This window comes from Streptomyces sp. A01 (assembly GCF_059026195.1).
The window spans coordinates 1-56219 of record NZ_JBWLKN010000018.1; the positions used below are offsets into that span (position 1 = coordinate 1).

General features: G+C 68.7%; 50 protein-coding genes and 11 pseudogenes (1 of these 61 running past the window's edge). 22 read left to right on the top strand and 39 right to left on the bottom strand.

Annotated features, from left to right (window positions below; genetic code table 11):
* Positions 1-217: 217 nt before the first annotated feature.
* Positions 218-1099 carry an IS5 family transposase gene (locus tag AC5P1B_RS23360; RefSeq protein WP_493889417.1) on the top strand — a complete coding sequence of 294 codons (882 nt, stop codon included), beginning with the start codon at positions 218-220 and terminating at the stop codon, positions 1097-1099.
* Positions 1100-1113: 14 nt separating this feature from the next.
* Here the strand turns inward: AC5P1B_RS23360 and AC5P1B_RS23365 are convergent, their stop codons facing one another.
* On the bottom strand, positions 1114-1752 hold the full coding sequence (locus AC5P1B_RS23365) for a LysE family translocator (RefSeq protein WP_493889418.1): 639 nt from the start codon (positions 1750-1752) through the stop codon (positions 1114-1116).
* A 397-nt stretch (positions 1753-2149) separates the two neighbouring features.
* On the opposite strand from AC5P1B_RS23365, the gene AC5P1B_RS23370 reads away from it, so the two are divergent.
* Positions 2150-2989, top strand: coding sequence for a hypothetical protein (locus AC5P1B_RS23370; protein WP_493889419.1), 840 nt, complete (start codon positions 2150-2152; stop codon positions 2987-2989).
* On the opposite strand, the gene AC5P1B_RS23375 is transcribed toward AC5P1B_RS23370, so the two are convergent.
* The 7 genes from AC5P1B_RS23375 to AC5P1B_RS23405 form a co-directional block, all read right to left on the bottom strand.
* Positions 2977-3786, bottom strand: a complete 810-nt coding sequence (locus tag AC5P1B_RS23375) for an aldo/keto reductase (protein WP_493889420.1) — start codon at positions 3784-3786, stop codon at positions 2977-2979. The genes AC5P1B_RS23370 and AC5P1B_RS23375 overlap by 13 nt on opposite strands.
* On the bottom strand, positions 3696-4907 hold the full coding sequence (locus AC5P1B_RS23380; protein ID WP_493889421.1) for a JmjC domain-containing protein: 1212 nt from the start codon (positions 4905-4907) through the stop codon (positions 3696-3698). The genes AC5P1B_RS23375 and AC5P1B_RS23380 overlap by 91 nt, the downstream gene beginning before the upstream one ends.
* 9 nt (positions 4908-4916) lie before the next feature.
* On the bottom strand, positions 4917-5045 hold the full coding sequence (locus AC5P1B_RS23385) for a hypothetical protein (protein WP_493889422.1): 129 nt from the start codon (positions 5043-5045) through the stop codon (positions 4917-4919).
* 177 nt (positions 5046-5222) lie between these two features.
* Entirely contained in the window at positions 5223-7364 is a 2142-nt protein-coding gene (fxlM, locus tag AC5P1B_RS23390; protein ID WP_493889423.1) for a methyltransferase, FxLD system, read from the bottom strand.
* 201 nt (positions 7365-7565) lie between these two features.
* Positions 7566-8462, bottom strand: coding sequence for an aminoglycoside phosphotransferase family protein (locus tag AC5P1B_RS23395; RefSeq protein WP_493889424.1), 897 nt, complete (start codon positions 8460-8462; stop codon positions 7566-7568).
* A 128-nt stretch (positions 8463-8590) separates the two neighbouring features.
* The gene (locus AC5P1B_RS23400) at positions 8591-9064 is read right to left on the bottom strand and encodes a LuxR C-terminal-related transcriptional regulator (protein ID WP_493889426.1); all 474 of its coding nucleotides are present in this window, start codon (positions 9062-9064) and stop codon (positions 8591-8593) included.
* Positions 9065-9169: 105 nt separating this feature from the next.
* Positions 9170-10231 (bottom strand): glutamine synthetase family protein, encoded by a 1062-nt coding sequence (locus AC5P1B_RS23405; protein ID WP_493889427.1) that lies wholly within the window; start codon positions 10229-10231, stop codon positions 9170-9172.
* On the opposite strand from AC5P1B_RS23405, the gene AC5P1B_RS23410 reads away from it, so the two are divergent.
* Positions 10221-10496: a hypothetical protein gene (locus tag AC5P1B_RS23410; RefSeq protein WP_493889429.1), complete on the top strand. Its 276-nt coding sequence runs from the start codon at positions 10221-10223 to the stop codon at positions 10494-10496. The two genes, AC5P1B_RS23405 and AC5P1B_RS23410, sit on opposite strands and share 11 nt — an antisense overlap.
* 119 nt (positions 10497-10615) lie before the next feature.
* On the opposite strand, the pseudogene AC5P1B_RS23415 reads toward AC5P1B_RS23410, so the two are convergent.
* From AC5P1B_RS23415 to pdxR, 14 genes and pseudogenes are all read right to left on the bottom strand, one after another.
* Positions 10616-12154, bottom strand: a pseudogene (locus tag AC5P1B_RS23415) (amino acid permease).
* A gap of 80 nt (positions 12155-12234) precedes the next feature.
* Positions 12235-13029 carry a hypothetical protein gene (locus AC5P1B_RS23420; RefSeq protein WP_493889430.1) on the bottom strand — a complete coding sequence of 265 codons (795 nt, stop codon included), beginning with the start codon at positions 13027-13029 and terminating at the stop codon, positions 12235-12237.
* A 9-nt stretch (positions 13030-13038) separates the two neighbouring features.
* The gene (locus AC5P1B_RS23425; RefSeq protein ID WP_493889431.1) at positions 13039-13251 is read right to left on the bottom strand and encodes a hypothetical protein; all 213 of its coding nucleotides are present in this window, start codon (positions 13249-13251) and stop codon (positions 13039-13041) included.
* A gap of 173 nt (positions 13252-13424) precedes the next feature.
* Positions 13425-13619, bottom strand: coding sequence for a hypothetical protein (locus tag AC5P1B_RS23430; RefSeq protein WP_493889432.1), 195 nt, complete (start codon positions 13617-13619; stop codon positions 13425-13427).
* A gap of 399 nt (positions 13620-14018) precedes the next feature.
* Positions 14019-14603: a hypothetical protein gene (locus tag AC5P1B_RS23435; RefSeq protein ID WP_493889433.1), complete on the bottom strand. Its 585-nt coding sequence runs from the start codon at positions 14601-14603 to the stop codon at positions 14019-14021.
* An 11-nt stretch (positions 14604-14614) separates the two neighbouring features.
* Entirely contained in the window at positions 14615-15280 is a 666-nt protein-coding gene (locus AC5P1B_RS23440) for an HAD family hydrolase (protein ID WP_493889434.1), read from the bottom strand.
* 37 nt (positions 15281-15317) lie between these two features.
* Positions 15318-15488, bottom strand: a complete 171-nt coding sequence (locus AC5P1B_RS23445) for a hypothetical protein (RefSeq protein ID WP_493889435.1) — start codon at positions 15486-15488, stop codon at positions 15318-15320.
* Positions 15489-15671: 183 nt separating this feature from the next.
* Entirely contained in the window at positions 15672-15779 is a 108-nt protein-coding gene (locus AC5P1B_RS23450) for a PCC domain-containing protein (RefSeq protein WP_493889436.1), read from the bottom strand.
* Positions 15780-15811: 32 nt separating this feature from the next.
* Positions 15812-16810, bottom strand: coding sequence for an asparaginase (locus AC5P1B_RS23455; RefSeq protein WP_493889437.1), 999 nt, complete (start codon positions 16808-16810; stop codon positions 15812-15814).
* 65 nt (positions 16811-16875) lie between these two features.
* Positions 16876-17868 carry a hypothetical protein gene (locus AC5P1B_RS23460; protein WP_493889589.1) on the bottom strand — a complete coding sequence of 331 codons (993 nt, stop codon included), beginning with the start codon at positions 17866-17868 and terminating at the stop codon, positions 16876-16878.
* 225 nt (positions 17869-18093) lie between these two features.
* A pseudogene (locus AC5P1B_RS23465) lies at positions 18094-18420 on the bottom strand (helix-turn-helix domain-containing protein); the annotation flags it as partial.
* 560 nt (positions 18421-18980) lie between these two features.
* Complete coding sequence (locus AC5P1B_RS23470; RefSeq protein WP_493889438.1) at positions 18981-19571, bottom strand: hypothetical protein; 591 nt, start codon at positions 19569-19571, stop codon at positions 18981-18983.
* Between the two features lie 207 nt (positions 19572-19778).
* Positions 19779-20426, bottom strand: coding sequence for a class I SAM-dependent methyltransferase (locus AC5P1B_RS23475; RefSeq protein ID WP_493889439.1), 648 nt, complete (start codon positions 20424-20426; stop codon positions 19779-19781).
* Between the two features lie 317 nt (positions 20427-20743).
* Complete coding sequence (gene pdxR / locus AC5P1B_RS23480; protein WP_493889440.1) at positions 20744-22144, bottom strand: MocR-like pyridoxine biosynthesis transcription factor PdxR; 1401 nt, start codon at positions 22142-22144, stop codon at positions 20744-20746.
* A gap of 119 nt (positions 22145-22263) precedes the next feature.
* Here pdxR and AC5P1B_RS23485 point away from each other — a divergent pair, with 119 nt between their 5' ends.
* On the top strand, positions 22264-23016 hold the full coding sequence (locus tag AC5P1B_RS23485) for a metallophosphoesterase (protein WP_493889441.1): 753 nt from the start codon (positions 22264-22266) through the stop codon (positions 23014-23016).
* 488 nt (positions 23017-23504) lie between these two features.
* Here AC5P1B_RS23485 and AC5P1B_RS23490 read toward each other — a convergent pair whose 3' ends face one another.
* On the bottom strand, positions 23505-24128 hold the full coding sequence (locus AC5P1B_RS23490) for a TetR/AcrR family transcriptional regulator (RefSeq protein ID WP_493889442.1): 624 nt from the start codon (positions 24126-24128) through the stop codon (positions 23505-23507).
* Between the two features lie 125 nt (positions 24129-24253).
* On the opposite strand from AC5P1B_RS23490, the gene AC5P1B_RS23495 reads away from it, so the two are divergent.
* The 3 genes and pseudogenes from AC5P1B_RS23495 (at position 24254) to AC5P1B_RS23505 (ending at position 26808) form a co-directional block, all read left to right on the top strand.
* Complete coding sequence (locus tag AC5P1B_RS23495; RefSeq protein WP_493889443.1) at positions 24254-25705, top strand: amidase; 1452 nt, start codon at positions 24254-24256, stop codon at positions 25703-25705.
* A 54-nt stretch (positions 25706-25759) separates the two neighbouring features.
* Positions 25760-25903, top strand: a pseudogene (locus AC5P1B_RS23500) (ATP-binding protein); the annotation flags it as partial.
* Between the two features lie 141 nt (positions 25904-26044).
* Positions 26045-26808 (top strand): annotated as a pseudogene (locus tag AC5P1B_RS23505) (GNAT family N-acetyltransferase).
* Positions 26809-27012: 204 nt separating this feature from the next.
* Here AC5P1B_RS23505 and AC5P1B_RS23510 read toward each other — a convergent pair.
* Complete coding sequence (locus AC5P1B_RS23510; RefSeq protein ID WP_493889444.1) at positions 27013-27600, bottom strand: TetR/AcrR family transcriptional regulator; 588 nt, start codon at positions 27598-27600, stop codon at positions 27013-27015.
* Between the two features lie 182 nt (positions 27601-27782).
* Between AC5P1B_RS23510 and AC5P1B_RS23515 the strand changes: the two genes are divergently transcribed.
* Together AC5P1B_RS23515 and AC5P1B_RS23520 are read left to right on the top strand one after the other, a co-directional pair.
* Positions 27783-28184, top strand: coding sequence for a DUF6463 family protein (locus tag AC5P1B_RS23515; protein WP_493889446.1), 402 nt, complete (start codon positions 27783-27785; stop codon positions 28182-28184).
* Between the two features lie 537 nt (positions 28185-28721).
* Positions 28722-29218 (top strand): annotated as a pseudogene (locus AC5P1B_RS23520) (GNAT family N-acetyltransferase).
* Between the two features lie 275 nt (positions 29219-29493).
* Here AC5P1B_RS23520 and AC5P1B_RS23525 read toward each other — a convergent pair.
* The 3 genes from AC5P1B_RS23525 to AC5P1B_RS23535 form a co-directional block, all read right to left on the bottom strand.
* Positions 29494-30045, bottom strand: a complete 552-nt coding sequence (locus AC5P1B_RS23525) for a GNAT family N-acetyltransferase (protein WP_493889447.1) — start codon at positions 30043-30045, stop codon at positions 29494-29496.
* 64 nt (positions 30046-30109) lie between these two features.
* Entirely contained in the window at positions 30110-30907 is a 798-nt protein-coding gene (istB, locus tag AC5P1B_RS23530) for an IS21-like element helper ATPase IstB (protein ID WP_493889449.1), read from the bottom strand.
* Between the two features lie 127 nt (positions 30908-31034).
* Positions 31035-31442, bottom strand: a complete 408-nt coding sequence (locus AC5P1B_RS23535) for a hypothetical protein (protein WP_493889451.1) — start codon at positions 31440-31442, stop codon at positions 31035-31037.
* A 359-nt stretch (positions 31443-31801) separates the two neighbouring features.
* Here AC5P1B_RS23535 and AC5P1B_RS23540 point away from each other — a divergent pair.
* Positions 31802-32079: pseudogene (locus AC5P1B_RS23540) on the top strand (transposase); the annotation flags it as partial.
* Between the two features lie 276 nt (positions 32080-32355).
* On the opposite strand, the gene AC5P1B_RS23545 reads toward AC5P1B_RS23540, so the two are convergent.
* A complete protein-coding gene (locus AC5P1B_RS23545; protein ID WP_493889453.1) occupies positions 32356-33102 on the bottom strand; it encodes a dienelactone hydrolase family protein in 747 nt (248 codons plus the stop codon).
* Between the two features lie 109 nt (positions 33103-33211).
* Between AC5P1B_RS23545 and AC5P1B_RS23550 the strand changes: the two genes are divergently transcribed.
* Complete coding sequence (locus AC5P1B_RS23550; protein WP_493889455.1) at positions 33212-33694, top strand: MarR family winged helix-turn-helix transcriptional regulator; 483 nt, start codon at positions 33212-33214, stop codon at positions 33692-33694.
* A 279-nt stretch (positions 33695-33973) separates the two neighbouring features.
* Entirely contained in the window at positions 33974-34321 is a 348-nt protein-coding gene (locus AC5P1B_RS23555; RefSeq protein ID WP_493889457.1) for an NUDIX domain-containing protein, read from the top strand.
* 347 nt (positions 34322-34668) lie between these two features.
* Here the strand turns inward: AC5P1B_RS23555 and AC5P1B_RS23560 are convergent, their stop codons facing one another.
* Both AC5P1B_RS23560 and AC5P1B_RS23565 read right to left on the bottom strand, forming a co-directional pair.
* A complete protein-coding gene (locus tag AC5P1B_RS23560) occupies positions 34669-34812 on the bottom strand; it encodes a hypothetical protein (protein ID WP_493889458.1) in 144 nt (47 codons plus the stop codon).
* Between the two features lie 116 nt (positions 34813-34928).
* Positions 34929-35267, bottom strand: a pseudogene (locus AC5P1B_RS23565) (cell division protein SepF); the annotation flags it as partial.
* Positions 35268-35747: 480 nt separating this feature from the next.
* Here AC5P1B_RS23565 and AC5P1B_RS23570 point away from each other — a divergent pair.
* From AC5P1B_RS23570 to AC5P1B_RS23580, 3 genes are read left to right on the top strand one after another with little or no spacing between them, the layout of a single operon-like run.
* Positions 35748-36035, top strand: a complete 288-nt coding sequence (locus AC5P1B_RS23570; protein ID WP_493889459.1) for a hypothetical protein — start codon at positions 35748-35750, stop codon at positions 36033-36035.
* A complete protein-coding gene (locus AC5P1B_RS23575; protein WP_493889460.1) occupies positions 36029-36652 on the top strand; it encodes an RNA polymerase sigma factor in 624 nt (207 codons plus the stop codon). Before AC5P1B_RS23570 ends, AC5P1B_RS23575 begins: the two co-directional genes overlap by 7 nt.
* Positions 36653-36702: 50 nt before the next feature.
* Positions 36703-38505, top strand: coding sequence for an IclR family transcriptional regulator domain-containing protein (locus AC5P1B_RS23580; protein WP_493889462.1), 1803 nt, complete (start codon positions 36703-36705; stop codon positions 38503-38505).
* A gap of 824 nt (positions 38506-39329) precedes the next feature.
* Here the strand turns inward: AC5P1B_RS23580 and AC5P1B_RS23585 are convergent.
* Entirely contained in the window at positions 39330-40208 is an 879-nt protein-coding gene (locus AC5P1B_RS23585) for a hypothetical protein (protein ID WP_493889464.1), read from the bottom strand.
* 280 nt (positions 40209-40488) lie between these two features.
* Here AC5P1B_RS23585 and AC5P1B_RS23590 point away from each other — a divergent pair.
* The 3 genes and pseudogenes from AC5P1B_RS23590 to AC5P1B_RS23600 form a co-directional block, all read left to right on the top strand.
* Positions 40489-40596 (top strand): annotated as a pseudogene (locus tag AC5P1B_RS23590) (IS5/IS1182 family transposase); the annotation flags it as partial.
* 289 nt (positions 40597-40885) lie between these two features.
* Entirely contained in the window at positions 40886-41434 is a 549-nt protein-coding gene (locus AC5P1B_RS23595) for a DUF1062 domain-containing protein (protein ID WP_493889465.1), read from the top strand.
* Between the two features lie 1340 nt (positions 41435-42774).
* Positions 42775-43299 (top strand): annotated as a pseudogene (locus tag AC5P1B_RS23600) (sigma factor-like helix-turn-helix DNA-binding protein); the annotation flags it as partial.
* An 80-nt stretch (positions 43300-43379) separates the two neighbouring features.
* Here AC5P1B_RS23600 and AC5P1B_RS23605 read toward each other — a convergent pair.
* The 4 genes and pseudogenes from AC5P1B_RS23605 to AC5P1B_RS23620 all read right to left on the bottom strand — a co-directional run.
* Positions 43380-43711 (bottom strand): annotated as a pseudogene (locus AC5P1B_RS23605) (transposase); the annotation flags it as partial.
* A gap of 9 nt (positions 43712-43720) precedes the next feature.
* Positions 43721-44671: a GNAT family N-acetyltransferase gene (locus AC5P1B_RS23610; protein WP_493889467.1), complete on the bottom strand. Its 951-nt coding sequence runs from the start codon at positions 44669-44671 to the stop codon at positions 43721-43723.
* Between the two features lie 112 nt (positions 44672-44783).
* A complete protein-coding gene (locus AC5P1B_RS23615) occupies positions 44784-45782 on the bottom strand; it encodes a WD40 repeat domain-containing protein (protein ID WP_493889469.1) in 999 nt (332 codons plus the stop codon).
* A gap of 429 nt (positions 45783-46211) precedes the next feature.
* Positions 46212-46538, bottom strand: a complete 327-nt coding sequence (locus AC5P1B_RS23620; protein WP_493889470.1) for a rhodanese-like domain-containing protein — start codon at positions 46536-46538, stop codon at positions 46212-46214.
* Between the two features lie 39 nt (positions 46539-46577).
* Between AC5P1B_RS23620 and AC5P1B_RS23625 the strand changes: the two genes are divergently transcribed.
* Entirely contained in the window at positions 46578-47192 is a 615-nt protein-coding gene (locus AC5P1B_RS23625; protein WP_493889471.1) for a TetR/AcrR family transcriptional regulator, read from the top strand.
* A gap of 259 nt (positions 47193-47451) precedes the next feature.
* Here AC5P1B_RS23625 and AC5P1B_RS23630 read toward each other — a convergent pair whose 3' ends face one another.
* Complete coding sequence (locus tag AC5P1B_RS23630; protein WP_493889473.1) at positions 47452-48417, bottom strand: ArsR/SmtB family transcription factor; 966 nt, start codon at positions 48415-48417, stop codon at positions 47452-47454.
* Between the two features lie 68 nt (positions 48418-48485).
* Here AC5P1B_RS23630 and AC5P1B_RS23635 point away from each other — a divergent pair.
* Together AC5P1B_RS23635 and AC5P1B_RS23640 are read left to right on the top strand one after the other, a co-directional pair.
* Positions 48486-49325: pseudogene (locus AC5P1B_RS23635) on the top strand (alpha/beta fold hydrolase); the annotation flags it as partial.
* Positions 49326-49682: 357 nt separating this feature from the next.
* Positions 49683-50912, top strand: coding sequence for a glycosyltransferase (locus tag AC5P1B_RS23640; RefSeq protein WP_493889578.1), 1230 nt, complete (start codon positions 49683-49685; stop codon positions 50910-50912).
* 122 nt (positions 50913-51034) lie between these two features.
* On the opposite strand, the gene AC5P1B_RS23645 is transcribed toward AC5P1B_RS23640, so the two are convergent.
* The 3 genes from AC5P1B_RS23645 to nadE form a co-directional block, all read right to left on the bottom strand.
* The gene (locus AC5P1B_RS23645; RefSeq protein ID WP_493889474.1) at positions 51035-52855 is read right to left on the bottom strand and encodes an SMI1/KNR4 family protein; all 1821 of its coding nucleotides are present in this window, start codon (positions 52853-52855) and stop codon (positions 51035-51037) included.
* A gap of 630 nt (positions 52856-53485) precedes the next feature.
* The gene (locus AC5P1B_RS23650; RefSeq protein ID WP_493889476.1) at positions 53486-53935 is read right to left on the bottom strand and encodes a universal stress protein; all 450 of its coding nucleotides are present in this window, start codon (positions 53933-53935) and stop codon (positions 53486-53488) included.
* 270 nt (positions 53936-54205) lie between these two features.
* On the bottom strand, positions 54206-55036 hold the full coding sequence (gene nadE / locus AC5P1B_RS23655) for an NAD(+) synthase (RefSeq protein WP_493889478.1): 831 nt from the start codon (positions 55034-55036) through the stop codon (positions 54206-54208).
* A 286-nt stretch (positions 55037-55322) separates the two neighbouring features.
* On the opposite strand from nadE, the gene AC5P1B_RS23660 reads away from it, so the two are divergent.
* Positions 55323-56219, top strand: the 5' portion of a protein-coding gene (locus tag AC5P1B_RS23660) for a cyclase family protein (RefSeq protein ID WP_493889479.1). It continues 42 nt past the right edge of the window; only the first 897 of its 939 coding nucleotides appear in the window; it begins with the start codon at positions 55323-55325; the stop codon falls past the right edge of the window.

A 56219-nucleotide genomic window follows, 5' to 3' on the forward strand; every position in this document is an offset into this window, starting at 1 on the left:
CAGGGCCTGGGCCGACGTCGCCCGACGCACCCACCGCTCCAACACCGCCCGCTCATCAGCGGACAGCAGCAACGGCTTCAGCTTCGGGCCCCGACGAGGAACAGACGCACCAGCAGCAGAAGTCACACCACAACTAACGATCAACTACTGGCACAGGACACTAGGCCCTGTCCGGTGGGTCGTATAACTGACCGATGCGTGGATCGTTTCCGTCGTTGTGGGGCGGGGTGATCTGTCGGATGAGGAGTGGGCTCGATTGGAGCCACATCCGCCGAAGAGTGTGGGGCGGGGCGGTCGTTGGAAGAGCCACCGCACAGTGATAAACGGCATTCTCTTCCGGCAGCGGACCGGCATACCGTGGCGGGACTTGCCAGCACGGTTCGGGAAGTGGAAGACCTTGCATGACAGGCATCGACGGTGGTCGGCGGACGGTACATGGGAGAGGGTCCTGCGGGCCGTTCAGGCCGACGTCGACGCGGAAGGCCGGATCGACTGGAGCATGGTCAGCGTGGACTCCACCTCTTGCCGTGCCCACCAGCACGCTGCAGGTGCGCGCAAGAGCACACCTCGTGTTCCGGGCAGGCGTCGCCGACCCGTTCAGCACCGATCCGACGAGGCCCTGGGCCGTTCCCGGGGCGGTCTGACCTGCAAGATCCACCTGGCCGGTGAGGGCGGGCGCCGTCCGCTCGCCTTCGTGATCACATCGGGCCAGTGGGGCGACGCCCCACAGATGATCCCTATCCTGGAACGAATCCGTGTTCCGCACCCTGAAGGCGGGCACCCTCGCACCCGGCCCAACCACCTCGGCGCCGACAAGGTGTATTCGTCGCGCCGAAACCGCCGCTACCTGCGTCGGCACCAGATCAAGCACACGATCCCAGAGCCGAAGGGCCAGCGGGCGAACCGAAGACGTCGTGGCAGCAAAGGTGGCCGGCCCACCGGCTTCGACAAGACGATGTACAAGCGCAGGAACGAAGTCGAGCGGACGATCAACGCGCTCAAGAACTTCCGGGCCGTGGCTACGAGGTACGACAAGCGCGCGTACGTTTTCCACGGCACCGTCGCCGTCGCAGCGATCCGCCTATGGCTCCGTCCATGATCTGCCGGCAGAACCTAATCCTTGCGGCCTGTCGCAGCAACGGTCACACCGAGGCCAATCATGGTGAGCCCACCAGCCCCGCCGACCATGGCGAGCCGCCGCGGTGAGCCGGCAAACCAGCCCCGCGCGGTGGCCGCGACCAACCCCCACACGCTGTCACAAGCCACCGCGATGACGTTGAAGACCAAGCCGAGCAACAGCATTTGAAGCATGACATGGCCCTGGCCACGGTCGACGAACTGAGGCAGTACGGCGGCGAAGAACACGATGGTCTTGGGATTGGCCACACCGACCGTGAACCCCTCCCAAAGCGTGCGCAGGTTGCCCTGCGTGGGACGATCACCTGTGAACTCGGCATGCAACGATCCACGCTGTCGCACCGCCTTGACTCCGAGATAAACCAGGTACGCAGCGCCCACGAGCTTCAGCGCTGTGAAGACGAGGACTGAACGCTCCACGACGGTCCCGACCCCGAGGGCCACGGCCACGACAAGTACGTAGGCCCCCAGCGTGTTCCCCGCCACCGTGGCCAACGCGGCACGGCGGCCCTGCGCCAGTGCCCGCCCGATCACAAACAGCACACTGGGACCGGGGACCACGATCAGAAGGAATGACATGGCCGCGAAAGCCAGTAGACGGTCGGTAGACACCATGAAGCCCATCTAACACGGCGGCTCATCGCGTTCGCAGTCCTTTCCCGGCATAGACCCCATGCAGATCGGAGAAGAACCGGCCAGCGACTTGCTCCCCCGCCAGACGCCGCGAGCGGTCCAGCGACGACTCGCCGGACAGGCCCTAGCACCGTTCCGCCCACACGGCGGTGTTCTCGGTCGGTTCCTGGGGCACCGCCCGTCGCAGAGACCATGGCCGACGCTGGCACCGACGTGATCGTGCACGCCCGCCGCAGCGAGGTCGCAGTGCCCTGGATGGCCGTCACCCTCGCCTCCAATCCGCTGCGCGGACAGTGCCACTGCGTCCCTGACCGGCTCGTGCTACTCCTTGCCCCAGACCTCCCCCGCAGAGGGGCTGGGACTTGGTACGTTCGGGCGTATGACGCTGCGTTCGGTAGATCTGCGCAAGGAGCCCGTGGAAGCCGTACTGAACCGCGTGGAGCGGTCACTGGGGGTGTGCCTCGACCAGGAGACGGTGGTGCGCAAGCGTCGGTCTCTGGGGGTACGTACGAACCGCGACACGTGGGTGCGTATCGAGCGGCGCGGGCTCGACCGGATCGGGGTCCAGGGCGGGGACGGCACCGCGTCCGCCGAGGCCCTACGCGGGATCGCGAAACCGGCATGGCACGCCGGCGTCGCGTGGCGGGACGAGACCGAGCCGGTGATGTGGCGGGCGGACGAGACGGAGCTGCTGCCCGGGACGCCGGTGGGCAGCGCCGTGGTGACGGAAGATCCGCAGCTGTCCGAGGAGTGGTGGGCCGCGATGAACGCATCCCTGGATGCCCTCGCCGCGCAGCACACCAACCGGATCGCGTCACCGGACACCGAGACCCTCACGCAGGATCTGGTCACGGGAACGATCCACAGCGTCTTCCCCGGCGTCGATACGACCGTGGTCGACTGGCGTCCGGCGCATGCTGATTGCAACTGGGCGAACATGACGGCGCCGGCGTTCTGCGTGTTCGACTGGGAGGATTGGGGCATGGCCCCGCGCGGCCTGGACGCGGCGAATCTGTGGGGCGCGTCCCTCGCCGTCCCGACTCTGGCCGACCGCGTCCGCAGTGAGCGGCGTGACGATCTGGAGAGCCGGGACGGCAAGCTGATGACGCTGTTCGTCGCCGCGAAGATCCTCGGTCCTTATGCCGATCCGGCCGACACCCGTCTGGGGGCCGCCCGGGAGACGACGGATCGAGTGGTGAAGGAGCTTCAGACGCGCTGATGGCGGCCCTGGAGGAGCTGCACATACTCCCGCACGACTCGGTCGTCGACCTCGTACGCCAGAGCGCCGACCAGCTCCCGAAGGTGGTCGACGTTGTCCGTACCGACCGCGACTGCGTCGACCCGGGGCAGGCCGTAGGCGGAGCGGAACGCCGCCTGGACCCTCGTGGCCGGCAGGGAGTTCCGCAGGAAGATCCGCGGGTCGAACTTCCCCCACACAGCCTCGGTCGTACTGCCGCCGAAGGGGCTCATGCCCCACACCTGCGACGGCCGCCGCCGCGTCACCAGGGCCTCGGACGCTTCAAGGACGTCGAGCCCCACCAGCAGCCCTGACCGGACCATGAGGACATCAGGGCGGGGCGCGTCCAGGTCCACGAGCGGGCGCGGATCCCAGCTGGAGACACCCCACCCGCCGCACAGCCCCGTCTGCGCCGCGTCGGCCAGGACCGCGCACGCCTGCGCCAGCATCTCGGCGTCGGGGTGGGAGTGCTCGGGGTTGTGGAGGAGCACCGTGTCCGGCTCCCGTCCCAGTTCCTTCGCGGCCCGCTCGACTCCGGCGCGCAGCCGGGTGGGGGCGAGGGAGTGTTCCCCCGGGAAATACCCGACCTTGGTGGAGACCGAGAACTTCGGCAGGAGATCGCCGGCCACCGTCTTCAGTACCTCGTGTGAGCGATGGCGGAGGTAGTTCGAGGCGGTGTCGAGGCGCGCTACGCCGAGGTCGGCGGCTGCTTCGAGTACGTCACGGGCGCGACCAGACCGGTATAGCCCGAGGATGACATTTCCGTCAGCGGTTCGCACAGCCCCTCCGTGATGAGCAGGTCGGCCAGGGTGGTGGTGTCCTCGTCGGCGCCGTCGAGGTAGACCGGGTGGCCCGACAGGAGCGCACGGAGGCCCGGTTCCGCCCGTTCGTGGAAGGTCAGCCGCTTGCCCCCGCCGCAGACTTGGACCGTGCCACCAGAGCGGACGATAGAGAGGGCGAACTCGGTGCCGGCCGCGACTCCATCCGGTCGGCCGAAGGCGGCCACGTGCGGCATGTGGCGTGCGGGCGGGGTGTTGGACCGCAGTTCGTTCAGGTAGCGCTCGGGGCTGTAGGTGGTGGCGAGAGCGCTGAGCTTGTCCGCCAGCGCCTTGTGCGCGGTTCCTTCCGCACCCTCCAGATCGTGACGGAACGCTTCATCGGCGCGGGCGGAGTCGGAGAGGGAGTTGGCCCACGTGACGCCGGTCCGTTTGGTGAATCCGAACGTCACATGCAGCGAGTGGCCGCCGCTGCCGGAGCCGAGACGGGTGGCGGTGTGCCAGAAGCCGCGTGGGATGTGCATGACGTCCCCTGCTCGCATGGTGCCCTTCCACAGCACTTCCTCGGAGGGGGTGCGGTTGCGTTCGGCGTCGCGGTACATCGGCGCAGGCCGGGACGGGCCGCGCACCTCCCACGATTTCTCGCCGGAAAGCTGCACGGCGATGACCTCGTGGTCGTCCCAGTGCAGATGGAATCCGTCGGTGTCACCGACCGCGAGGTAGGCGTTGGCGGAGGTCAGTTCACCGGACCACCAGCCCAGGGCCCGGCAGGCAACTTCCAGTGTCGGGTCGAAGAAGTCCACGTGGTCCAAGACCGCGGTGCCGCCGTCGTTGAGGATCCGTCCGAGGGCCGCCATGTCGGCCTGGCTCACGGCCTGCCTGCGCCGGTTGACGTTGGTGGACAGGAACGTGGACGGGTGTATTTTGTCGCCTTCGGCGTAGCAGCGGAGCTGCGGGTTGGCCAGGTGGCGGCGCTTGATCAGGTCCAGCAGCTTGTGCGGGGTCAGCAGGCGGGCGGGCAGGTCCGGGTCCGTGAGATGACCGCGTGCGAACGCGGTCCCCACGGAACCCGGCCCGTCCCAGCCGAGAGCCTTCTCGATGTGGGTGACGAGCCGGTGTTCCATGGGCTCCCCCTATGCCTTCGGGAGGTTCAGGTCGCGGTTGTCGCCGTCGTCGCCCGCGCTGTTCTGCGAGCTGGTGATGTCGGACCGCTCGGACTCACTGCGGTCGTGCGCGGTCGCCAGTTCCTCCACGGCGATCAAGAGCGCGGGGCTGGTCCCCGCCTGAGTGGATGTCTTCTCCGCCAGCTCGTGCCCTTCCTCTTCGGCTTCCTCCGGCCGGATCTGGGCGGAAGGTCTGAGTCAACCCGCGCCTGCCGTATGGCAGTAGGGCGGGATTCGGACAGTGGTTCAGGGTGCCCCCGGCTCCTTCTGGGAGGGTCAGGTCCAGCCCATCGCGGTGTAGGGCGTGCCGCGGGAGATGGCCTCCAGGGCAGCGCGGGTGTAGCTCACGGTCGGGTCGGGCAGTGCAGCCAGCGGCCACCAGTCCCACTCGGTGCAGCGATCCGGTTCGAGGACGGTCGGGTCGCCGTCCCACTGGGCCGCAGCGAAAAAGAGCTGGATGCGAGGGATCGGGCTGCCAGGATCGAGAAGGTCGAGGGTGTGTACGAGCGACAAGTCGCCTTCGACGATGGCGAGTCCAGTCTCCTCCTTCGCCTCCCGAATCATGCAGGAAATGGCGGCCTCGGTCTCTTCGCGGTGCCCGGCCGGCAGGTGCCAAGTCGAGGGCGCGAAGGCGCTGCTCGCGTGACGCTTGCCGAGCAGGACGGCCCCGTCGCGGATGAGGACGAGGTGGGCTCCGACGATGCTGCGGCTGCGGTGATCGCTCGGCTCTCGGACCTGCACGGTGGGAAGCGGGCTGTCGCTGTCGCGGGCCGGGTGCGGATTGTCTTGATGAGCTTGGAGGACGGCAACGGCGCCGGGGTCCATGGTCATCTCCGCTGTCTCTTCGATGCGAGTCCAGCGCAACTGGATGCCTTCGCGCAGATCGATCTCGTGCGCGGGCCGGTTAAGTGTGCCGTGGTAGACGCGGACGCGGTCCTTGAAGGCCCCGTTGGCGTCGAGGGTATCCAGGGTGACGAAGCCAGTGAGGTCGGGGATCGTGAGGCCGGTTTCTTCGGCGAGTTCCCGGACGATGGCCTCGTCGCAGTGCTCGCCCTTCTCTGTGTTCCCGCCGAGCAGGGCCCACTGCCCCGAGCGCCAGATCGGCTTGTTCGCGGAGCGGAGGTGGAGCAGGTATCGGCCTTGGTCATCGGTGAGCAGGGCCGCGGTGCCGGGAATCACCGGCCAGTGGATCGTGATCAGCGTGTGGTTCTTGCTGAACACGTGAGGGCCGTCCGAGCTGGCGGCGGCCGGTGCGGCATCACGGGGCCGGACGGTGATGCGTGGGCAGAGAGCGGCGCGGTGATTGCGCTGCCAGTGCTGGACCTGCTCGGCCATCTCGGTGGCAGCCAGGTGACCGGTCGGCCCGTAGCCGTGGATGACGAATTCGTAGAGGCCGTTGCCGTCGTCGCTGTCCCCGATCCGCTCGGTGGCCAGTCGCGCGAGCGAGGCGCCGCGCACGATGGCAGCGCCGGGCCAGTGCGGGGGCGGGGGGCTGATGACGCCGTTGTCGCCCTCGGGTTCGACGGACAGGCGGCAGAAGCCGGGGAGCGCTCCGGCTAGGTACAGAGCGAGGGAGTCGAAGGGCTCCTGCCCCCGGACGGTGACGTTCGTACGGAGCGTGGTGGGGGCTTTGTCGAAGGCCGGGGCGAGTTGGTCGACGGGCAGCGGAGTGCCGTCCTCGAAGGCGAGGTGGATGCCCCGGCCGGGGATGGTGCGACGTTGGCTATCCCAGGCGCCGGCACCCTGCATGGGAACGAACCCGCACACGGTGAGCGGCTCGTCGCTGGTCAGCGTGCCGTCGTGTTTGGTGAAGCCGATGGCCCACACGTACTGGTGCAGGCGCAGCGGTGTGATGAGGCGTCCGCCGCCGGCGACCAGGTGGATCCACGGCAGGTCCCAGGTGTCGACGGTGACGATCACGGCGTCGAAGCCGTCGTCGGGGACGGCATCGGCAGGCAGGTGCTCGGCGTCGGCGGTAATGACGCGGACGCGGTCGTATCCGGCCGCGGCGAGGAAGCGGGTGGCGCGGTCGGTGACGGCCGCGTCGATGTCGACGGTGGTGACGCTTCCCGTCGGGCCGACAAGTTCAGCAACCAGAGCGGCGTTGTAGCCGCCGGATCCGATCTCCAGGACGCGGTGGCCGGGCTGGATGTGGGCTGCTTCGAGCATGTCGGCCTGCAGCCAGGGCGCGGACACGGAGCTGATGATCCGGCCGTCGGGCGCGTGGCGGGTGGGGATGATGTCGTTGGCGTACGCCTTCTCGGCGGGCACTTCGGGGGCGAAGGCGTGACGAGGCACGGTGCGGAAGGCATTCTCGACCGCGGTGGTGCGGATGTGGCCGGCTGCCAGGAGTTGTTCGGCGAGCTGGTGGCGCAGGTCGCTCGCGTCGTCGAGTTCTGTGGTGGGAAGAGTCGTCACGGTGGGCCTTTCGTCGGGCGGGGTCATGCGGGATCCGCGACAGTGGGAGATGCGGGGTTCGGGATGCTTCCGGTGGGGGCGCGTATTGGGCGGTATGTCACCACCTCCCGTACGGTGCCGGGCGGGCGACGCCGCACCCGGCGAAGGGGAGCCTGCCCGGCGCGCTCGGGTGGGGGAATCGGGAGACTGTCGTGTGCGGGCTCATGGGTTCACGCTCCGGCCCACGCGGCGGTTGTAGTGGGTCCGCAGGTTGTCGAGCATGGTGTGGGCGGCGTCGACGGTTTCCACGTCGCGGTGCTCCAGACCCCACTTCAGGGCGCTGACCGAGTCCAAGGCGCCGTACACGAGACAGGCGTGCTGCTCGTCGGGCGTGAGGTGGCGTCCGTAACCGTCGTAGAAGGCGGTACGGAGTTCACGGCGCGCGGTGAGGATGCGCAGTTCGAGGCGAGGGAAGTCGCGTTTGACGGCGGGCTCGACGCAGGTCCGCTCGAAGTCGATCACGCGCAGGGTCCGGGTGGCGCTCTCCCACAGCCAGTTCCTGGGCTGGTAGTCGGCATGGGACACGTGCGTCGGCAGCGCGCAGGGAGGCTCCCGGGTGAGGTCGCGCAGCATCACGGTGACGTCGGAGGGCAGGTACAGCCCGGCGTCGTTGAGCATTGTCTCCACGGCGGCCTCCCACTCGTCCTCGACCTCGACGGCGGGTGAGAGCGCTCCGGTAGGGGCGGAGTGCAGCATGGCGAGCAGGCAGCCGGCCTGTTGGTACGCCTCCAGCTCCTCCCTGCCCTCCAAGGGGCGGCTGCGCATGCTGTGGCCAGCGACGGGAGTGATCACGATGGCCCGTGCTTCGGCGTCGGCGGCGACCAGCGTGGGAGCACGCCCCGCGCCGAGACAGTGGGTCCACCGCCTGTACGCGTCGACCTCGCGACGGTGCCCGTTTGGACCGGCGTGCCGTTTGACGAACCACCGCTGGCCGTTACCCCCGCGTACCTCCCAGACCTGGGGGCGGTCAGGGCCCGGCCACGAATGCTCGGAAACCAGCTCGAACGTGCCGGCCACGGTGGAGATGAGGTCTTCGATCCTCGCGGGGATGTCCTTCATGCCGTTGCGCCCCTCCGGTCGTCGCCCACCCGGATGGTCACTTGAAGTGATCCGGTGAGCGCTCAGTGCGGTCGTGTTGTGCGGGTTGTAGCTTGCCAAGGGCCACTGACAACGCGGCCTGTGACCGGTTATGCGACCTGGTGGCCGCCCATTCCGTGGGATGCGTCGAGCACCGCGAACTTCCAGCCGAGCGTGATCAAGTAAGGGGCGTTCTCGGCACCCCAGCGTTTGCGCAGGGCGCGGACCCTCTTCTTCATCGAGTCGTGGGACAGGCCGACGTGCTGCGCGATCTCGGTGTAGGTACCGTCCAGGGCCGGGGACCAAAGGATCTTGGTCTCGACGTCGTCGACGCCGCCGGGTGGCGGTGCGGTCGGCTCCGGCCGGGGCAGCTGCTCGGTGACGTAGCAGGCGTGGGTGAGGGCGTGACGGTGGCGTACGCCGACACGGCGGTTCCCGTGCGACATCTGGATCGCGACGGTGGCTTCGGACAGGCCCAGTTCGGCCGCCGCCTTGCCGGTGCTCAGACCCTGGGCGAGCTTGCCGGCGATCTTCAGCTGGGCGGGTGTCGGATGCGAGGCGGCTATGCCGAGCCGTGCGGTCATCAGGGGATCCCTTTCGGACGGAGGGGTGGTTGTGCGTGTCGTCTGGGCAGGCCCCGGCCGAGAGGGGACGCTCCCGGCCGGGGACTGGTCATGGGGAGGCGGCCGTCAGGCGCGCGTGAACCAGCGGGTCTGTTCCGCGTCGGTGACGATGCCGCGGTGGTGGTCGAGTTCGAGTTGCGCGAGGTGGGCGTAGTGCTCGACCACGTCCTTGCCGAACGCTTCTTGGGCGACGGGGCTGTGCCGGAACGCGGACCGGGCCTGTTCGAGGGTGAGCGGCACCAGGGGCGTGTCCAAGGCCTCGTAGGCGTTGGAGGCGCACGGCGCCGGCGGGGCGAGCTGCCGCTCGATGCCGTGGGTGATCGCGGCGATGGCAGCGGAGAGCGCGAGGTAGGGGTTCGCGTCCGCTCCCGGTACGCGGACCTCCAGGTGTACGCCCGCGCCGTGGCCGACGACCCGCACGGCGCGGGTGCGGTTGTCCGGCCCCCAGGTCATACGGGTGGGGGCGAAGGAGCCGGGTGCGTACCGCTTGTAGGAGTTGACGTTCGGCGCGTACAGCGGGGCGAGCCCGGGCAGCGCCGCGAGCAGCCCGGCGATGGCTTGCTCGCCGGTCTCGGTGAGCCGTCCGTCGGGTTCGGCGAGCATCGGGGTGCCGCTGCGGGTGAGGGAGATGTGCGAGTGGAGTCCGCTGGCGATGCCGGTCTGGGGGGCGGCCATGAACGTGGCCGTCATGGCGGACCGGGCGGCGAGCGTGCGCACGGCGTGCTTGAACACGCTGTGGTTGTCGCACGCGGGCAGCGCAGGCCCGTGGGGGAAGGTGACCTCCACCTGGCCCGGGGCGCCTTCCGTCTTGATCGCCTCGACGGGCATGCCGGCCCCGGACAGCGCGCCCTGCAGGCGCCGGGAGAACCGGTCGCACTCCGGGGAGTGGTCGAGGGCGTAGTCCAGGTTCTCCCCGGTCACTGGCACGAGCCCGCCCCCGCCGACCTTGTCGCCGTTGCTGAAGGTGCCGCGGTAGAGCACGAACTCCGTCTCCAGGCCGGCCTGCGCGTGAAGGCCGTGGGCGGCGAGGCGGGTCAGCTGGTGCCGCAGGATCTGCCGCGGCGCCACGTCGACTGGCTCCTCGTCTCGTCTGAGCGCGTCGCCGAGCACCAGCGCGGTGCGCGGCATCCACGGCAGGGACCGCAGCGTCGAGGGATCGGGTTCGACGGAAAGGCCTTCGTACCCGCTCGCCCACGAGGTGAGGGCGAAGCCGTCGGCGGGCGTCCATCTCGGCGTCGGTGGCCAGGAGGTAGGCGCACATCTCCGCCCCGCCGTCGAGGACGCGGTCGAGGAAATGCCGCGCCCCGTACCGCTTGCCCTTCAGGCGGCCCTGCGGGTCCGGCACGGCCAGGAGCACTGTGTCGATCAGGCCGGCGCCGACGGCTTTGCGTAGCTCCTCGACGCTGAAGACTCGGGCCGGGCGCCGAGGCGCGATGGGGATGGCGTCGGTGGCGGTCGGCGTCGGGCTGCTGGAGTCCGACGAGGTTCCGGCCGAGGTGGGCAGGGGCGGCATCAGACGACCTCTTCCTGAATCTTGGCCATGCCCGAGCCGGCGTCGGCCGAAGCGGTCGGCACCTTGTAGTCACGTCCCGCGACACGCCACCACAACGTGGCCAGGGCGAGGACGACCGCCAGGGCGATGGGCGCGTAGTTGAAGGTCTCGACGGAGACGAGCCCGGTGTCGGGGCGGGTCTGGGGGGAGGCAGAACAGCACGGTGACGAGGGCCACCCAGACCACGGCGACCGTGCCGACCGGTACGCCCCAGCGGCCCAGGTTCCAGGGGCCGGGCTGGAAGCGGTGGCGGTTGCGGATCCGCAGGTAGATCGGGATCGCGTACGCGGGCGTGATGCCGATGACGTTGATCGCGGTGACGGCGGCGTACGCGGTCGGGCTGTACAGCGACGGCAGCGCCAGGGCGGCGGCCACGATCACGGACAGCCACACCGCGCGGGTCGGGGTGCCCGTACGGGCATCGGCGTGACGCCACAGCCTTGCCCCGGGCAGGGCGCCGTCCCGGGAGAACGCGAACACCATGCGGCTGCCAGCGGCCGTCTCGGCGTTGCCGCAGAGCAGCTGCGCGACGATCACCACCAGCAGCAGGGCCTTCGCGCCGGCGAGTCTGAGGGCGTCGAGGAAGATCTGCGCCGGCGGAACCCCGGTGGCGGTGGCCTGCATGGCGGCGTAGTCCTGGATGGCGAACGTCAGCCCGGCCAGCAGCACGAACCCCGCCAGCCATGACCAGCCGATCGCGCGCACGATGCCGCGGGATGCGGAGACCTGGGCGTTGGTGGTCTCCTCCGACAGGTGCGCTGAGGCGTCGTACCCGCTGAAGGTGTACTGCGCGAGGAGCAGGCCGATCAGCGCGACGTACCACCAGCTGGACCAACCGGTGTCGTTGACGAACTCCCCGAACATGAAGGACGGCGACTGGTGGTGCGACGGGACGAGCGCCAGCGTGCCGACGATCAGCGCGACTCCGCCCAGGTGCCACCACACGCTGACGGAGTTCAGGATGCTGACCAGCCGGACACCGAACAGGTTGAGCGTGGCGTGGAGAGAGCCAGGATGCACAGGTAGATCGCCATGATCTTGCCGGGCGTCGGGACGAAGCCGAACTGCAGGTTCAGGAAGGCTCCGGTGAACAGGGCAGCGCCGTAGTCGATACCGGCGATCGCGCCGAGCAGACCGAGCAGGTTCAGCCAGCCGGTGTACCAGCCCCACTTGCGCCCGCCGAGCTGCTCGGCCTGGTAGTACAGGGCGCCCGAGGCGGGGTACGCCGAAGTCACCTCGGCCAGGCCGGCACCCACGAGCATCACCATCGCGCCGACGAAGACCCAGCCCCACATCATCACAGCCGGGCCATCGGTCCCGAGCCCGAAGCCGTACAGGGTCATGCAGCCGCTCAGCACGGAGATCACCGAGCAGCTGATGGCGAAGTTCCCGAACGGCCCCATGCGGCGGGCCGGCACCGGCTCGCAGCCCAGCTCCCGCAGGAACGCGTCGTCGGACGAGGCCCCTTGGGCGCGGCGGGGTGGGCGTGTTCGTATCACTGGACATCCTCCGTAAAAAGGAGCGGAACGGAGTCGGAAAGGGCAGGCGCATGCCATTGGCCATGTGCTGGGGTCGTCGGTCAGCCGTGTGGCACTGTGCGGGGTGCGTGTGTGCGGGCGAAGGACATCGACTCCCGGCGGGCCCGCAGCAGCAGGGCCTCGCCGCCGTCGGGACGGTTCGGGTTCTCATGGACGGACGCCCAGGGCTCGAGGGCGGCGTAGGGTCCCGCAGCCGTGAACACCTCCGCGGCCTCCACGTACCGGTGGCCGACCCACAGCGCGTAGGCGAGATGGTGCAGGTCGGTGACCGAGCGGGGCGCGGGATCCGGCTGCCGGAACCAGTGGTGGAACGCGTTGAGCGTGTACCGGATAGTCGATTCCTTCGCCCACTGCCGCCGCCACAGCGGATCGGCACGGTGCCGGAGGGACTGCCGCCGGCACGGCTCGACCAGCGCGTACAACGGCAACAGCAGAAGCGGGGAGCCCGCCGGAGTCCACGAGGCCACCCACCGACCGAAGTCGAACACCGTGGCGAGCGAGGCCGCCGCAGGAACGTCGCGGGCCAACATGAACTGCAACACCCGGTGAAACGCCTCCCGGTTGTACGGGTCGCGCTGGTTGACCGCGTGCAGCAGCCCCCACGGGCCGGTCGGCAGCATGGGCTCCGCCGACCGCTCGCGGTGCTCCCGACGCACCTGCCGCCCGTCGACCTGGGAGAGAGCAAGCAGGCACACCCAGGGCACCGGATCCCGCGCCTCCCGGTGCGCCGCTAACAACGCCGCATGTCGGGCCGCCTCCTCCACCATCGCGGCGCTCGCGTGCCGCTGGTGATGGGCGCGCACGGCACGCTCCGCCGCCACGCGGGCCTGCATCACCTGCGCGTCTTAGCTGTCCGGCTCCTCGGCCAGCCACACACCGACCACGTCGGAGCGAGCCGCCGTGACCGCCAGCACCTGCCTACGCGACGTCCGCAGCCCCCACCACTCACCGGTGGCAGCCAGCAGAACGCGGGCCGGCCTCCAGCGGCCCGCCTGCAGCTCGACCAAGGCGAAACCGAGAGCCTCGTCGGTACCGGCCGGGTGGTACACCGGGCGCATCACAGCACCCCGCGCCCCGGGCAGCCGCCAGCCGCGGCCAGAGGCCGGTACGGCCGGAGCCGAAGGCCCTCTCGTGCACCGCGGACGAGCGTCGTGGATCTCGCAGTCATCGAATGATTCCTCGGCAGAGACATGGACGATGGAGCCGGACAGGAGGCTGAACCGTGGCCGGTCTAGAACTTGATGCCGCTGATCAGCCGCGCGACGTTCGCCGTGACCTCGGAGATCGCGGGCGCGATCGAGGAACTCGCCAGGTAGAAACCCAGGAGGGTGCACACGATTGCGTGTCCGGCCTTCAGCCCGCCCTTCTTGACGAACAAGACGACGAGCACCGCGAGCAGTACGGCGGCGGACACGCTGACCACCACAGTTGCGCACCCCCTTCTCGAGTCGTCGGCGATGAACCTCGCTCCCCACCCATCGCCTACCTCGCAGCTCACGCCGACTTCCCAGATGCATACAGACGAATCGGCACGAGAGGTACCAAGGCGAGCCGAGCATGCGCTGTGCAGCGCAATCGGCCCTGGGTGGAGGCTGATCGAGGCACAAGACTGACCGGGAATGTCCCGGCGCGCACATTCCGCGGGTGATACCACTGGGGTGATCTCGGCCCTGGACGGACTGCTCCGTGGCGGGCGCGGTTTCGTACGGCGAGGCGAAGGGTGACTGAGCGACGCTGCGATCAGTGCAGCTGCCGTCTGAGCCAGTACAACCCGGACAGCCGGTGCTCCGCCTGCGCCCGATCGGACATCCCCGCTGACCCCGCCTTACCCACCGTGCCGAGGAGGGTGTGGCAGGACATCGACGTTCAGCGGGCCCTCGCAGCCCTCGACTTCGGCACAGCCAGCCGCCTGATCAGACAGCGAGGCTGCTTGCGCCAAGAGGACATCGCCCAGCTCACTGGCCTGAGCCAAGCCTTCCTGTCCATGCTGGAGTCGGGCAGGCGCCGCCTCACGAACATCGACAAGATCATCGAGTTCCTGACGGGAGTCGGTGCACCCGCCGAGCTCGTCCAACTTCCGCGCCGTCGTCCCTCGGGCGTGCCGCTCCGGCAACCCGTCGACCCGGCAGCAGGCGATTTCGACCACATAGATCTTGTCCGCGAAGCCGTACTCCGCGACCCTCTCCGCCACGCTCTCGGCGGCGCCCGGCGGGCACAGCGACAGGACGAGATCCGCGCGCTCAAGGAGCTCGCCGAGGTCATCCACGGGCACCAGATCGGCATCGACCGCCCGCTGTGCTGTGGCGCGGCTTCGCCCGGTCGGGCACCACAAGACATCCGTGCCCTGTCGACGCAACTGGCCGCCTACTGCGGCTCCCATGCTGCCGGGGTGCAGAAGTCCCACAGTCATGCGGCGACTGGTCATCGTGCCTCCCATTCCAGGTCTGCGGCCACCAACAGGTCAATCGCGGCGCGAGCACCGCTCACCTCATGGTCGGGTGCGAGACAGCCGTCCGGCCAGGCGACGCCCCGGTTGATCCACACTGTCCTGAGACCGGCATTCCGGCCGCCGCCGATGTCGGTGACCGGGTTGTCGCCGACCATCCAGCCGATGCCGCCGCCGTCACCCTTGCACTCGCGGATCGCTTCCAGGAAGAAGGCTCGGTCCGGCTTGCGGGCGCCGGCCCCCTCGGAGATACACACGGCGTCGACGCGCCTGGCGATCCCCGTGGCCCGCAGCTTGGCCCACTGGATGTCCGTCGCCCCGTTCGTCGCGATGCCGATGCGCCAGCCCGCAGCCCTAAGCTCGTCCAGGCCGACGAGGACGTCCGAGGGGCAATGCACTGAGGTGGCGATATCAGCGCAGTAATCCCTCCATAGCTGCTCAGCGGGCTCAGCGAAACCAAACCGTGCACGTACCTCTACGAAGTACCCAGGTCCCGCCCGGTCCTTGAACAACTGGTGGACCCACTCGGCCTCCCGCGTGCCGAGACCCCTCAGGGCGCAGAACTCGGCTGCCCATGCCGCGAGGGCGAGCTTGCGGTCGATGAGCGTGTTGTCCAGGTCAAACAGGACGAAGGGCTTCATGATGTCCGTCTGTCATCGGCACGCCAGGACGCCGCCTTTACTCGCCGAAGGTGAGCAGGGGTACGTCGTAGAGTGCGGGGTTGCGTGGCCTCGTCATGGTCGGCGAGACGACCTCCACGACGAAGAGCTCGCTGAGGAACTGGATTTTGGCGCTCAGAAGGTGGCTGGTGCGGCCGTCGGCCGACTGAGCCTTTAGGCCGGCGGACACGTGGATGTGCGGCAGGATGCCGCCGGTCAGAGGATCGTGGGCGAGCGTGCCCGCGCCGAAGGCCTCGACGTTAGTGACGTAGGTCTTGGCCCAGACCGGGGCGTCGGGATCTTCGAGTTTCTCGCAAGCGCCGACGATTTCGGCTTCGGCAAACGCGCCGATGAACGAGGGAATGTAGCCCTGTCATACCCCGTGGTCGCGACAGAACGCGGAGAGTGTGTCGACGAAGTCCTCGCCGTGGTCGAAGGTGACGCCGAAGGTTCGGCCGACGGTCAGTTCATGGGCGCGCACGGGTGTCCTTTCGAGGGGGTGACGTGTGTGACTCAGTGCGCGAAGACGGCGAACTGCTTGGTGATCGTCTCGCGGTCCGCGTGTTGGGCGAGCAGCGCTTGGAGCAGGAGACGAGCCTGGTAGGGACCGAGGTCGCCGGCCGGGATGAGCCCGCGGTTGATCAGGTCCTTCTCCGAGCCGGGGAAGCCGTACGTGCTGGTGAGGACAGGGCCGTTGCCGATGCGCGAGGCGAGGACCACGGGGATGCTCGCGGCGAGCCGGTCGATACTCTCGACCAGTCGCTGAGGAACATGTCCTACGCCGAACGCGGCGACGACAAGCCCGTCACAACTGCCGTCCCATGCCGCGAGCAGTGTGCCGTCGTCGCCGAGGCAGACCGTGTACAAGCCCACACGCGCGTCACGGTTCGACGGCGCCAGGGTACCGAATCGGCGGGGCAGCGGGCCGGCCAACCGCACACGGTCCTCCGCAACCCGGCCGATGGGCCCAGTCCCGGGGGACGCGAAGGCGGCAGGGCTGGTGGTGTGGGACTTGCGGACATGCCGCGCGGCGTGGATCTCGTCGTTCAGGACGACCAACGCCCCGGCTCCGTGCAGCTGCGGGTCAGCTGCGGCGACGACCGCCGCGTACAGGTTGGCGGGTCCGTCGGGTCCGGCCATGGTGGGGTTGCGCATGGCACCGGTGACGATGACCGGCTGGTCGTGACCGTGGTGGAGGTCGAGGTAGAACGCGGTCTCCTCGATGGTGTCGGTGCCTTGGACGATCACGACCCCGTCGACGCCGCCACCGTCGAGGGTCCTACCGATCGCCGCCCCGAGCTCCTTGAGGTCCTCGAACGTGAGCGACGCACCGGGCACCCGGCGAAAATCGTGCACGCACAGGTCGACGCCGCGACCGTCCAAGCCGGGGACGGCCGCGAGAAGGTCATGGGCAGAGAGAGCCGGGACGACTCCACCGGTGGCGGGGTCGGTGGTCATGGCGATGGTGCCGCCAAGAGAATAGACAGCCACCGTGCGTGTCGCGCCCACCATCGCCCCCAACTTCCGTTCCGTCTCGCACCTATCGGATCTCATGCTCGGAGATCGTTCCCTGCAGGCTATCGGGTAGTAGCCCCCACAAGGGCACCAGCTTCGGACTGCAGCTCGGCGGCCACGTATGCGCAGGCCCGGTCCAAGGCGCCGAGGCTGAGGTGTCGGCTCCGGGGCCTGGCGAGTTTGGTGGTCCCCACAGCAGCGAGCTGTCCGCAACGGCGAATCAACCAGGGACGGTCGATGCCCAGATAGTCGGCAGTTGCCGACAGTCGTACCCCAGGCGCGGGGCCCGTGGTCATCGTGTGCGCTCGCGCGTGGCCGGTGATGTCCGCAAAGGCCCGCAGGGAACGCGCCCCGCCGGTAACGGCTGTCTGGGGGACGGAAGCAGCCCGTACCCAGGTCGCGATGGCAGCCCTGTGCCCTGGCACGAGCACGAAGCCATCCGTCTGCTGGAGGTCCGGTTCGTCGGTCAGCCACGTCGTGACGCCGTACGACTCCATCAGCGCGATAGCGAGGAACAGCAGCACGCGCTCGTATGTGGGCGAAGCAGCGACTTCTGGGCCGGGAATGCAGAAGGCGCGCCCCACGCCACTGTGCTCGCGCTCGGGAGCCGTCATCTGGAGGTACCAGTGCTTGTGCTCGAAGTGTAGCCAGGTCGCAGCCTCCTCTCCGCGCTGTTCCCGGGTCCAGAAGACCGGATCGCCGGCTAACTCGTCTCGCTGGTCGAGGATGAACTCCGCGCACGCCCGGGAGCCGACAAGCATCTGGGACCCGTCGGTGAGGCCACCCAATGCGATCGGCCCGCGGCCTCTAGTTAATAAGTGCTGCGGAAGAAGACCGTCCTCCCCGTGAAGCACTGCGTCACCGCCCAGGACAGCGGCGTCGAAACCTGCCACGGCCCAGAGAATCCCGTACGTGAGGTCGTCGAGCTCGTAGGCCACGGGGACGGCGAAGGTGCTCCCCGCTTCCCCACGAGCGCCCTCTCGCGCGTCCACCACGAAATACTGCCGCGCCCCATCCACAGTGTGGTGTGCGGCGAGCAGGGCCCTGAGAGGCATCCGGCTCCACGCCTCGGACTCCCTGCTCGACCCGATTCGCAGGGCGTCGCTGCGGAAGGACGTGGCCGGTCCAGACAGGGTGGGGAGCGCCGTTGGTGGCAAGTTCCGCCCAGCGGGAAGAAGGAGCTGTCCGGGTCCCTCCCGCAGCGCCAGGTGATCGCCAAAGCCGTCCGCCGCCGGCGAGACCAGGGCGTTGTCGGGCAATGGGCCTAGGAGCCTGCCAGGTACGCCGAGGGCCTCGCTCCACTGTGCGAATTGGCGACGGTCGCTGATCCTCTTCCGACCCCGCTCCAGCCGGCTGACTTCGGCTTGATCAATATGGACAAGCCTGGCGACAGCTTCCTGCGAGAGTCCGGTGTGCTTCCGGAACAGCCTCACGACCACGCCGAGGTCCCAGCCGCGAACAGCCGCCTCGACGTCCGGGTCCGCCCAGAATTCAGGTGCCACCCTGGGCGCCACGCCCTGTTGGCAGGGCCCGCATCGCGGTCCCGAATTGAACCGGCTGAGCGTCGCGCGGCACACCAAACAACGACGTTCTACCCCGCCGCCCATCCCTACCTCACCTGTACCTGATCAGGCGAACCCCCTCAGCGTGCCCAGGCTCCCACAGGCACCACCACGCTGTCGCGCGGTCGTCACGGCCGCGCGTGTATCCGTTAGGAATCGGCCACAACTGCCCCTCGTTCCTCTTCCTCCGTCCGCACGGAACAAAGCTGGGGCCGCCGTTGGCGGCCTCAAGTCAGACCCCTCTCCGCTCGTGCCTTGAGCCCGTCGCTACCGGGAAGGATGTGCCCGGACCGGGCGGCGCAGTCGTGCTCATCACCCCGCTCGCCGCCGACACTTCGGCCGCGTGACGCGGCGCGCTCGACGGAGGATGAACCCGCCCAGCCGCTTTCCGGGCGGTCCACCGCCGAACGCCGCGACACCGAGGGCCTGGCCTTCATGATCCTGCGTGCCCCGCATCGAAACGAGTCCGCACCGCAGGCCGGGCTCTCGACCGCCCGTACACAGCACACACCGGCCAACCCCCAGAGCACTGTGGACGATCGCCGAATTGCGCGATCGTCCACATGTGAGAACGCGCGAGGTGAGGTAGGGCCTACTTCGGTACGTCACGGCGGCGCCGTAGAAGTCGTGGGGCGACCAGGACGAGGACTGCCGTGCCGACCAAGGTCCCCCACAGAGCTGCCATGGTGCCCAGCCGTTTCGCCCAGCGTCATGTTGCCGAGGGCGACGGACCTGCTCGCCACCGCGATGACCGCGACGAAAGTCGCCGACACCGCCGCCGCCCACACCAACAGCGCGTGGTCGGCGTCCCTCATGGGTCCGCCCACCAGTTGAGCCGCCGACGGGTGCTCAGGCAGTTCCGGATACCGCCGGCCCCAGCGGCGCTCCCGCGCGGCCAGCATCTCCGCGTGACGCCGCCCGTCCTGGATCATGTCGCGGCGACGCCGATACTGCTCCTGCAGCAGTTCGTCGCTGCCGCGCCCGCCAGCGGCGGGCAGCTGCGCAAGCGCCTTGTCGATGCTCCCGCAGGCCGCCTCGTGCTCAGCACACAGGTGCTGTCCGTACGCGAGCCAGTGCCACATGCCGTGATCGTCCGGCAGCGCTGCGACCGCTTCCTTGGCACGGTCGCGCAGCTCCGTGCCCTGGGTATCGAAGGGGCGCGCGGCGGACAGCCCGTTCAGGCACACGTCCGTCACGGCGCAAACAGGCTGCCGTCGAGCACGGCAATGGCGATCGGACGGGTGTCGAGCCGTGCCAGCTCTGCGTGCTGGACACTGCCCGGATCGGGGTGGCCGGGCACTCTCTGGGCGGCGTGGCGGCGAATCGACGCCTGGAGCCTGACGGATCGATCCTCGCCCGGCAGGTTGGATACGCCTATACGTTCAGCCAGGCAGTCCTCCTGCCTAGGCTTTACGGGCGAGCAGGTGAATCTCCTGAAACTGCCGCCGGTCGGTGGGCTGAGGCTCGCGAACCATCCGGGCCACCTCGGCCAACCCGGACTTGCGCAGCATCGCGGCGAGGTGGTCGGGCCACCACCGATAGGCCAGGGCGACTGTGTGATCGAAGGCCTGCGTCAGGTGAGACGGATCATCGCTTGCCGAAAAGCCGATCAGAAGGTGGCCGCCAGGTGCCAGCACCCGGTGGAACTCCCCCAAGATGACGGGGAGTTCCTGCGGCGGAGTGTGGATGATGGACCACCGTGAGAGTACGCCGCCCAGCACGCCGTCAGCGATGTTCAGCTCGGCCATCGAGCCCACGTCGAAGCGCAGGTCCGGATAGGCCTGCCGAGCCAACTTGATCATCGTAGGAGAGGCATCAACACCACACGCCGGCAGGCCCAGCTCGTTCAGATAAGCGGTGATATGGCCAGGCCCACACCCCAGGTCCGCGACCTGACCGTCCCCACTCGCACGGACGGCCTCGGCGAAGGCACCCAAGATCGCGCGGTCCAGGGGACTGTCGCGCAGCGTGTCGCGGAACAGCTGCGCATAGGTGGGGGCAGCAGCGTCGTAAGCCTTGCGGGTGGCACTGAGGGCATCGTGTTCGACCATGCTCGCGACTCTAGTTCCTACTCCCGGGGCGAGCCGAGAGAATCATCGAGCCGAAGGTCCTGGCCGAGGTCTCGCCTTACCTGACGGAGAAGATCATGCGCTTCGGCGAGGACCCCAACCCCGCCCACGAGCTCGGCCTGGCCCCGGAGGCATATGGTCCACACCTCGATGTCGATTTCACCAGGCTCGACTCGCAGGCATTCGGCCCAGGGCCCGCTGCCCCAGGTTGTCCCGGCCATCGCGGGCCCAGCCCTGCCTTCCCCCCTCGGACGAGCTCACCAGGCCTGGCCCTGGTGAGATCCGGATATGGCTTGGGATCAGCATGCGGTGTCGGCCAGGACGGACAGCAGAGCACCCAGGGCAAGGGGATAGCCGTGTTGGGTGGCGGCGGCGAAGCCGACAAGTAGGCCTGGGGTACCGGGCGTCGGCCGGTGGTGAAGCTCGGTGACGCCTCGGAGTGCGATGCCCCGGTTCGCGCATGCGGCCAGGAGCTGGTCCTCGGCAGGGCCATCGGTGGGGAAGGTGACGAGGGTGTGCAAGCCGGCGGGGACGCCGTGCGGAGTAAGGGCGGGAAAGGCGGCCAGCCGTTCGAGCAGCAGTTCGCGGCGGCGGCGGTAGCGCAAGCGGGCCGCGCGGATATGGCGGTCATAGGCGCGAGTGGCGATCAGGTCGGCCAGGACGAGCTGGCCCAGGCTCTCGGTGTAGAGGTCGGTCTCCCGCTTGGCCTCTACGACAGGGCCCACCAGGTCGGGGGGCAGGGCCATCCAGGCCAGACGCAGGGCCGGGCCTAGTGTCTTCGACGCGGTGCCGCAGTAGACGACATGGCCGGGGGCGAACCCTTGCAGGGCACCGACGGGCTGACGGTCGTAGCGGAACTCACCGTCGTAGTCGTCCTCCACCACCAGCCCACCCGTGGAACGCGCCCATTCGCACAGCAGATGACGGCGCTGAGGGTGCAGCGGGACCCCGGTCGGGTACTGGTGGGACGGAGTGACGATCGCCGCTCCGATTCCCTGCGTCAGCGTCTCGACGCGAGCGCCGTGGCCGTCCACGGCCAGCGCCGGGGTGAGGTGTCCGGCCCGATGGACGGCCTCGCGGTAGACGTTGTGGCCCGGATTCTCCATGGCGACGGCTGCGACGCCCCGTGCTCCGAGCAGGCCGCTCAGCAGTTGGACCGACTGGTAGAACCCGGAAGTGATCACTATCCGGTCCGGCGTGGTGATCACTCCCCTGGTCCGTCCGAGGTAGTCCGCGAGTGCGGCGCGCAGTTCGAGTCGTCCCTGCGGGTCGCCGGCGCCGAAGACATCGGGCCGGGCCGAAGCCAGCACCCGTCGGGTCGCACCGAGCCAGGCGCGAACGGGGAAAGCACTCACATCGGGAAGCCCAGGGCGGAGGTCGTAACGGGGGGCGGCCGCCGCGGGGACGGGACTCGGCGGGAGCGGACCGGAGGTCGGCACGTCGGCGACGCTGGTACCTGAACCGGGGCGAGTGGCCAAATAACCCTCCTCTACCAGCTGGTCATAGGCAGCACTCACAGTGCCCCGCGAGATCCCCAGTTCCATGGCCAGCGCGCGCGTGGAGGGCAACCGAACCCCGGAAGCCAACCGCCCGCTCCGTACCGCCTCACGCAGGGCGGACTCCAGGCCGAGTCGCCGCCCACCTGCGGCATCGACGTCAAGGTGAAGGTCCAGTCCGCAACTGGACCAATGATTCGGCATGAAACTGGATCTTACCCGTGGTCCGGTTGCCGCCTAGATTCCCCAAGAGCCCGCACGCAATGCGCGGGGACGAGCCCCCGGTCCACCCCGAGATCGGGGCCGAGCGAGGACTGTGAGCCATGGCCGTGCTTGCCCACCTGAGCGACATCCACATCGACGACGAGCGCAGCATCGCCCGCACCAGGACCGTGATGGACTATCTGGAGGCCCTCCCCCACGACCTCGATGCCATCGTGGTGACCGGAGACCTCGCCGACCACGGCCTTCTGGCCGAATACGAGCAGGCCCGGGAGTTGCTGCGCTCCCGCCACCCGGTGCTGGTGTGCCCGGGCAATCATGACGAGCGCGCCGCCTTCCGGCAGGGTCTGCTCGGTCAGCCCGGTTCGGCGGCTCCCATCAATCAGGTGTATCGCACCGCCGGCTTCTCCATCATCCTGTGCGATTCATCGATACCCGGGAAGGACGAAGGGTTCATCGAGGACGAGACCCTGGTCTGGCTGGAAGACGCTCTCGCCCAGAGCCCAAGCGATACACCTGTCCTCATCGGGTTCCACCACCCGCCGGTCCTGCTGCACACCCCGTTCGTCGACAACCTGCGCCAGTTCGGAGAGCAGCGGCTCGCCGCCGTCGTCGATCGGCACCCCCAAGTTGCCGCCATCCTCTGCGGACACGCCCACACCGCAGCCGCGACCACCTTCGCCGGCCGCCCCCTGGTGGTGGCACCCGGAGTCGTCTCGACCCTCAGGCTTCCCTGGGAGCGCTACGCCCACCCGACGGACCACGTTCACCTCGACCTTCCTCCTGGCCTCGCCTTCCACGTCCTGGACGAGGCCGGGCGCCTGACGACCCACTACCGGAGCCTTGCCGGCTGAGACCACAGGCAGAGCGATCTCACAAACGGTCCGTTCCGGGATGACGATCGACCAGAGCCGCCGCGAGGGCCAGGGTCCGAGCGCCGCCCAGCAGGCTCCAGTAGCCGGCCAGGCAATGCCGTCGATGTCGTCACGGAGATGGAGGAGGAGTTCGCCGCGACGGTTGGCCGTCGTGATCGGATCAGTACTCAGCTACGCCAGTGGCACGACCGCCGAGGCCGGCGGGCGCTGTCCCCGCTGTTCTGGACCGTGTGAACCCGTACGGATGGTTCGAACCGGATATGGCTTCGCACCTCGTCATCACGCTGCCCGCCGTGCCGGGCCCGCGCGCCGCGCCAGACGCCCAAGTCGGCGCCCGACAACCGGCACGGGACCGTACGGACGCTTGACTCACCGGGACCAGCACAGGTTCCAGCGGCTGGTGCCCTGGTCGTCGCCGTAGCGGACAAGCGCCGGTTCTCGGTGGTGAGGACCCGGGTGCGGGGCGGTCAGTGGGTCGCCCGGGATGCGCCGAGCCGGGAGCGGTGCCGGTCCACGATCCCCTCGACGATCCTCATCAGGCGGTCCCCCGCCTGATCGATGCTCCCGTTCTGCGTGCTGACCTGCGCCCCTTCGAGTACGAAGGTGATCTCGGCCGCGGCCTGCCCGGGGTCGGGCATCTGGGCCTCGGCGCACATGCCGACCAGCCTTCGGGTCTGGCGGGCCTTGTGCTCCTCGATCACTTGCCGTGCGGGATGGGAGCGGTCGGGCAGCTCGGCGATGGAGTTGATGAACGGGCAGCCCCGGTGCGAGACCGCCGGCAGTCCTTCGGCGATGAAGCGGGCGAGGCCCAGGATCTGCTCCCTGGGCCGGCCGGGGTATTCGGCCTCTACCCGGTCGAAGGCCGCCTGGTAGTCGGCGGCGACGATCCGCAGCCACTCCGCGACCAGGGCGTCCTTGGTCTCAAAGTGCCGGTAGATCGCCATCTTGGTGGTCTCGGCCCTCTCGGCGATCGCCTGGACGCCCACCCGCCGGATTCCCTCGCTTTGGAAGAGCTCTTCCGCCGCGTCGAGGATGCGCTCACGAGGCGGCAGTTTCGCCACCCTGCTCGGCCTTCTGACGGTCGATGCCATGACTACTCCGTGACGTCCGGTCGGTTGTGGGGCCTCTCACCCCCGGCCACGGTACCAGTCAGTTCCTGTTGATACCGTTGGGTATCGTCAGGTGCTGGCCGGTATCGTTTCTGCTAGGAGTGACAGTGAGGATGACCGAGTACGTGAGCTTCGACGCGGTCGGGCTCGCGGAGCTGGTGGCCAACGGCGAGGTGTCCCCCGCCGAACTGGAAGCAGCCGCACGCGAGGCCGCGCGGGCGGTCAATCCGCGGATCAACGCCATCGTGGAGACATGGCCGACCGACGACGGGCCCAGCCCTGGCAGCGCACCGCTGGCCGGGGTCCCTTTCCTGGTCAAGGACATCGGAGTCTCCATGGCCGGGAGGCGAATGGAGCTGGGCAGCCGTCTCGCGGCCGGCAACGTCGCCGGCGTCGACTCCTCCGTGATGCTGCGTTTCCATCGCGCCGGCCTCGTGACGTTCGGCCGGACCGCGACACCGGAGATGGCCTACAGCATCACGACGGAACCCGTGCTGTACGGCGCGACCCGCAACCCGTGGAACCCGGAACGGAGCGCGGGCGGGTCCAGCGGGGGCGCGGCCGCAGCTGTCGCGGCCGGGGTGGTCCCGATCGCACACGCCACCGACGCCGCCGGCTCGCTCCGCATCCCCGCCGCCTATAACGGCCTCTTCGGGCTGAAGCCCACCCGCGGCCGCGTCTCCATGGGGCCCGACGCCGACGAGACCTTCAACGGCCTGGCCGTACACGGCAGCGTCAGCCGCACCGTACGCGACAGTGCGGCACTGCTCGACCAGATCCGCGGCCCGGAACCGGGTGACCCCTACTTCGCCCAGCAGCCGTACCGGCCCTACGCGGAGGAAGTCACCCGCCCCCCGGGCTCACTGCGCATCGGTGTCCTCACCCAGGCATGGGGCGGACGCCGCACCAGCCCACCAGTGGCCGACGCGCTCTCCCGCACCGTGCGCCTGCTCGAATCCCTCGGCCACCAGGTGGAGGAGGCCAAGGTCGACCTCGGCGCCAACTGGGAGGAGTTCGTCCTGGCCAACGCCCGTCTGTTCACGGCGAACCTCGCGGCCGCGGTCGACGGGCTGGCTACCGCCTTCGACCGGCCCATCGACTCCTCAACCCTCGAACCGGTGACCCTTGCCGGTTACCACTACGGGCAGCGCGTCAGCGGCGCCCAGTTCGTCACCGCTCTCACGATCCGGAATCGGGTCGCCCGGAGCCTGGCACGGTATGTCGACGACCACGACATACTGCTCACCCCGACCTTGCCGGAGCTCCCCCCGCCCCTGGGCGCCTATGCCGAGGGCGCAGAGGCGCTGGACGGCCTCGGCTGGATCGAGCGCCTCAACGACCGCTCGCCGTTCACCCTGCCGTTCAACGTGGCGGGCACGCCTGCCATGTCCGTGCCGGTGACAGCCGACGCCGGGACGGGGCTCCCGATCGGTATGCAGTTCGCTGCCGGATACGGCCTCGAAAGCCGCCTCTTCCGCCTCGCCAGCCAACTCGAACAGGCAAGCCCGTGGTCGGGCCGAACCCCCGCGGTGTGGGCAGGGAACCCCACGGACCACTGAGGAGCGCTCCTGGAGAGCCGGGAGTGCGCATCGTGGTGAGAACCTTTCGCCGAGTGGGACAAGACCTTCGCGGACCCGCGACTGTGCGCGGCGGTTGCCGACCGGCTCACTTTCCGCCGCACGTTGATCCAGACAGACACCGAGTCATATCGCGTCCAGGCCACCGAAGTCGCACGCCAATCGCGGAGGAAGCGATGACCCACAAGGTGCAGCCGAGCTGAGAGAGAGCCCCCGGCAGACCGGCGATCTCGCGCGCCTCGGCCGCAGACCGACGTGACGAACTGGTGCATTATGGAAACGACGAAACACTTCACCGACGACAGCAACATCCTCACAAGGATGGAACGCAACCTCGCAGAGCACGCATGCCATCTGCACCGGTACCTGGATCACGCAGTGGTCACGGAGACGGACGACCTCCTGATCGCCGACAGCGGACTCAACGATGACACCTTCAACATCGTCGCCGCCGCACGCTTCACACCGAGCAACGCCGAGGCGCGTATCGCCCGGACTCTCCAGGCACTGGAGGCCGCAGACCGCCCCTTCTCCTGGTGGGTGGGGCCCGCCTCGAGCCGCCGGACCTCTCCGCGCGCCTGGCCGCCGCCGGTCCGCCAGCCTCCGAGCAGGAGACGGCCATGTGGGCCTCGCTCGACAACCTGCCGCCTCAACCACAGATCGCGGAACTGGACATCCAGCAGGTCTCCACGCCCGCACAACTCGCCGACTACGCCACCGTCCTTGCCGCGAACTGGTACCCGCCGGCCGCCACCGGCCGCCGCTTCTACAGCCAGGCTGCGCCCTGGGCACTCACCCCCGACTGCCAGGCCCGCTACCTGATCGGCTATCACCACGACAACCCGGTCTGCTCCGCCGAGGTCTTCCACCACGCAGGAGTCGCGGGGATCTACAACATCAGCACCCTCACCACTCGCCGCAAGCGCGGCTACGGAGGCGCCGTCACCCTCGCCGCGCTGCACACAGCGCGCAATCAAGGACAGCGGATCGCCGTCCTGCAAGCATCACCGGAAGGAGAACCCGTCTACCAGCGCCTGGGCTTTCTCTCCTGCGGTCATTTCACCGAGCACGCCATCAGCCGATAACTGCACGGCGGAGGAAGGTTCACCCACCGGAGGCCCATCCCGCCCAAGCCCTTCACGACGGAGCCGGGCTCTTCTGAACCGCGCCTGTCAGGGACGCAGACCCAGCAGAGCCCGGAGCCAACAAGCTACTCACTCCCCACCCGTCGACGTCGTCCAGGAAGACGAACCACTCCAGCTCCTGGCGCGTCGGCTCCTCCACCTTTGTCAGCGCGGCTCGGCGGCTCGACCGGGGTCCCTGTAGTGCCGGTCGGCCAGGGCGGTGATTCCTGCTGCGGCAGCGGCGGCGAGATCGGTGACCATCGCATCATCGACGGGCAGGTTGAGGATGTACAGGGCCGACGCCAGGGAGCCGAGCAGCAGTAGGTGGGCCATCGCGGGGTCGACGTACCCGGCCAACTCACCGTGGGCCACGGCCCGTTCGATGATTTCGGCGAAGCTGGCCTGTTCGGCGGCCAGGAAGGTGTCCTGGAACCGGGTTTCCAGTTCGGGGTTGCTGGCAAGTTCGCTGATCAGGGCCGGTGCCAGCTGTCGAGCCGCCGGGGCGGCCATGCGGACGTGAAACGCGCGGACCAGCGCCAGCAGGTCTCCGTGCAAGGAGCCGGTGCCGACCAGCGGAGGCAGCTGCTGCTCGTGCATGGTGGCGACGAACGCCATCTCGGCCTTGGAGGCGTAGCGCCGATAGATAGCCGCTTTGCCCACCCCGGCGCGCGCCGCGACCTGGTCGACGGTCAGGGCCAGGTAGCCGACTTCGTCGATCAGCTCACGGGTGGTCTGTAGGATTTTGTGATCCACACGACTGTCTCGGGGGCGTCCACCCCGTTGCCTTCTCACTGTCATGCCCTGCATGCTACGGAACGCCAGTATCGAAACCGGAGTATCGGAACTATGGTTTCGAAGATCATTGGCCCCGCTACGCAGAGACAACCGCGACGAAGTCGCACCACGCGGCTTCGCGACAAGAACGGAGAACTCAGGTGATCAAGTGGGCTGGCTGGATCATCACGTTATGGGGAACCGCACACACGCTCGCCGCCCTGACGGTGGCGAAAGCCGCACGCCACGCCGGGACATGGTTCAGCGGCGGACTGTGGAGCGAGGACCTCGCCGATATGAGCCCGGCGGGCAGCGCGTACTTTCTGAGCGTGGCGAGCTTTGGCGTGCCGCTCACCCTGATCGGCCTGACGGTGCTGTGGCTGGACCGCCGCGGCCTCACGCCGCCGGCATTCATCGCCTGGACACTGGGAACCTGGACTGCCGTCGACGCCGTGGTCCTCCCGTTCACGCCCTGGCCGCTCCTCCTGCTCGCATGCGCCCTGCTGCTGATCGGAGCCCGCCGGGACAACCCCGCATCCAAGGCTGGGCTTCCACAAGCGTGAACATAGGCCGCGCAGTGACAGGTGGTGGGTCGGTATGAGGCTCCGCAACAGTGAGCACACCGAGTCGACAACGCCATCATCCCGGTCATCGCTCCCGTACCGGCGGACAGGGCACGGGCCGAGGCAACGCGCCTCCGCTGGAGCGCTACGCGAGCCGTTGGCCCGCCGACGACCGCGCGTTGTGACAACCGCGGCCAGACAGCTCCCCACTAACTGGCCGCGGGCGGGAAATCTGAACTGGCCACTGAGCAGGCCACCATCGGAGCCCGCCACTGACTGAACGCCACGCTGCTTCGCCCCATCCAAGTGACCTTCCCGGCCCCGCCAGCACGACGGCACGGGCCCAGTGCGGGGCGGTGACCTCGGTCGCCGCAGCTAGGGCCTGTCTGCTGGATCACTTGGGCCGGAGGAAGCTTGCCGCGGTGTACGGGGCGGCTTGGTAGATGCCGACGGTTTCGTCGAAACCCGGTGGTCGTCCGCCGTGTTACTCGAGCCGCCTGGAGCATCCCGCACCGCCCGGTTGTAGCCTCGGCCCTTGTGAGTTGGCTGCCGGATGACTTCGTCCACCCTGTCTACGTGCCCGTGCCCAACACGGCGCATTACCTGCGGCCGATCCGGGAGGCGGACACCGCGCTCGACTACCCCGCCGTGATGGGCTCCCGAGAGCGCTTGTGGGAGATCTTCGGCCCGGCCTGGGCTTGGCCCCAGGAGACGATGACCTATGAAGAGGACCGCATCGACTTGCTGCGGCACGAGAAGGAGATAGCCGCGCACCAGTCGTTCAACTACGCGCTGCTGGACGAGGAGGAGACGGCGATCCTCGGCTGCGTCTACATCGACCCGCCCGAGCGCACCGGCTCCGACGGAGAGGTCTCCTGGTGGGTGGTGGACGACCTCGCCGGCGGTGAAGCGGAGCGCGCGCTCGACGCGCTGGTGCCGCGGTGGATCGCCGCCGACTGGCCCTTCAGCAGCCCCGCTATCTGGGCCGCGACATTACCTGGCAGGACTGGCTCGCGCTGCCGCGCGCCTCGTGACACGTCCGAGGCGGTGCCTGGAGCGTGTCTTTGAAAATCGTCTGATCGTTGCGTGGGGGTGCCGTTGACGGATACCGAGAGGGCGGCTTCGTACATCTCCAGGAACAGCGTTTCTCGAACGGTTCCGGAGGCAGTTTGTGATCAACCAGCTCGCGAATGTCGAAGAGAAATGACGGAACTGTCGCGGCCACGAACGCGGGACGGCCAGCCGTCCGTCAGGGCGGCTGGCCATCGGGGTAGGTAGCCGTCATGCGTCAGCGGAACTGGTCCCGATCTCAGGTGATCTGGTCCCGTGCGGTTCGACTGAGGTTGTTGCTCAGGGTGGAGTCGCGAGTCATGCGCATATTTGGCAGTCTTCCTCGCCAGATCTCTCGCTCACCTGTGGCCTTGAATCCGTAGCGCTCGTAGAACTGGACCGCTCGCTCGTTGTATTCGGTGACCCACAGGCGCATGGGTGAGCCCCCCACCCAGGTGAGGAACTCGCTCATCATTCGGCCCCCGACACCTTGGCCCTGGGCTTCGTTCAGCAGATACATCGGCCCGAGGGTGACCACCTCGTCCCGGCGACCGCAAAGGAAGCCGACGATCTCCGTCTCGGAGCGGGCGACACGGCAAAACAACAGGTCCGGTCGCTGTTTTGCCGCCTCTATGAACTCCCGCCACTGGGCGATGCCTTCCGCGGTGGCGGAGGCGCCGCGGTGCTCTCGGATCCAGGTCTCATCGATCCCCGCCGCCTCGTCGGGGTATGTCTGCAGCCAGATCCTCAACTGCAGAGGCCCCAGAAACGCGGCGTCGTCGGCATGGGGGGCTTCGATCACGTGGGTCATGGCAGCCATCCTCGCCGACGCTCCCCGAACACTTCGCACGTTTCTTGGGCAGTGGCGGCAGAGGTCAGTTGGCCTTCGCGGGCTCCTCGGCTCGTGCTCGCGTACTGGCGAGGCGGTAGGAGTCGGTGCCAGTCTCGATGATGGTGCCGTTGAAGGTGAGGCGGTCGACGATGGCCGCGCAGAGTCGGGGGTCGGTGAACGTCTTGGTCCAGCCGCCGAAGGACTCGTTGGAGGCGATGGCGACGCTGTTCTTCTCCTCGCGTTCGGTCAGGACCTGGAAGAGGAGTTCGGCGCCGTGGCGGTCGAGCTCCATGTAGCCGAGCTCATCAATGCACAAAAGATCAACACGCCCGTAGCGGGCGATAGTCTTGTTCAGCTGCTTCTCGTCGGCGGCTTCCACCAGCTCGTTGACCAGCTTTGTGGCGAGCGTGTAGCGCACACGGTAGCCCTTCATGGCCGCCTCGGTGCCCAGGGCGATCAGCATGTGCGACTTGCCTGTGCCGGAGTCCCCGATCAGGCAGAGCGGCTGCCCGTCCTTGATCCACTCGCAGCTGGCGAGGGTGTGGATGGTGGCCGCGTCGATGTTGGGGTCGGCGTCGAAGTCGAAGGCCCGAAGGGACTTCTCCCGCGGGAAGTTCGCCGCCTTGATCCGCCTCTCCGAGCGGCGACGGGCCCGGTCGTCGCATTCGGCCATCAGCAGCTCAGCGAGGAAGCCCCGGTAGCTCATCTGCTCCTTCAGCGCCCGTTCGGCGATGTCAGGGAACTCCTTGCGGATCGACGGCAGCCGCAGCATGCGGCAGGCCGTGTCGATGGCGGCGTTGGCAGCCTGCTCGGTCAAACCTCGCTGGCGGGGCAGGGTCATTGCGCTTCTCCCTCACGGTGGTCACCACCGCTTTCGCGGCGGCGTCGGAGCAACTGGTCATAGGGGGTCACCGAGGGCAGCGGCCTGGTGTCCGGCGGAAGATGAGCCAGGCGCCACTCATGCAGCGTCACCGTCGCCGACGGCTTGCCGGAAACCAGCTGGCCTGTTCCCGGGCGGGTTCGTTTTCGGCCTGGGCGGCCTTGCGGGCCTCCAGAGCAACGGCGTCCGCGGTCATGGCCCCGGCCCGCAGAGCTGCGGCGAGGCCGGCGAGGCCGGCGACGACATGCTCATGAGGCAGGTGCCGGCCCAGCAGCAGGACCTCGATCAGGGCCCGGGTGCCATCTCGTTCGCCGTGGATCTTCTTGGCCTGGTCCCACCAGGCGTCATGGACTGGGGTGAACTTGCCCGCCGAGCGGGCCTGTTCGAGAGCGGTTGAGCCGGGAAAGGCGCCGGGCTTGCGGATCAGAGCCTCCAGATAGTGGTCCAGATCCAGACAGACGGCGCCTTTGGCGATCAGTCTCTCGTGCCGGGCCACTTCCACATTCTTGTCGTAAACCACCAGGTGAGCACGTCTCCCACACGTCCTCGCCGACGCTCCCCCCAACCCATTCCCCCTGCATGAACACGAGACTGGCCCCACTCCACCCAGAGCGGGGCCAGAACCCAACATTTCCAGCAATCTTCGAGACTAGAGCTCGCGCGTATCCCACCGCGGCGCGGCGTAGCTGCCGCCCACCCAGACCTTGAAGCTGCTTCGCCCCTCCGCCGACTGATCACCCTCGGACTCACCCGGAGCGGCGACACCTGGCAACTCATTCCGGCCACCGCATAGCGAAGGGCCGCCCGGCCCACAGCCGGGCAGCCCCCACAACAAGATTTCCAGCAACCTGCTAAGCGTATTCGTCCAAGGCCGTCCGCGCGCACCTGCGCCGCCGCGGCATCCGCGCGATCATCCCGCAGCCGGCCGACCAGATCGCCCACCGAAAGCGGCGCGGGCGCCACGGCGGACGGCCACCGGGCTCGACAGGACCGCCTACAAGCAGCGCAACACCGTCGAGCGCTACATCAATCGGCTCAACCAGTGGCGCGGCATCGCCACCCGATACGACAAAACCGCCCGCATCTACCAAGCCGCCCTGTACGTCGCAGCAATCTTCCTCTGGACCAAGTGATCCCACAGACAGGCCCTGATAGCAGCCCATGCGAGGCTGGGTCTCGAGCTGAACAGCTCAACTGCTGGTCCAGCGCCGCCACGATTGACCTTGCGCAGGATGCGGCCGGCACGGTGCTGGCTAGTCGTTGAGGAAGCTGTCACCAGGTACGCGCGATGCGGCGCATGACCACGGTCACCAGGTCCCGGCCGCCGCGTCCGCGTTGCGGCTGGCGTGCGGCCTGCGGGCTAGGGGCCGTGCACTTCGGGTTTGGTTTCCAGGCCCGAGCCTCCTTCCTCATCCGTTGGTCAGGGTGCGGCCGAGGAGGGGAAGCAGGCGGTCCCAGTGGTGCTGCAGTGCGGCGGGGTTGAAGGCGTCGGTGTCGGGCATGGTGAAGCCGTGAATGGTGCCGGGGTAGATCTCGGAGGTGTAGCCGACACCCGCGGCCTCCAGGGCCTGGTTGAGCTCGCCGAGGGCCTCGGGCGTGATGTCGGTTTCGGCGTGTCCGAGGTGGACCTGGGCGGTGAGTTTGGAGAAGAGGCGGTGCAGGCTGTCGGGCCCGTCGCCGCCCACGGGGCCGTGGAATCCGGCGACGGCGGCCACCTGGTCGGGGTGGGCCGCGGCGGTGCGCATTGCCAGGAGACCGCCTATGCAGTAGCCGGTCACCGCGACGGGTCCGGCGCTGACCTCGGGCTGGGTGGTGAGGAACCTGAGGTAGGCGTCGGCGTCACTCAGGACACGTTCGGCGGTGTGCGCCTCGATCAAGGGCATCAGCTGGGCGGTGACCGCGGGCCGGGCCTCTTCTCCGATGTGCTCGGGAAGTTCGATCAGCGGTGCGGGGCCGTGCCGGTAGAAGAAGTTGGGGACGAGCACGTAGTACCCGTGCCCGGCCAGTTCGCGGGCCATCTCCCGCAGTACGGGCCGGATGCCGAAGCCGTCCGCGTACATCAGCACCCCCGGGTGCCGCCCGCCGTGGTCGGGGAAGGCGGCGAAGGCGTCGGCCTGGCCGTCCGTGGTGGGAATCCGCAGGGTCTTGGTGGGCAAGTGCTTCCTTCCTTGGAGTTCACTCGATAAACGTTTATCGCACTAACGTTTTCGGCGCGTGTGAAAGTACATCGTTAGTTGGACTAACGCAATGGGTAGAATGAACGCCATGATCAGAGCCGAAGCCGCGGACGTACCCGACGACGGCGCGCGCAAGACGCCCGACAGGCTGCGTCGGCGGGCGAGCCGACTGCTGTCGCAGCTGACCATGCGGTCGGACCGGCTGATCAACGAGGGGCTGGCCCGGGCCGACGCACGCAAGTGGCACTACGCCGTGCTCGCCTCACTGCAGGAGTACGGGCCGGGCAGCCAGGCGGAGCTGAGCAGGCGCTCCGGCATCTACCGCAGCGACATGGTCGGCGTGCTCAACGAACTGGTCGAACGCGACCTTGTCGAGCGGGCACCGGATCACGGCGACCGGCGCCGCAACACCATCACGATCTCCCCCCAAGGCCGCCGCCACCTACGCCTCCTCGACAAGATCCTGGACGACCTCCATGACGAACTGCTCGCGCCGCTTTGTCCGGCCGAACGCGACCAGTTCGTACAGTTGCTCACTCGCTTGCTGGACCACCACACCCAGACTTCCTGAGCCGCGTCGTGGCATCCGGCATCAACGCTGCCCAAGGTGCTGTTTCCTCGGTGGTCAGGTGATCAGGTGGTCACCTGTGAAGCAGCGGCCGGGGGATCACCCCGCACTGGTACCTGTGTGACCGAGCTCCCGAGTTGACCCGTGAGTGCCCCAATCGGCCCGGTGGGGCATGAGATTCGGCCTGCCCGGTGCACCTTGGAGGGGAGGGCGTGCCTCATACGCTGCCAGCAGTTCGGCCCCCTCGCTCGCGGCCCGGCCCGCGGCTCCCCGTCGCACTTCGTGGGCTCCACGGCTTCCGGGTTCGGACGGCCGAACGGCAGCGCCGGGGGCGGTGTCGGGGAGCAGGTCGATTCGCAGGCTGCGGCCGTCCGGGAACTGGAGGAAGAGACCGGCCTGGTCGCTGGGGAAACGCGTCTGCTCGGCGTCATCGACCCACTTCCTGCGACCACGGGTGCACGGACCCACCTCTTCCTGGCCACGAGCCTTCGGCCGGGCCGTCCACATCGCGACGAGGCCGAGGTCGGGATGACGGTGCGGCAATGGAAGCTGGCCGACGCCGTTGCGGCTGTTCCATTGGTGACATCGATGACGTTCCCAACCAACTGGGCCAAACACAAGCGGTGTTGAATCGCTCTCATTCCGAGCAGGTCCAGCGCGTCCGCGACGCCGTCATCTCCTGGGAGGACCGTCCTACCGACCGGCTCGTCGGACTGTAGCCCCTGCTCGATGGCCTTGGCGAGATCGTCGGCGCGCCCCTACCGTCCCTTTCGCCACCTTCGACATAGCTTCCCACACTCGATGGTGGTATACCGGGCTGCCGTCCAGTTCTCGGCGTCGGCGATCGGGTCGAATACGTTTAGGCTTGTGCGACAGGAAGGCCCTGCCGACGCCGTTACGACCGACAGGGCCAACCCGCTCGGGAGAAACCCGCAGCATCACGGCCCCGGCGTCCTACCGTCGGGGCCGTGCCCGTATCAGACGCCGAATAGACGCTTGATCGTCAGGTCGATCACCAGCGCTGTCACCAGCGCCAGGAACTGACCGACAGGGCCGAGCATGCGGCGGGATTCCCGGTGGGCCTGGCGATCGTCGCCGTCGCCATGATCCGTACCGGGCATGTTTCTCCACCTCCTTTCCGGGTGCCATGAGCTCTGTGGGGAACTCGCACGGCGTGCGGGTTCCCCGGCGAACTCACGTGCCGGCAAGGAGCTTTGCGAGACACCACTCTAGTTGGCGACAGCAGGAACACCTTCTGCGTCACCCGCTCGATGCTGACGTGAAGGCCAAACACCAAACCCGCCGCAAAGTCGACAAGTCGCTTGGCGTCTATGCCATCCACCTCAGTCAGACTCATGATCACCGGGGTCCCCTCACGGAAGTGTTCCCCGACGGTACGGGCCCGTTGCAGGTCCGCGGGTGAAGCGTGACGATCCGGTGAGGCTCTCGTTCCGACGCGACCTTTGGCATGATCACCGGCGCGTTCTTCTCCAGGCTTGGACGTTCGGGTGTGATAGATGCCACGGGCGCGATGTGCGCCGGATGCCCCGATTGTGCGGATGGCGAGGCGGAACAGGCCGCCGACTCACGTGGCATCGACGGCTGCGCCATTCGTACCTCTTCATTCCTTTGGTTCTGATGGGCGATGTCTGCGCCGCCAGAGGTCCCGCTCGGGCTCAGGGGGGCAGTGCGGGCCCGAAGCCGCCATCGGGGTCGAGCCCCCGGCCGCGCCGTGCCCATCGACCTCCACGAAGCTGAGACAGGGACGACATGCCGCAAAGCCCCCAGCCACTGCACGGTCACGGAGACAGCACCGGCAGGAGCCAACGGCCGTCACTGCTCGGGCACGGGCAGGCCATGCGAAGCCCGGGCGTATCAGACCGACACAGGGCCAGGCCCTCCAAGGCAAGGAATAGGGACGGGTGTTCACCCTCATCGCCCGGTTCGGTGACGGCCAGGAGACCTCGGGGCTCCTGTTAAGAATCGCGGCGCCAGGTCCCTATGAGGGGTGAATACGCTCAGCGTCCTGGCCCAAGTCCCCCGAGGTACCGACACGATGTCTCCGATCGATTATCTGCCCCTCCTGATCAATATGGGACTCCAGCTGCACAGCACTTGGCATCGCCCCGGTTCCGTACGGCTGCGCCGCGGATCACCGCCGAGGGCGGCGGAGACCTCCACGCCCGCCTCCGAAGTGAGCCTGGTGGCTGCCGAGATCCTTCAGGGGCTCCCTGCCGGAGCGTCCGCGTACTACGAGGCGCCCGACGGCAGTCGCCTGCTGGTCTGGTGGGCAGTGCCTGGCTCCGGCACCCGTAGCGAAGGGGATGGCTACCAGCTGTGGTGAACGGCTCATCCCATCAGGTTCCGGATGCCGAAGACCCATTCAGCATCCGGAATCCACAGGGCGAGACCCTCCACGCGGAGATCCGGAGGAAAGTCTCCAGGTACCTGTTATCGGTGTACAAGCTGAGCGAGGCCGACAGTCTTGAGATCACGGACGCAGCCATCCTCACCGCCTACCGCACCGGAAGGATCGACCCCACACAGCAGCCGGTCGCGTACGTGAAGACGATCGCGGCGAGGCAGGCCCAGGCCTACCTGAAGAAGTGGAGCCTGGAGGACTTAAGCGGAGACTTACTCACGGCCTCCGGTGACCGGCCTGACGAACAGGCCGATGGCACCGAGGGCCCTTGGACGAGCGATCGAGCGAAGGAGGACAGGGACGCCTGGGCGATCGTCGATGACGCGATCCAGACGATTCCCGCCCCGCAGTGCCGCGAGGTGATGGAGCGGCAGAGCCACGGCGAAGACGACACTGATATCGCAGCTGCCCTGGGCACCTCGAAGAACACGGTCTACCAGCAGCGTAAGCGCGGGGTCATGGCAGTAGAGGCACAGCTCCAGAAACACATCCGGCCGGGGCACAAGCCGTCCACGTCGGCAAAGCAAGGTGAGCAGTAATGGAGATCGAGAAGCACAGGCGGAGGACGCGCGATCAAGGAGGAGCGGACGTGAACAGCGACAGGGACGCGTATCAGCAGTTGGTCGCCTTGCTGGCGGCACCGGCCGATCACTGGGACCGTCCCGCCTGCGACTGGCCGGGACGCCCGCCCCAGGACGACCTCACCGACGGACAAGTGTCGCAAGCACGCCTTGATGCCAACACCGCCTACGTGATGGGTTCCAGGGCGCTGCGGCGAGGAAAGCTCGTCCAGGCGAGGACCTGGCTCTCCGTGGCCTGCGGTCAGCGCCACCCTGGCGGCGCGTTCCGCCTCGCAGTGCTGGCCCTGCGCCACCCCGTCAGCGAGCTGACGACCGACCTTGCTGCTCATGGGAAGAACTCCGGTGCTGCCAAGGGCATCCTCACAGCCCTGTACCGGGCAGCGGAGTGGGGACACGCCGACGCCCACCGCTTGGTGACGCCGTTTTTGCGCCGACCGGCCACGGAGACTGCCGGGACCTGGCTGGAACGCTTGTGCGCTTCCACCACGGCCATCGTGACCTCGCTGCCCGCGGTGCCCATCGACCCGGCCGAGCCCTACGACCCCGAGGACGCGGAGTTCTTTGACGAGCTCCTCACGTACTGCACCGAGCTCAGGGCCGCCCTGGAGCCAGCCGCAGCTTCCCTCCCGTCACCGCGGACGCCGCGTCCCCGCGCACCCTCACAGACCGGACCGGCTGATCGATGCATCCCCTCCCCCGTACCAGGTCCAGCACGGACAGCGGTGCCGTCGACCACGTCAAAGGAGACCGTCCTCGCAGCGTCCCCCGGGGCGTTGGACAATCTGTCTACGAGTGCCCAGGCCGCCAGCGGTGACGGCAGTTCCGAGGCCGCGCCCGGCACAAGTCAGGAAGACGCCGTAGCACGGGAGGCGTTGTGGGCGCCGCCCGCAGGCCACGAACCCGGCGCGGAACACACGCCGAGGCAGTGGGAGGCGGCCCTGCGTGTCCTGGACGTCCTTCACCTGATCCGCGACGCCGACTCCCCCGTCACCGCCGACGCCGTCGCCCGCACGGCCTCCATCACCATCCCCGCAGCCGCGGACCTGATGGCCTGGCTGGAAGGGAACAGCCTGTCCACCATGCTTCCCGACGGCAGTCACACCACCGGCCCTCTCCTCGACGCGATCTACCGCGGCGAGGACGTACTGCAGCAGGTACTGGACCGGCTACGCGACGACACAGGCGCCGCCGTCTACGTCAGCACCTACACCGACGGCGAAGTCACCGTCTCCCACTCCGCCTACGGCCCGGACACCCCCCAGGTCAACGAACACGCCCCATTCCGCGAATCCGCCCACGCCAGCGCCGTCGGCAAGAGCCTCCTCGCCCAGCTCACCCCCGAAGGCCGCATGGACCACCTGTCCCGGTGGCGCCCCGTCCCCCTCACCCAACGGACCATCACCGACCACAAGGCCCTCTTCCGCACCCTGGACCTCCACGGCCCCCAAGGCTCGCACTTCGACGTGCTGGAGTACTCCGACACCGAGGTCTGCGCCGCTATCTCCCTGCCCCTGCCCGGGCAGGCCCGATGCGTCGCCCTGTCCCTCCCCGTCGCCCAGCACCGCCGACTCATCACAGCCGCCGACATACTCAGCAACCGCTCCACCGGACTGCTCCTGGCCCTCATCATCGCCACCCTCCCCCCACAGCCGGCCACCAAGGACGACCCCACGACCAAAGCAGACACCACTGCGAACAACCAGCCCGGCAACAGCGGGCTCTACGTGCCCAGCCCCGGCCTCCTCCTGCCACCCTCACTCCACGAACACCACCACACCCCGAACCAACTCCTGTTCATCAGCCTCCGCTGACCAACCCCGACTCCCGCCCGCAGGGTGCTGGCGAGTCCCACCAAGCACGGCACCACCACCAAACGCACGCCCACAGGCGATTCCCGACCCGCCCCCTCCTCGCGGTGGGATCTCGGCGATCGGCCCGTTACCTACGTGGAGGCTGTTCTTCAGACTGTCGAGCCGTTCTCTGTGTGCTCCCGCGTCCACGGGCCACCGTCACCAGGCAACGGGCCGCGCCACACCAGCGCGCCCGGTGCCACCTGGGAGCCATCAACGGGCCGGCGCCATGAGTGAGGGCTTCAGCCTGGCCTTGGACCATCATCGAGACGCTCCGGCACACCGGCGTGCGGCTGGAGAACACGCACCCTGCGCTGGTGACTACCAGCTCCCCGACGCCGGTGAAATCATGTCCCTGTTGAAGATCATCCCGTCGAAGGGAAACGAGGAACGGCTCCTGCTGGTCAGCCCCGATCTCGCCAGCGTCCTCGCTACCGTGATGACCAGGCTTCGCGGGGACAACACCGGTCCGATCCCTTCGTCGGACGCTACGACCACCACGAACCGGTCACCGGGCCGCCGCTGCCGCGCAGACGCCGACCGACGCCCGGCCCGACACCATCTTCACGGAGAAATCCGCAGACGACGTCACTGACCGGTATGTTGTCCCGTCAGGCTGGGTGCCCGGAGCGTCGGCTCTCCCTTCGCCGACGACCAGCCCCGGCCCCCGGCCCGGCCCCCGCCAACGAGCGTCAACCTTCCGCCAGGCCACACAGCGACCACGGGTCCGCGCTTACGTGGAGAGGGCTTCCGATTCAGGTCCTTGGAGAGTCCGCGGCGGTCTTTCAGGCAGTGCAGTGCTTCTGTGAGTCCAGGCGCACCTTGCGGCCGGTGAACTCCTCCAGGATGGCGATGTTCTGCGGGGCGTAGTTTGTCGCAGTGATCTTGTCGGCGTCCCGGCTGCCCAGCTTGCCGGTGTAGGGCGCGGATTTCTCCAGCCAGTAAGCCGTCCGCAGGAACTGCGTCAAGGCCAGGTCGCGCAGCTTGGGCTCGGCCTTGATCTTGGCCCAGTAAGCGGGGTGCTTGTCCTTGGCGACGCGCAGGTAGAGCAGCAGGTACCGCAGGTTGGTGGCGGCGATGTCCCGGGCGTTACTGGCACCGACGCCCTTGATGTACTCCTGGAGCACCGTGACCGCCGGCAGTCCGGTCAGCCCGGCGTTCTGCTCCGCCAACACCCCCTGGAGACGGTAATCACCCTGCGTCTTGTCCCGCAGATAGATGTCGTCCATGGTGGAGCTGAGGTTGTCCTTGATCAGCGGCAGGATCTCCTTGCGGGGGAAGCCACCGTGCACGGGTACCTTCAGCGCCTGCTGACTGCCATTGATCCACGCCGCGGTGTGGACGTCCCAGTTCGTCCGAGACGGGTCGAGGTCCCACATGTGGGTCTCCTCGTGGATCGCCACCATCATCGACTCGGCGAACCCCTCGAAGCTCCGCTTGTTCACGAACTGGTCCCAGTACTTGTCGTTGGCCTGGGCGATCGCCAGCGCCTCCCCGCTGGGCCAGCGCCGCTTGTACATGGCCTGGAGGGTCCGCATCCAGTTCGAGGAGTTGAAGGCCGCCTTGAGGTCGCTCAGGTCGGCGTTCGGCTGCGACGGTTCGTCGTAGCAGTAGGGATCGGGGATGCGGATCTGTCCGGTGTTCTTGGAGGGGCTGGCCGACACGGGACCGGACGCGACTGCGGTGCCCGATCCCAGGGCCAGGACAAGACACGCCGTCAGCAGACGGGCAGAGAGTCTACGGTGCACGAGGACCTCGTCTCAAAGCGATCGTGTGGGGCCACGGCAGGGCAGGGCGCTGCACCGTCCGTCGCTTGCCAAAAAACCTATTGCTCCGCACGCCCGACGCCTACTGTCATGTCCCTCATAACATCCGGGCATGGGTTCCCGGCCTTCGAATCCCGTGCGCGCGGACCGTCGCCCACCCGTCGGAAGGCCGCGCCCCGCCGACGCGGCAGGCCGCACCGACTGGTCCATGGTGAGCGTGGACTCCACCTCCTGTCGCGCCCACCAACACGCCGCCAAAGCGCGCAAGAAACCGCCGCGAGTGCCGCGAACAGACACACGCCCGATCACCTCGGCGGCGACAAGGCGGACCGCCGCCGCGATCCGGCTCTGGCTTCGTCCATGATCCGCCAGTCAGAACCTGGTGGTGAGGCGCTCGAAAACCAGTGGAGCAGCGCCGCTGCGCACCATTACCGTGCTGCCGAACCAAGTCGTCTGGGCAAGGACGTGCCGTTGTACACCCTGTGAGACCTCCCGAGCGCTGATTTGTCGCGCGTCGCGCATGTGCGCCGCGCTCCTTTTTGCTGCGGACTTCTCACTGAAACCGGTGTACTTCTGTGCTCGAAAACTGGGTGGTCGTGCCCACCTGCCTGCCTCTCGTTCTTCGCCGTTGCCACGCGTGCGCGTCCGAGCGCTTCCGGGCAAGCGGTAAATTTCGCGTCAACGCCAACCACAAGCTCATCGACGCCTGGCTCCTCGCGCTCTGTACCGCTTGCGGGGAAACGGCAAAGCTCACGGTCCTGGAGCGGATGAATGTGCGCTCCGTACGACCTGAGCTGCTGGACCGGCTGCATGACAACGACCCAGGCCTGACAGCTGAGCTGCTCCAGGAACCGGTCGTGCAGCGCCGTAATCGCATCGCCCTCGACTGGGGCAACGCCTGGCGCCTCGACACCGGCGGATCGGATCACCTGGACCACGAGGTGCTCGACGTCTCGGTCCGCTTTGCGGCGCGGATACCTGTCCGGCCGGAGCGACTGATCGCTGAAGGCTGCGGTCTTTCGCGGGCCGAGGTGGAGAGACTGATCGCGGAAGGGAAACTCGTTTCGGCGGTCCGGCTGAGCGGCAGGCTCTCCGGCGACTTCACCTTCACGCTCAAACGCTGAGCACTCCTCGGGACCAGAGGCCTGTCCGGCGAGACCCGCCGGACAGGCCTCTGGTCCCGCCGCCATTCCAGGTGGGTCACGACCGTGGCCACTGCGTGGCGACGCGGGCGGTCCTTGGGCGGCAGCGGGGCGTGGGCGGTCTCGGGGAACGCGCTGCGGACCTCGATGAAGAGGTCACGCCAGCCGGTCCCGTGGGCGACAGCGGCGGCGAAGAGCGCGTCGAGCGCGGCCTGAAGCGGGTCGGGGGCCGTCGCATCGGTCAGGGCGGGGAAGGCCATGGCCTGCTGGGAGGCGTTGGGGGTGCCGTCGGGCAGCGTAACGGTGGTCTGCGGGACCTGGGGGTCGGAGAAGAGGAGATCCCACTTGTGCTCCACGTCGTCCAGCGGCGGGGAGAAAGGCACGCCCAGGTCCAGCTGCGCCAGGCCGCGCGCGATCCAGTCCACCGCGCTGAGCCCGGCCACGTCGCAGGAACGGTGCGCGGCCCAACGGGCCACCGCGCGCTGGACGTCCGGCCCGGCCTCGTCGATGGCATGCACGAGGGCGACATCGAGGTCGACCATCCCGGCCACATTGCCCTTGACGTTCCGCAGCCGGTCGCTGGGCAGGCGTCCGCCCCACTCCTCCTTCTCGTAGCGCTCCTGCAGTTCCCGCGCTTCTCGCTCCTCCTTTTCGCGGGCCAGGCGCTTGGCCTCGGCCAGCTCCTCGGGGGTGGGTGCCGGAGGCAGTTCGTTGGCGAATTCGTGCCAGTACGCGGCGGAGCCGCTGGTCTCCTTCACGATGCGGCCGCGCTCCGGTGGGGCCGGCCAGAACTGGAGCAGATACTCGTCCAGCACGGGCTCGCCGCCGCCCCGTACGCCGCCGCGGGCGTCGTCCATACCGCGGCAGTGGTAGCGGACACGGTACGTGCCCGGCGGCAAACCGAGGTCCCGCCCTCTGCCGTCCCATTCGATCAGGTGTGTGCCATCGGAGGCTGTCTGGAACGACGCCTCCACCATGTCCTCCCAGCCGTCGAAGTCCAAAGACGGCCCCGTCTCGTGCAGTTCGACGGTGAGGGGGACGGAGCCGGTGTGCATGCCCGTCAGCAGGAACAGGTGTCCAGGGACGGCCGCCCCGCACAGTCCCGCCCGCTGGCCCATGAAGCACTCGTGGAGACCGGCCTCCGGCCCCTCGTCGAAGTCGGTGCGGCCGTCGACGTACATCTGGCCGTACTCCACGCTGAATTCGTCCTTGAAGAGTGTTCGCATGGTTACCAGCCTGCCCCCGGGGTCTGACAACGCCTGCCACCGCCGATGCGGAGAGCGTTCCGGATCACCGCAGCCGAGGCGGCGTCGAGTACACGCTCCATCGGACCCACGGAGCGGGCGGTGTTCGTGCTCCGCGAGGTCTTCGAGATGCCGTACGGCGAGATTGCCGAAGCCATCGGCAAGTCCGCGGCCGCCGCACGGCAGGTCGCGCGACGAGCACGCGAGCACGTGGCGGCTCGACGGCCCCGGACGCAGGTGAGCCGGTCGGAGCAGCAGACGGTGATAGCGCGGTTCCTGGCCGCGCTGCGCACCGGGCAGGTGCAGGAGCTGATGGAGGTCCTGGCACCGGACGTGGTCCTGATCGCCGACGGTGGCGGGCTCGCGTACGCCGCCCGGGCGCCCATCCACGGGGCTGAACTCGTGGCGACGTTGCTCGCACGCCCGGGTCGGCTGGTGTCGGCCGTGTGGATCAATGGCGCGCCTGCCTGCCGGATCGAGGTCAACGGCCAACTGGCCGCGGTGAGCCTCGTGGTGGAGAACGGACGGGTTGCCCAGATCCACGCGGTGGCGAACCCGCAGAAGCTGACGCGGCTGGAGGAGCCGGCCGCGCTCGCCCGGTAGGGCCGCGGCTGCGCCGGTGCCGTGGGGGCCTCCGGGCGGTAGGAACCGCCCGGAGGCCCCCACGATTCCTCATGGAGATGTCAAGCGGCGGATGTGACGGGCGGTATGGGGTCGCAGCACCGTCCGTCACACAAGAGGGCCCACAGGACGTTGACCGTCGGCGGGCGAGCGCGAGCACGGCTTGGACGTGCCGTTTGCCTTCGACGCGCTTGCGGTCGTAGAAGCGGCGAGACTCGTCGCAGCAGCGGATGTTGATCAACGCCGAGGTGTAGAAGACGCGTTGGAGGCGTCGGCTGTAGCGCTTGGGCCGGTGGAGGCTGCCGCTGATCCTGCCCGAGTCGCGGGAGGCGGGAGCGACGTCGGCGAACCCGGCGAGCCGGTCGGCGCTGTCGAAGGCGTCCATGTCGCCGCCGCGTCTGCCCTAGCCCCCGGTCTTGATGAGCGGTGCGTCTCGTGTGCACTCCTGGAACCCGACGCTGTAGTACAGCCCGCGCGCCCCGGGATGCCCCGGCGCGCCCAGACAGGCGACCGTCATGTGATGGGCCCCGGCCGCCCGCGCCAGACGCATCCCGTGCAGCAGCATCGCCCTGGCCAGCCCGAGCCGCCGGTAGCCCGGATGCGTTCCGACCGGCTCGAATTCGGCGGTCTTGTTCACCTCGTCGAGCCACATGATCGTTGATGCGGCCATCGTTCCGTCCGGCGCCTCCACCAGGACGTGCAGGTCGCCGCGGTACGGCGGTGTCCGCCGGACAGCCTCGTAGGCCTCGGCTGTATAGGTTGTTGACGGGCCCCAGGCGTCCACATGGGCCTGGACCGCGGCCTGCGGCCCGGCCTCATCGGCGGTGCGGAAGCGGAATCCGGCCGGCAGCACCGGCTTTTCCACGTCCTTGAGATCCCGCTCGTTGAGTTGTGTCCAGGAGCCGGTATCGCCGAGCGAGGCAGGATCGGTCTCATAGCCGTGCGCCGCCCATCGCTTCAGGGCGAACTCGTCGGCGACCTGCGGCAACACCGTGCGCTCGACGCCGACCGTCACACTGTCGTACCAGTCGATCACCTCGTCCACCAGCCCGCTGTGGTGGGGATGGACCTGATATGCCAGATAGGCGCCGGTGACGTCCTTCACCGACCCGTCGCTCCGCCTGACCTGGTGTGGCAGTTGCGCCCAGCCCCACGCGACCAAATCGTCACCGGTGAACCACAGTTGACGCAGCCAGCTCTCGCCGTAGTATGCGTGCCCTTTGCCCCAGTTCCAGGCCAGCTCTCCGAATGACGCGTCGCTGTTCACCAGGTCGGGACGGATGGCAGTAACCCGTTGTGCCAGGCCCTGCATGAGCTGCACGTCCGCAGCGGTCAAAAGCTCGGAGTCATCCATGGTGCGCCACTGTGTCAGAGCTCCGCGAAGCGAGCGAACCATTTCCCCGGGGTCGAGGACCACAGCAGCCAGCGGCGCAACGCCCCGCTCGAAGGACTTCCGAAGCCGACCACTACGGCAGCAGTGCGGCCAGGTCCCAGGCGCGTATCACGCCGTCCCAGCCCGCGCTCAGGGCGACTTGGCGGCCGCGGAGCACTGTGGTCCGCACCACCGCGACGCCGCCCCGGTGGCCGAGTAGCGGGGCACCGATTTCCGCGCCCTTGGCCAGATCCCAGACGCGTACACTCGCGTCCGCGCTCCCGGTTACCACCAGGGGCCGACCGCCGACCGTGGCGGTGTCCAAGGCGGGGATGCCGCCCTCGTGTCCGTTGATCGGAGCGTGGATCGACTCACCGCCCCCGGCGTCCGACAGTCCCCATACGTGAATCTCTCCCGTATCCGCCGTCGCCACCACGATCGGACGACCGGCGATCCGGGACACGCAGACCGCTTCGACGCTGCCGTCATCGGGGTAAAACGAAGCCAGCTGCTCCTCCCCCGCCAGGTCCCACACGCCCACGTCGCTCCCACCCGCCACGACCAGCGAGCGGTTGTCGATCCGTGCGGTGGCGACCGTTCGGATGCCGTGGATATCGCTGTCCGGCAGCTCCCTTGGGCGCTCCTCGTCGGACAGTCCCCACACCAGGACTCCGGCATCCGAACCCGTGACGAACCGCGGTGGCCCCTCCCCCTTGACCGTGGCCATGGACCCGACGTAGGGCTCGTCATACGTCGCCCCCCGGAGCAGCTCGCCGCTCTCCACATCCCAGAGGGCCAGGCCCTGTTCATGGCCACCGGCCGCCAGCAGTACGCGGCCGCCGGATACGGCCGCGGCCACCGAGTCCAGCTCGTTCTCGGCGTCGGGATGCTCGGCAGCGAGCGGGTCTTCAGCGAAGGCGTACGTCAAGGGCCGCTGCTGCCACAGGACCCGCTGGGGTTCCCAGGTCCACACAGCACCGTCTCGGTCGGCGCAGACCACCATCGGACCGCCGCCCACCTCGACCACCGCCAGGTCGGTGATCGGGGACGAGGAAGGTATGTCGCTGCTCAGCAGCAGCGGTGCGTCAGACATGCGGCGAGGGTAATCCCCAGCTCTGACATCGGGATCGCGTCAGGACGATCGCTGGAGCAGCCGAAGCGCGGGATCGGGAGCCGCTTGTCGAATACGGTCCGGTCACCGGCGCGTGGGCGGTGGCAGCGCCAGGGGTGATCCGGGTGGTAGCGCGGCCGCTCGGGCAGCAGCGCCGAGAATTGATCCCCCTGTGGTTCGGTGGGCCATGACGGCAGTACGGGCACGGGTCTTCCATGATCACCGAGTGTCGGCTTCGTGGTCGGAGCCTGGCCTGCGGCGCGGCCTTCGAGGGGCCTTGGTCCGGTCGGCCGGTGCGCCTGGCTGTCCAGTGGCCCTCCCGGCCCACCCGACGCAGTGGACGTGCGGGAGTACCAAGGGGAGGGTAGGGCTCCTCGCGTTACCCCCCTCACCCTCCCCCGGATCGGGTGGTCAGGCGGATTCGGTGGGCAGGCCGGCCCCCACCCAGTCCTGGATGCCTTCGCGGTACTTGCGGACGTTGCTGTAACCGAGGGCGGTGAGCCGGTCGGCGACTTGTCCGCTGTTGGGGCACGCCGGGTTGGAGCGGTAGGTGACGATCGCGGAGTCGCGGTCGGGGAGCAGTGCGGGCGCCTGGGCGTCGACGTCGGCCGACACCAGCTCCAGGGCGCCGGGCAGGTGTTGCTTGGCGTAGTACTCGCCGCCGAGCGTGTCGACGACGGTCACGGTGCCCGAGTTGATCGCTGTCTTCAGCTCGTCGCGGGTGATGAGTGCGGTCATGCCACTCCCTCTCGGAGAGAATCGGACTATAGTCCGGTTGTGACTCACGACGTTAGCGGACCGCAGTCCGGTTATGCAATGCCCCTGGAACTCCTGCGTACCCCGCCCCCCAAAGAGCGAGCAGACGCGGCACGCAACCGCGCCGCCGTGCTGGAGGCCGCCGCCCGCCTGTTCGCCGAAGAGGGGGTGGAGGCTGTCTCCATGGACCAGGTGGCCGCAGCCGCCGGAGTCGGCAAGGGCACGTTGTTCCGCCGTTTCGGCGACAAGTCCGGGCTGGCCGCCGCCCTGCTGGACACCCGCGAACGTGTGCTGCACGAGGCGATCCTGCAGGGACCGCCACCGCTCGGCCCCGGGGCTCCGGATTCCGAACGCCTCGCCGCGTTCATCGACGCCTACTTCGACTACCTGCTGGAGCACCTGGCTCTGGTCCGAACCTCGGAGACCGCGGCGCCCGGCGCCCGGTACCGGATCGGGGCCTACCGCTTCTGGCACCACCACATGACGATCCTGCTCAGCACCACGCCCGACCCCCAAGTCGCCGCCCACGCCCTGCTCGCCGCTATGGCAGCCGAACACGTGGCCGCACTCCTGCCCGAACTCGGCGAACAACGGATGCGCGCCGGCCTCATCCGCCTCGCCCACTCGATGATGTAGCTCCAGCCCGAGGACTACGGCACAGAACCGCGAACCTCTGCCTCTTCGCGCGAGCTCTCCGCGCGAGCTCCAAGCGCGAACCGAACGGAGCCCTCGTAACGCTGCCGGCCGCCCAGAGCGAGGAGGGCAATGGCCAGGTCCTCCGGTCCTACGACACGTCCGGGGCGGCCCCGTCACCGCCGCACTCGGCCAAGTCCAGGCACGCCCGGAAAACGTCGCGGGCCTTGGTCCAGCGCCACGCACGGCCGGGCCGATGCCGTCAGGGGACTGAGGCGCCCAGCAGGTTGGTCGCCCGTTCCGTGCGCAGGTGGAGCGCGGTGCGGCCGGTGCGTTGTGTCGACACCAAGCTGGCCCCGCGCAGGGCTCCCAGGTGTTGCGAAACCGCGCTCGGGGTGATGCCGAGGCGGCTGGCCAGGGCGGGCGTTGTCAGGGGTTCGGCCAGAGCTGTGAGCAGGGCTGTCCTCGTGTGGCCCAGGACAGGGGCGAGACCCGCCAGCGTCGGTGGGGGCGCCTCCCAGAGCAGCCCGACGCCCACCGCCGGATACCGGATCGACGCGGCCGTGACCGGGGACTTGTCGACACCCATGTTCGGCCAGTTGAATACGCTGGGCAGCAGGACCAGGCCATGTCCGGCGGTGTCCACCGTGTGCACCGCGTGCGGGGTACGGCAGCCGTGCACCACCAGCTGGTCGCTTTCCCAGGCGACATCCCGGTGCAGTTCGGCGAACAGCGCCTGCACCCCGCCGTCCACCAAAGTGAGCGCGCGCCTGCCGATGTCGGCTTCCAGTACGGCGCGAATCCGGCCCCAGTGCGGAGCGATCAGCCGTTCGTGGCAGCGGTGGAGAGCTTCTGCGAGCCGTGGCAGCACCGCCGCCGACTCGGGAACCTCCTCGTGCGGCAGGCCCAGAACCGCGCTGTACTCCCGCCGGAAGAACGCCTCTCCCGTGGCCCGCAGCCGGTTCAGCTCCGTTGCCATCGATGGCAGCCGCTCCTCCGGCAGCGGGAACAGGAATGACGGCATCGGCCCAGCGATCAGCGCCCGCAGCAGCGGCAGGTCGTGCTCGCCCGCCAGCAGGGGCCGAGTCCTGCGCACCCACGGCTGATGCACCGCGTGCCCGCCCGTGCCCAGCAGGACCCGGAGTGCCAGCACCGTCTCGCCCAGCGGCGAGACGGCGAACCGCACCTTCGCGACCGACGCCGCGGTGAACCTGATCTCGACCGCCATCCGTCCCCATCATGTAGCTGTAGCTGAACAATAGGCCGACGACCGTCGCCACCCCCAGGCTGCCCGGCATGGAATTCTTCACCTCGTACGACGGAACCACGCTCGCCTGCCACGTGGCCGGGGACGGCCCGGCCGTGGTGTGCCTGCCCGGGGGGCCCATGCAGTCCTCCGCTTATCTCGGTGACCTCGGTGGCCTGTCCGCCCACCATGAGTTGATCAGGCTTGACCTTCGGGGCACCGGTCGGTCCGCGTACCCGAAGGACGCCGACAGCTATCGCTGCGACCGTCTCGTCGACGACGTGGAAGCCCTGCGCGAGCACCTCGGCCTCGACCGGATGGACCTTCTCGCGCATTCGGCCGGCGCGAATCTGGCGGCGCTGTATGCGAGCCGCCACCCGGAGCGCGTCGGCAGGCTCGCGCTCATCACGCCGAGCGTGATGGCTGTCGGCGTGACGATCACCGGAGACGACCGGCTCGGGACCGCGCGGCTCCGCCGGGACGAGCCGTGGTTCCCCGTCGCCTTCGCGGCCCTGGAAGCGATCGTCGCGGGGAAGGCGACCCTCGAAACCTGGCAGGCCATCGCACCATTCTCTTACGCCCGCTGGGACGAGGCAGCTCGGGAGCACCGGGCCGCTGAGGACAGGCAGAAGAACGTGACGGCCGCGCAGGTCTTCTCCGCCGACGGTGCCTTCGCCCCGGACGCCACCCGCACGGCACTGGCACGGCTCAGGTCGCCAGTACTGCTGCTCGCCGGGGAAGCCGATCTGGCGGCCCCTCCCCGCGCCATGGCCGAGTTCGCCGGACTGTTCCCGCATGCCGATCTGATCATTCAGCCCCGGGCCGGGCACTTCCCGTGGCTCGACGATGCGGAACAGTTCGTGGCGACGACCGTGGCGTTCTTCGCGGAAGCCACCACCTGTCGCCGTACCCCCAGCCGTGAGAAGTCTCCGGCCCGGCCCACTGGCAAGAAGATCGCTGCGAAACGGCCGGTGGTGTGTTCGTGCAGGCGTTCTCCGCGAGGAGTGTCAACGAGGACGGTCGCCGCGGCGTCGACCTGGTCCGGTGTTGAAGCAGGCGGCACTCTTCGCGGGGAACGAGGGCCGCACCGGCTCCTGGCGGAGGAAAAAGGAAAAGGAAAGGAGGTCACCCACTCCTTTCCACTCTCAACGTATAGCGCACTGGGGGGCTTGCGGCAAGATCCCGGTCGTGCCGCAGAATCACCGGCCAAGGCCAGAATCCGCGGTAAGGGGAGTTCCGCAGTGCGTGTGTTGTTGTCGACGTATGGGTCGCGTGGGGACGTCGAACCGCTGGTGGGACTCGCGGTGCGGTTGCGGGATCTCGGCGCGGAGGTGCGGGTGTGCGCGCCGCCGGACGAGGACTTCGCGCAGCGATTGGCCGGTGTCGGCGTGCCGCTGATGCCGGTCGGCCAGTCGGCGCGCGCGCTGACGGCTGCGGCGCCGCCACCGTCATCCCTGCCCCGGCGCGCGGCCGAGTTAATCGCCGGCCAGTTCGACGCGGTCCCCGCGGCGGCCGAGGGATGCGACGCGGTGGTGGCGACCGGCGTGATGCCAGCCGCGGCCGGCGCGCGGTCGGTGGCCGAGAAACTGGGCATCCGCTCCGTGTCCGTGACCTTCCAGCAGCTCACCCTGCCGTCACCGCACCATTCGCCGCTGGCGTATCCGGGCCGGCCGTTCCCGCCGGAGGTGACCGACAACCGGGTGCTGTGGGACCTGGACGCCCAGAGCATCAACGCGCTGTTCGGTGCGGCGCTCAACACGAACCGGGCGTCGATCGGCCTGGCCCCGGTGGACAACGTTCGCGACTACGTCATCGGCGACCAGCCGTGGCTGGCGACGGACCCGATCCTGGACCCGTGGCGGGAGACGCCCGACCTCGACGTCGTCCAGACCGGCGCGTGGTTCTTGACCGACGTTCACCCGCTCCCGGCCGAGTTGGTGGCGTTCCTGGGCGCCGGCGCGCCACCTGTGTACGTGGGCTTCGGCAGCATGCCCATGCGCACATCGGCGGACGTCGCCCGAGTGGCCATCGAGGCGATCCGCGCGCAGGGCCGCCGCGCGGTCGTGGCCCGCAGCTGGGCAGACCTGGGTCTGATCGACGACCGGGACGACTGCTTCGTCGTGGGTGAGGTCAACCAGCAGGCTCTGTTCGGCCGGGTGGCCGCCGTCGTGCACCATGGCGGCGCGGGCACGACGACGACGGCCACCCGGGCCGGCGCGCCTCAGGTGGTGGTGCCCCAGGCGACGGACCAGCCGTACTGGGCCCGCCGGGTGGCTGACCTGGGCATCGGCGCGGCACACGAGGGCCCGGCTCCGACCTTCGAGTCCCTGTCGGCCGCGCTCAAGACGGCCCTGGAGCCCGAGACCCGCGCACGAGCGAGAGCCGTGGCCGGCACGGTCCGCACCGACGGGGCGATGGTGGCCGCGAAGCTGCTGCTCGACACGGTCAGCCGGGAAAGGCCGCCGGTGTCCCCGTGAACCACATGGGGGCGCCGAGCCCTTAGCCAGCGGGCATGTGGGCTTGGTCCGGGTAGGCGAGGAGTACGAGCGGGGAGGCCGCCGTCAGCTCCGCCACGGGGCGCGGTGTCGCGTCGTACCTGTCAGTGTGGGCGTACGGCAGCGAGGTCGGCGATGAGGTCGGCGCGCCAGTGCGGCGTATGGCGGGCGTGCTGGATCAGCGGGGCGGCGGCCTGTGGGGGAAGCCGCACCAGGCTTTGCAGGGCGTCGGCCGCGTCCTTGCGACGCCACCAAGCCAGCTCTTCGCGGCGGTTCAGCGTCGGCTGCTCGCCGTGCCCGTCGCTTCGCGCGCCGAAGCGGAGGCGCTGGATGGCCTGGGTTTCGGCGAGTACGGTGCGCAGCCGCATGCCCAGCGGGGAGCCGTCGTTCAGCGGGCCTGTCCAGCCGCGGTCGATGTCGTCCAGGGCTCGGCCCACTTCCGGGTACGCGGTCAGGCCGTGTCCGTCCGCCAGGCGCCTTACCTGCTTGGCCAGCGCGGAGCGCAGCTGCCAGTCGGGGACAGCGGTGATGAGGTTGGCCAGGTCTCCCTCGGGTGAGGAATCGCCACGCAGGTCGTGCAGGAACGGCAGGATGTGGGCCGCGGTCAGGGGACCGTTCAAAGCTTGGTCGTCGAGGTCGACGCCGACGTCGGAGCGCAGCATGCCGCGCAGGGCGTTGAGGCGTTCCTGTTGGGTGATGGACGGGTCGAAGGAGTTCAGCCCGGCACGTTCCTTGGCGGATTGGAGCAGGTCCTCGCGCATCTCCCGTCCGAGCAGGTTGGTCACGAACTCGCTGACGAGCTCCCCGTCGTCGAACATGTGCATGCGGAGGTCGGAGATCTGCAGGGCCACGGCACGCGTGCCGGCTGACAGCTGTCGCAGGGTTTCTCCGCGCATGCCGTACCCGGAATGCTCGACGCGGTCTTGCCACTCTTCGGCGGCGAAGACCCATCCGCCCGTCGTCCGGCCGATCCGTACGGCGGGTAGGCAGCGTCGCTCCACGGCGTCCACGACCTCACGGCGGGTCCAGTGATGCGGCGCCTCGTCCAACGCGCCGAAACGACGGAGGAGTTCGTCCTCATCGATGCCGTGGACGAAGGTCAGACAGGTGTAGCGGAATGTGCCGTCACGGCGGGTGTTCTGCCACGGTCCGGGTTCTGGTTCGGGTTCGGGCGGCGTGAAGCTCCGTACGAAGAGCAGAGCCGCGTCCTTGTCCGCTCCCTCACCTCCCACTTCAGGCGCCGTGAAGCTGCTGTGCCTGGCAGGCTCTGTCACCGGGGGCTGGCTCAGGGATGGCCGCGCATCGGGTTCGGGCCGCGCCATCGCGGCCCTGATCGCCACCAGCGACCGCGGATCGGGGTGCGGCTCTTCCTGGTCTCTGGTGTCGTGCTCCCACAGCAGGTCGCCGTTGAAAGCGATGGGAATGTATCCGCTGAGAGCGCGCCCGGTCTCCAGGCTGGCCGCCACCTCTTCCCAGTAGGCGCCCAGCGACGGGGCCGTGCCGAAGTCCACGCCGTCGTATTCGCTGAACTGGCCGATCGCACCGAAGGTGTCCCCGGGGCGGCAGTCCACGACCATGCCGTTGACGTCGTCATCAAGGAAGAAGAGGTAGTCGTGGTGCCAGTAGTCGTCATGCTCCTCGCCGTCGTCGGCCAAGTCGGCCAGAATGTCGCGCATCATCATCGTGCGACTGACGATGTCGGCCGGCCCCATCAGCGTGCCGCCCGGAACCCGGAAGAGGCCGCCCACGCCCCGGCACAGGAGAGACGCGACCAGTTCTTCGGGGAAGGGAACACCGAGCGTCCGGCCTGCCTCGTCGATCTCATCCGGCTGGACCTGCCCATCACCGGCATGCGCGTTGCGGGCATGGGCCCACAGCCAGCTCCCGATTCGGTCCCAAGCGCCTTCAACCCGCTGCTTGCCCATGCCCATCCCCTCATCGCGCCTACGTTCCGCCTCCATCAGGCGGCAGTGCACACGCTCATCGGCCTCTCGGTGGAATGCGGTGCCGATCCTCGCACCCCCGTTCAGGCTGACCCTTGGCAACCCAAAGAGTCAGCACTCGTCTTCGACGAACCCGCTTGGGCCTCGGTCCGCTGCTCCTAGGCGGGTGAGGCGACCTTCCGCGCAACAGCGCGGATTCCCGTCCACGAGTGGGACGCAGCCGAGCCGCAGGACCTCGCCGCCGGAGAGGCCGGACAGTGTGAGACCGTCTGGCTCACCGCACGAGAAGCCTGCCAAGCAAGCGCTCGCGCACGCTCGACACACGGAGCGTGGACCCGAGCGTCCCCGCGCGTTGACTGCTCCGCACCCACACGTTCCGGAGGCCGGCTCCGGGCCGTACGGCGGGCCGCTTCCGCCCCGTCTCCCGCAGTGGGGTCCACGTGGACGTCGAGAATGATGCGTGACGGTCACCAGGTGCGTCCGCGACGCCACGCTGATCCCGGTCGCGCAGCGCCTGGCACGGGACGTGGAAGGCGGGGTGGGCGTACGCTGCGACCTCATCGCGCCCGCGGCGCTCAGCGCCGTGCAATGCAGTGACCTGGGGTTCGAAGCCTATTTCCCTTTGCCCGCGGGACGCACGATGACGACCGGGCATGAGGCATGCTGAGCACAGCGCTGACTCACAGACCCCAGCATGGCCCGGGCGAAGCCTCCACGGCCTCTGCTGCCCACCACGAGCAGCTCGGCTCCTTCGGAGGCTCGTACCAGGACCTCCGACGGGTCGCCTCGGACCAGCATTTCCCGTACCTCTACGGGCCTGTCGCCGCCGAAGACCGTCCGCATCTCCTCGGCAAGGCCGGAGCGGGCCTGTTCCAGGTCGAAGCCGGGTTCCGTGGCCGGTCCGGCCCACCCGGCCTGGGAAGGCGTGTCCCATGCGCAGACGGCCTCCACGATGCCGCCGATGAGCTGGGCTTGCCGGGCCGCCCATCGCAGCGCTGCCTGTGACGACGCGGAACCGTCGGCCCCGACAACGACGCGGGGGACCGATTCACTGCTGTCCATAGCCGTCTCACCTCTCACCCGGCCTGTGCTCGTCCACGTTGCCCGCATCGGACGGTCCAGGCCAACCGGGAATGCTCCGTCCGGTCAGGCAGGCCCTCCGGTTCCCGGGTGCTGCCGGGCCTCCCAGGCGCCGGTCTCCGCCCAGTCCCGGTAATCCCCACAGCGGCAGCCGGGCAGGCGGAGCAGCGCGGCACGGGTCTGCCGCTCCGCCGCGGCCGCGTGCCGGGGGCCGTCCGCCGCGCGGGCTCGACGGCCTGGTGGGCGTCAAGCTCAGGGCGCTGCGGGCAGCTGGCGCTTGTGCTCGGTGAGGCGATAGCGGCGGACGATCGACTCAAAGGCCGGCTCGCCCACGGGCTCGCCCTCCAGGAAGTCGTCGATGGCGTCGTACGTCACCCCGAGGGCGTCCTCGTCGGGCTTGCCGGGGTCGAGCGTCTCCAGGTCCGCCGTCGGGGTCTTCCACACCAGCTCGGCCGGGGCACCCAGCGTCTGCGCCACGGCCCGCACCCGGCGCTTGGTCAGCCCCGTCAGCGGTATGACATCGGCCGCGCCGTCTCCGTACTTCGTGAAGAACCCCGAGACCGCCTCGGCCGCGTGGTCGGTGCCCACGACCAGACCGTCGTGGGCGCCCGCGACCGCGTACTGCGCGATCATCCGCTGCCGGGCCTTGATGTTGCCCTGCACGAAGTCCTGGTGGTGCGCGTCCCGGAAGGTCACCCCACCGGCCAGCAAAGCGGCCAGCGAGGCATCGCTCGCGGGCTTCACGTCCACCGTCAGGACCCGATCGGCGTTGATGAAGCCCAAGGCGAGCTGAGCGTCCTTCTCGTCCGCCTGGACCCCGTACGGCAGACGCATGGCGTAGAAGGCCGCGTCGTGCCCGGCGGCGCGGGCCCGCTCCACCGCGAGCTGGCACAGCCGCCCCGCGGTTGTGGAGTCCACACCACCGCTGATGCCGAGCACCAGCGACCGCAGCCCCGTCGAGGTCAGCCGCCCGGCGAGGAAGGCCACCCGGCGCTCGATCTCCAGTTCCGGGTCGAAACGCGCGGACACCTGGAGATCCCGGGCGATCTCCTGCTGCAGGGTGCTGGACAGCGGGTCGGTCACTGCTGCTCCTTGTGGTCGGTCGAGGTGACAAGAGCGGAGGGCGGAGGGTCTCCGCGCTCCCGACTCTATGCAGCGAGACGGTCAAGCCCGCGGGGAGGGGGGAGGAGGACGTACCTTCCCGAATGATCAACAGACCGGAAGGTCATCGCGCCGCCCCGAGTCGCAGCGAGGATCACGTCGCGGTGAGGACGTTGAGTGAGGACGTCGCAGCGAGGACCAGGACGGGTGCCCGTGCGCTTCGGAAATGTCGCTTGTCCTCAAGCTGTGCTGCGTGGAGGATCGGATCATGGATGAGACTGGTGAGCAGTGGCGTGTACGGTTCGACGCCGAGGTGACCTTCAGTAACGGTGGTGGCCTGCAGACGCAGGGTTTTCGGCTGGATGTTCCCGGACCGGAGGTCGACGACAGGGATCTGGCCGACCTGTTCGTCCGTCACCTCGGGCTGCTGATGGTGGAAGAAGTGCGCATCAGCGGGCGCGAGCTGTTGCGGGAGCCGCACAAGGGGTCACAGAACACCGTTGGTTCTGAGGGTGCCGCTGGTCCGCGCCGGACGGCCGACCGCCGGATCATCGACCTCAGCCACACCATCCGGCACGGGATGATCACCTATCCCGGCCTGCCCGGGCCGGAGATCGGCGACCACCTTTCCCGGCAGGCGTCCCGCGACCACTACGCCCCCGGAACCGAGTTCACCATCGGCCACATCGCGATGGTCTCCAACACCGGTACCTACCTCGACAGTCCCTTCCACCGCTTCCCCGACGGCTCCGACCTCGCCGGGCTGCCGCTCGCCAAGCTGACCGGCCTCGACGGCATCGTCATACGGGCGCTCGGCAGCGAACGACGGGCTGTGGACCGCGAACAGCTGCTGCCACACGACGTCACCGGCCGGGCCATCCTGATCCACACCGACTGGTCGCGGCACTGGGGCACCGAACAGTACGGACACGGCCACCCCTACCTCACCGCGGACGCCGCCGACTGGCTGGTCGAGCAGCGAGCTGCCCTGGTCGGTATCGACTCCGTCAACATCGATGACATCGACGACGGCACCCGCCCCGCGCACACGGCACTGCTGGCCGCGGGCATCCCCGTCGTGGAGCACATGCGCGGCCTGGAAGACCTGCCCCCGCAGGGCTTCCGCTTCCACGCCGCGCCGCCGGCCGTCGAGGGCATGGGCACC

Excerpts from the sequence above, each read along its gene's own strand:
- AC5P1B_RS23365 (WP_493889418.1), bottom strand. The coding sequence starts at position 1,752 with ATGGTGTCTACCGACCGTCTACTGGCTTTCGCGGCCATGTCATTCCTT.
- AC5P1B_RS23370 (WP_493889419.1), top strand. The coding sequence starts at position 2,150 with ATGACGCTGCGTTCGGTAGATCTGCGCAAGGAGCCCGTGGAAGCCGTA.
- AC5P1B_RS23380 (WP_493889421.1), bottom strand. The coding sequence starts at position 4,907 with ATGGAACACCGGCTCGTCACCCACATCGAGAAGGCTCTCGGCTGGGAC.
- AC5P1B_RS23395 (WP_493889424.1), bottom strand. The coding sequence starts at position 8,462 with ATGAAGGACATCCCCGCGAGGATCGAAGACCTCATCTCCACCGTGGCC.
- AC5P1B_RS23400 (WP_493889426.1), bottom strand. The coding sequence starts at position 9,064 with ATGACCGCACGGCTCGGCATAGCCGCCTCGCATCCGACACCCGCCCAG.
- AC5P1B_RS23405 (WP_493889427.1), bottom strand. The coding sequence starts at position 10,231 with ATGCCGCGCACCGCGCTGGTGCTCGGCGACGCGCTCAGACGAGACGAG.
- AC5P1B_RS23425 (WP_493889431.1), bottom strand. The coding sequence starts at position 13,251 with ATGCGCCCGGTGTACCACCCGGCCGGTACCGACGAGGCTCTCGGTTTC.
- AC5P1B_RS23435 (WP_493889433.1), bottom strand. The coding sequence starts at position 14,603 with ATGACTGTGGGACTTCTGCACCCCGGCAGCATGGGAGCCGCAGTAGGC.
- AC5P1B_RS23440 (WP_493889434.1), bottom strand. The coding sequence starts at position 15,280 with ATGAAGCCCTTCGTCCTGTTTGACCTGGACAACACGCTCATCGACCGC.
- AC5P1B_RS23455 (WP_493889437.1), bottom strand. The coding sequence starts at position 16,810 with ATGGTGGGCGCGACACGCACGGTGGCTGTCTATTCTCTTGGCGGCACC.
- AC5P1B_RS23460 (WP_493889589.1), bottom strand. The coding sequence starts at position 17,868 with ATGCCTCTCAGGGCCCTGCTCGCCGCACACCACACTGTGGATGGGGCG.
- AC5P1B_RS23475 (WP_493889439.1), bottom strand. The coding sequence starts at position 20,426 with ATGGTCGAACACGATGCCCTCAGTGCCACCCGCAAGGCTTACGACGCT.
- pdxR (WP_493889440.1), bottom strand. The coding sequence starts at position 22,144 with ATGCCGAATCATTGGTCCAGTTGCGGACTGGACCTTCACCTTGACGTC.
- AC5P1B_RS23485 (WP_493889441.1), top strand. The coding sequence starts at position 22,264 with ATGGCCGTGCTTGCCCACCTGAGCGACATCCACATCGACGACGAGCGC.
- AC5P1B_RS23490 (WP_493889442.1), bottom strand. The coding sequence starts at position 24,128 with ATGGCATCGACCGTCAGAAGGCCGAGCAGGGTGGCGAAACTGCCGCCT.
- AC5P1B_RS23525 (WP_493889447.1), bottom strand. The coding sequence starts at position 30,045 with ATGACCCACGTGATCGAAGCCCCCCATGCCGACGACGCCGCGTTTCTG.
- istB (WP_493889449.1), bottom strand. The coding sequence starts at position 30,907 with ATGACCCTGCCCCGCCAGCGAGGTTTGACCGAGCAGGCTGCCAACGCC.
- AC5P1B_RS23550 (WP_493889455.1), top strand. The coding sequence starts at position 33,212 with ATGATCAGAGCCGAAGCCGCGGACGTACCCGACGACGGCGCGCGCAAG.
- AC5P1B_RS23560 (WP_493889458.1), bottom strand. The coding sequence starts at position 34,812 with ATGCCCGGTACGGATCATGGCGACGGCGACGATCGCCAGGCCCACCGG.
- AC5P1B_RS23570 (WP_493889459.1), top strand. The coding sequence starts at position 35,748 with ATGTCTCCGATCGATTATCTGCCCCTCCTGATCAATATGGGACTCCAG.
- AC5P1B_RS23610 (WP_493889467.1), bottom strand. The coding sequence starts at position 44,671 with ATGGATGACTCCGAGCTTTTGACCGCTGCGGACGTGCAGCTCATGCAG.
- AC5P1B_RS23615 (WP_493889469.1), bottom strand. The coding sequence starts at position 45,782 with ATGTCTGACGCACCGCTGCTGCTGAGCAGCGACATACCTTCCTCGTCC.
- AC5P1B_RS23620 (WP_493889470.1), bottom strand. The coding sequence starts at position 46,538 with ATGACCGCACTCATCACCCGCGACGAGCTGAAGACAGCGATCAACTCG.
- AC5P1B_RS23630 (WP_493889473.1), bottom strand. The coding sequence starts at position 48,417 with ATGGCGGTCGAGATCAGGTTCACCGCGGCGTCGGTCGCGAAGGTGCGG.
- AC5P1B_RS23645 (WP_493889474.1), bottom strand. The coding sequence starts at position 52,855 with ATGGGCAAGCAGCGGGTTGAAGGCGCTTGGGACCGAATCGGGAGCTGG.
- AC5P1B_RS23650 (WP_493889476.1), bottom strand. The coding sequence starts at position 53,935 with ATGGACAGCAGTGAATCGGTCCCCCGCGTCGTTGTCGGGGCCGACGGT.